The 57,671-nt window shown below is 51.1% G+C and carries 41 protein-coding genes and 1 pseudogene (2 of these 42 running past the window's edge); 15 read left to right on the top strand and 27 right to left on the bottom strand.

All coding sequences use genetic code 11. The features are described from left to right. The 3 genes in view from napA to napF are tightly spaced (each overlapping or abutting the next) and all read right to left on the bottom strand, a layout consistent with a single transcriptional unit that may run on beyond the window. On the bottom strand, positions 1-1,697 hold the 5' portion of the coding sequence (gene napA, locus ACJHW7_RS05770) for a periplasmic nitrate reductase subunit alpha (protein WP_000778067.1). It extends 790 nt beyond the left edge of the window; only the first 1,697 of its 2,487 coding nucleotides appear in the window; it begins with the start codon at positions 1,695-1,697; the stop codon falls past the left edge of the window. Further along, positions 1,694-1,957, bottom strand: coding sequence for a chaperone NapD (gene napD / locus ACJHW7_RS05765; protein ID WP_000557378.1), 264 nt, complete (start codon positions 1,955-1,957; stop codon positions 1,694-1,696). The genes napA and napD overlap by 4 nt, the downstream gene beginning before the upstream one ends. Then, on the bottom strand, positions 1,947-2,441 hold the full coding sequence (napF, locus tag ACJHW7_RS05760; protein ID WP_000686723.1) for a ferredoxin-type protein NapF: 495 nt from the start codon (positions 2,439-2,441) through the stop codon (positions 1,947-1,949). Before napF ends, napD begins: the two co-directional genes overlap by 11 nt. A 108-nt stretch (positions 2,442-2,549) precedes the next feature. Here napF and ACJHW7_RS05755 point away from each other — a divergent pair, with 108 nt between their 5' ends. Together ACJHW7_RS05755 and eco are read left to right on the top strand one after the other, a co-directional pair. Continuing rightward, complete coding sequence (locus ACJHW7_RS05755; RefSeq protein ID WP_021556991.1) at positions 2,550-2,714, top strand: hypothetical protein; 165 nt, start codon at positions 2,550-2,552, stop codon at positions 2,712-2,714. Between the two features lie 133 nt (positions 2,715-2,847). After that, complete coding sequence (gene eco / locus ACJHW7_RS05750) at positions 2,848-3,336, top strand: serine protease inhibitor ecotin (protein ID WP_000849214.1); 489 nt, start codon at positions 2,848-2,850, stop codon at positions 3,334-3,336. Between the two features lie 375 nt (positions 3,337-3,711). On the opposite strand, the gene mqo is transcribed toward eco, so the two are convergent. The 6 genes from mqo to ompC form a co-directional block, all read right to left on the bottom strand. Then, positions 3,712-5,358: a malate dehydrogenase (quinone) gene (gene mqo, locus ACJHW7_RS05745; protein WP_021556992.1), complete on the bottom strand. Its 1,647-nt coding sequence runs from the start codon at positions 5,356-5,358 to the stop codon at positions 3,712-3,714. 217 nt (positions 5,359-5,575) lie between these two features. Further along, the gene (gene yojI / locus ACJHW7_RS05740) at positions 5,576-7,219 is read right to left on the bottom strand and encodes a microcin J25 efflux ABC transporter YojI (protein WP_000422175.1); all 1,644 of its coding nucleotides are present in this window, start codon (positions 7,217-7,219) and stop codon (positions 5,576-5,578) included. A 75-nt stretch (positions 7,220-7,294) separates the two neighbouring features. Further along, positions 7,295-7,945: a DNA oxidative demethylase AlkB gene (alkB, locus tag ACJHW7_RS05735; RefSeq protein ID WP_000884972.1), complete on the bottom strand. Its 651-nt coding sequence runs from the start codon at positions 7,943-7,945 to the stop codon at positions 7,295-7,297. Then, positions 7,945-9,009, bottom strand: a complete 1,065-nt coding sequence (gene ada, locus ACJHW7_RS05730) for a bifunctional DNA-binding transcriptional regulator/O6-methylguanine-DNA methyltransferase Ada (protein WP_001613474.1) — start codon at positions 9,007-9,009, stop codon at positions 7,945-7,947. The genes alkB and ada overlap by 1 nt, the downstream gene beginning before the upstream one ends. Before the next feature lie 73 nt (positions 9,010-9,082). After that, on the bottom strand, positions 9,083-10,138 hold the full coding sequence (gene apbE / locus ACJHW7_RS05725) for an FAD:protein FMN transferase ApbE (RefSeq protein WP_021556993.1): 1,056 nt from the start codon (positions 10,136-10,138) through the stop codon (positions 9,083-9,085). 111 nt (positions 10,139-10,249) lie between these two features. Further along, positions 10,250-11,377, bottom strand: coding sequence for a porin OmpC (gene ompC / locus ACJHW7_RS05720; RefSeq protein WP_000865544.1), 1,128 nt, complete (start codon positions 11,375-11,377; stop codon positions 10,250-10,252). 739 nt (positions 11,378-12,116) lie between these two features. On the opposite strand from ompC, the gene rcsD reads away from it, so the two are divergent. Then, positions 12,117-14,789, top strand: a complete 2,673-nt coding sequence (gene rcsD / locus ACJHW7_RS05715) for a phosphotransferase RcsD (protein WP_001249109.1) — start codon at positions 12,117-12,119, stop codon at positions 14,787-14,789. A 16-nt stretch (positions 14,790-14,805) separates the two neighbouring features. Then, positions 14,806-15,456, top strand: a complete 651-nt coding sequence (gene rcsB / locus ACJHW7_RS05710) for a response regulator transcription factor RcsB (protein WP_001061917.1) — start codon at positions 14,806-14,808, stop codon at positions 15,454-15,456. An 85-nt stretch (positions 15,457-15,541) separates the two neighbouring features. Here rcsB and rcsC read toward each other — a convergent pair whose 3' ends face one another. From rcsC to gyrA, 7 genes are all read right to left on the bottom strand, one after another. After that, positions 15,542-18,391: a two-component system sensor histidine kinase RcsC gene (rcsC, locus tag ACJHW7_RS05705; protein WP_000876014.1), complete on the bottom strand. Its 2,850-nt coding sequence runs from the start codon at positions 18,389-18,391 to the stop codon at positions 15,542-15,544. Between the two features lie 274 nt (positions 18,392-18,665). Next, positions 18,666-19,442, bottom strand: a complete 777-nt coding sequence (locus tag ACJHW7_RS05700; protein ID WP_001225836.1) for a YfaP family protein — start codon at positions 19,440-19,442, stop codon at positions 18,666-18,668. Positions 19,443-19,446: 4 nt separating this feature from the next. Next, entirely contained in the window at positions 19,447-21,096 is a 1,650-nt protein-coding gene (locus tag ACJHW7_RS05695) for a YfaQ family protein (RefSeq protein WP_001104493.1), read from the bottom strand. Continuing rightward, positions 21,097-25,611, bottom strand: coding sequence for an alpha-2-macroglobulin family protein (locus ACJHW7_RS05690; RefSeq protein WP_201290433.1), 4,515 nt, complete (start codon positions 25,609-25,611; stop codon positions 21,097-21,099). It lies immediately after the preceding gene. 23 nt (positions 25,612-25,634) lie between these two features. Further along, complete coding sequence (locus ACJHW7_RS05685) at positions 25,635-26,258, bottom strand: DUF1175 domain-containing protein (RefSeq protein ID WP_021556995.1); 624 nt, start codon at positions 26,256-26,258, stop codon at positions 25,635-25,637. Then, positions 26,255-27,943 carry a DUF2138 domain-containing protein gene (locus ACJHW7_RS05680; RefSeq protein ID WP_021556996.1) on the bottom strand — a complete coding sequence of 563 codons (1,689 nt, stop codon included), beginning with the start codon at positions 27,941-27,943 and terminating at the stop codon, positions 26,255-26,257. The genes ACJHW7_RS05685 and ACJHW7_RS05680 overlap by 4 nt, the downstream gene beginning before the upstream one ends. A gap of 148 nt (positions 27,944-28,091) precedes the next feature. Then, on the bottom strand, positions 28,092-30,719 hold the full coding sequence (gene gyrA, locus ACJHW7_RS05675; RefSeq protein WP_001281225.1) for a DNA topoisomerase (ATP-hydrolyzing) subunit A: 2,628 nt from the start codon (positions 30,717-30,719) through the stop codon (positions 28,092-28,094). Between the two features lie 146 nt (positions 30,720-30,865). On the opposite strand from gyrA, the gene ubiG reads away from it, so the two are divergent. After that, entirely contained in the window at positions 30,866-31,588 is a 723-nt protein-coding gene (gene ubiG / locus ACJHW7_RS05670; protein ID WP_000990765.1) for a bifunctional 2-polyprenyl-6-hydroxyphenol methylase/3-demethylubiquinol 3-O-methyltransferase UbiG, read from the top strand. A 140-nt stretch (positions 31,589-31,728) separates the two neighbouring features. Here the strand turns inward: ubiG and yfaL are convergent, their stop codons facing one another. Beyond that, positions 31,729-35,463, bottom strand: a complete 3,735-nt coding sequence (yfaL, locus tag ACJHW7_RS05665; protein ID WP_021556997.1) for an AIDA-I family autotransporter adhesin YfaL/EhaC — start codon at positions 35,461-35,463, stop codon at positions 31,729-31,731. 424 nt (positions 35,464-35,887) lie between these two features. Then, positions 35,888-36,031: a protein YpaB gene (ypaB, locus tag ACJHW7_RS05660; protein ID WP_001300064.1), complete on the bottom strand. Its 144-nt coding sequence runs from the start codon at positions 36,029-36,031 to the stop codon at positions 35,888-35,890. A gap of 127 nt (positions 36,032-36,158) precedes the next feature. Here ypaB and nrdA point away from each other — a divergent pair, with 127 nt between their 5' ends. The 3 genes from nrdA (at position 36,159) to yfaE (ending at position 40,061) form a co-directional block, all read left to right on the top strand. Continuing rightward, entirely contained in the window at positions 36,159-38,444 is a 2,286-nt protein-coding gene (gene nrdA, locus ACJHW7_RS05655; RefSeq protein WP_001075172.1) for a class 1a ribonucleoside-diphosphate reductase subunit alpha, read from the top strand. A gap of 232 nt (positions 38,445-38,676) precedes the next feature. Next, positions 38,677-39,807 (top strand): class Ia ribonucleoside-diphosphate reductase subunit beta, encoded by a 1,131-nt coding sequence (nrdB, locus tag ACJHW7_RS05650; RefSeq protein WP_000332036.1) that lies wholly within the window; start codon positions 38,677-38,679, stop codon positions 39,805-39,807. Beyond that, positions 39,807-40,061 carry a ferredoxin-like diferric-tyrosyl radical cofactor maintenance protein YfaE gene (yfaE, locus tag ACJHW7_RS05645; RefSeq protein ID WP_000135039.1) on the top strand — a complete coding sequence of 85 codons (255 nt, stop codon included), beginning with the start codon at positions 39,807-39,809 and terminating at the stop codon, positions 40,059-40,061. The genes nrdB and yfaE overlap by 1 nt, the downstream gene beginning before the upstream one ends. 53 nt (positions 40,062-40,114) lie before the next feature. On the opposite strand, the gene inaA is transcribed toward yfaE, so the two are convergent. Together inaA and ACJHW7_RS05635 are read right to left on the bottom strand one after the other, a co-directional pair. Beyond that, on the bottom strand, positions 40,115-40,765 hold the full coding sequence (gene inaA / locus ACJHW7_RS05640) for a lipopolysaccharide kinase InaA (protein ID WP_000301028.1): 651 nt from the start codon (positions 40,763-40,765) through the stop codon (positions 40,115-40,117). A gap of 80 nt (positions 40,766-40,845) precedes the next feature. Next, entirely contained in the window at positions 40,846-42,036 is a 1,191-nt protein-coding gene (locus ACJHW7_RS05635; protein WP_000660231.1) for an MFS transporter, read from the bottom strand. A gap of 151 nt (positions 42,037-42,187) precedes the next feature. Between ACJHW7_RS05635 and ACJHW7_RS05630 the strand changes: the two genes are divergently transcribed. After that, a complete protein-coding gene (locus ACJHW7_RS05630) occupies positions 42,188-43,066 on the top strand; it encodes a LysR family transcriptional regulator (RefSeq protein WP_000176738.1) in 879 nt (292 codons plus the stop codon). Positions 43,067-43,529: 463 nt separating this feature from the next. After that, the gene (locus ACJHW7_RS05625; RefSeq protein WP_021556999.1) at positions 43,530-44,600 is read left to right on the top strand and encodes a hypothetical protein; all 1,071 of its coding nucleotides are present in this window, start codon (positions 43,530-43,532) and stop codon (positions 44,598-44,600) included. 223 nt (positions 44,601-44,823) lie between these two features. On the opposite strand, the gene glpQ is transcribed toward ACJHW7_RS05625, so the two are convergent. Continuing rightward, complete coding sequence (gene glpQ / locus ACJHW7_RS05620; protein ID WP_021557000.1) at positions 44,824-45,900, bottom strand: glycerophosphodiester phosphodiesterase; 1,077 nt, start codon at positions 45,898-45,900, stop codon at positions 44,824-44,826. 4 nt (positions 45,901-45,904) lie between these two features. After that, positions 45,905-47,263, bottom strand: coding sequence for a glycerol-3-phosphate transporter (gene glpT, locus ACJHW7_RS05615; RefSeq protein ID WP_000948724.1), 1,359 nt, complete (start codon positions 47,261-47,263; stop codon positions 45,905-45,907). 272 nt (positions 47,264-47,535) lie between these two features. Here glpT and glpA point away from each other — a divergent pair, with 272 nt between their 5' ends. From glpA to ACJHW7_RS05590, 5 genes and pseudogenes are all read left to right on the top strand, one after another. Continuing rightward, positions 47,536-49,164, top strand: coding sequence for an anaerobic glycerol-3-phosphate dehydrogenase subunit A (gene glpA, locus ACJHW7_RS05610; RefSeq protein WP_337450318.1), 1,629 nt, complete (start codon positions 47,536-47,538; stop codon positions 49,162-49,164). Next, on the top strand, positions 49,154-50,413 hold the full coding sequence (gene glpB / locus ACJHW7_RS05605) for a glycerol-3-phosphate dehydrogenase subunit GlpB (RefSeq protein WP_001209931.1): 1,260 nt from the start codon (positions 49,154-49,156) through the stop codon (positions 50,411-50,413). Before glpA ends, glpB begins: the two co-directional genes overlap by 11 nt. Continuing rightward, positions 50,410-51,600, top strand: a complete 1,191-nt coding sequence (gene glpC, locus ACJHW7_RS05600) for an anaerobic glycerol-3-phosphate dehydrogenase subunit GlpC (protein ID WP_001000379.1) — start codon at positions 50,410-50,412, stop codon at positions 51,598-51,600. Before glpB ends, glpC begins: the two co-directional genes overlap by 4 nt. Before the next feature lie 192 nt (positions 51,601-51,792). Next, complete coding sequence (locus tag ACJHW7_RS05595; protein WP_021557002.1) at positions 51,793-52,764, top strand: ISNCY family transposase; 972 nt, start codon at positions 51,793-51,795, stop codon at positions 52,762-52,764. Further along, positions 52,765-52,998: pseudogene (locus ACJHW7_RS05590) on the top strand (hypothetical protein); the annotation flags it as partial. A 40-nt stretch (positions 52,999-53,038) separates the two neighbouring features. On the opposite strand, the gene yfaU reads toward ACJHW7_RS05590, so the two are convergent. The 5 genes from yfaU to ACJHW7_RS05565 all read right to left on the bottom strand — a co-directional run. Continuing rightward, positions 53,039-53,842: a 2-keto-3-deoxy-L-rhamnonate aldolase gene (yfaU, locus tag ACJHW7_RS05585; RefSeq protein WP_000992980.1), complete on the bottom strand. Its 804-nt coding sequence runs from the start codon at positions 53,840-53,842 to the stop codon at positions 53,039-53,041. A gap of 17 nt (positions 53,843-53,859) precedes the next feature. After that, entirely contained in the window at positions 53,860-55,149 is a 1,290-nt protein-coding gene (locus ACJHW7_RS05580) for an MFS transporter (protein ID WP_021557003.1), read from the bottom strand. Positions 55,150-55,205: 56 nt separating this feature from the next. Then, positions 55,206-56,411, bottom strand: a complete 1,206-nt coding sequence (rhmD, locus tag ACJHW7_RS05575) for an L-rhamnonate dehydratase (RefSeq protein ID WP_021557004.1) — start codon at positions 56,409-56,411, stop codon at positions 55,206-55,208. 14 nt (positions 56,412-56,425) lie between these two features. Beyond that, the gene (locus ACJHW7_RS05570; protein ID WP_000894164.1) at positions 56,426-57,208 is read right to left on the bottom strand and encodes an IclR family transcriptional regulator; all 783 of its coding nucleotides are present in this window, start codon (positions 57,206-57,208) and stop codon (positions 56,426-56,428) included. A 219-nt stretch (positions 57,209-57,427) separates the two neighbouring features. Beyond that, positions 57,428-57,671 carry the final stretch of a nicotinamide mononucleotide deamidase-related protein YfaY gene (locus tag ACJHW7_RS05565; protein ID WP_021557005.1) on the bottom strand. Its footprint extends 959 nt past the window's final position, so the window shows 244 of its 1,203 coding nt (coding positions 960-1,203); its start codon lies off the right edge, out of view; its stop codon occupies positions 57,428-57,430.

Below are 57,671 nucleotides of genomic sequence, written 5' to 3'. Positions count from 1 at the left end.
GAGAACTGAACTAACTGCCAGAGATCCGATTTCGCTTCACCAGGTGCCTGTACTTGCTGACGCCAGAACTGAGTACGGCGTTCGGCGTTACCGTAAGCGCCCTCTTTTTCTACCCACATTGCGGTCGGCAGGATCAAGTCGGCGGCCAGCGCACTGACTGTCGGATACGGATCGGAGACGATGATGAAGTTGCGCGGATCGCGCCAGCCCGGCATACGCTCTTCATTGATGTTCGGCCCGGCCTGCATGTTGTTGGTACACATGGTCCAGTAAACATTCAGCTTGCCGTCTTTCAGCGCACGGTCTTGTGCCACCGCGTGCAGACCGATTTTTGCCGGAATGGTGCCACTCGGGATATTCCACTTCTTCTCGCAGATATCACGATGTTTCTCGTTAGTCACCACCATGTCCGCAGGCAGACGGTGAGCAAAGGTGCCCACTTCACGCGCAGTACCACACGCAGAAGGCTGCCCGGTCAGGGAGAACGGACCGCAACCCGGCTGGGAAATTTTGCCGGTCAGCAGGTGCAGGTTGTAGACCAGGTTGTTGGCCCATACACCACGGGTATGCTGGTTGAAGCCCATCGTCCAGTAGGAGATGACTTTCTTGTTCGGATCGGCATACAGCTGCGCCAGTTGTTCTAACTGGTCTTTCGGCACGCCGGTCATTTCAGCGGTTTTTTCCAGCGTATACTCAGCAACGAAGGCTTTGTAATCTTCAAAGCTCATCGGTTCGGAAGCATCAGAACCCGGATTCTTCGCTGCTTTTTCCAGCGGATGGGTCGGACGTAAACCGTAGCCGATGTCCGTCGCACCTTTGCGCAGGTTAACGTGTTTGCTAAAGAAGTCCTGATTTATCGCATTGTTTTGAATGATATAGTTGGCGATGTAGTTCAGGATCACCAGGTCAGATTGCGGCGTAAAGATGATGCCGTTATCCGCCAGCTCGAAGCTACGATGCTGGTAGGTAGAAAGCACCGCCACGGTGACGTTCTGGTTAGAGAGACGACGGTTAGTGATGCGCGACCAGAGGATCGGGTGCATTTCCGCCATGTTTGCGCCCCACAGCACAAACGCGTCAGCCTGCTCGATGTCGTCATAGCAGCCCATCGGCTCATCCATACCAAAGGTACGCATAAAGCCAACTACTGCCGACGCCATACAGTGACGCGCGTTCGGGTCGATGTTGTTCGAACGGAAGCCCGCTTTAAACAGTTTGGACGCGGCATAACCTTCCCAGATAGTCCACTGACCAGAACCGAACATACCGATCGATTCCGGCCCTTTTTCTTTCAGGGCGGTTTTGAATTTCTCTTCCATCACATCGAAGGCCTGATCCCAGGTGATTGGGGTAAATTCGCCTTCTTTGTCATATTTACCGTTTTTCATACGCAGCAGCGGCTGCGTCAAACGGTCTTTACCGTACATGATCTTGGGCAGGAAATAGCCCTTAATGCAGTTCAGGCCACGGTTAACCGGTGCGTCCGGGTCGCCCTGACAGGCCACCACACGCCCCTGCTGCGTTCCGACCAGAACGCCGCAACCAGTACCGCAGAAACGGCACGGCGCTTTATCCCATTTAATGGCTTCCTGCTGACCAACAACGGCGCGGGCAACGCCCGGCACGCTGAGACCGGCAGCCGCCGCAGCGGCCGCAACGGCGTTAGCTTTCATAAAGCTACGACGACTGAGTTTCATGGTGTTTCCTCACCTTGCTCTTCCTGCTGGTGATAAACCAGCGACACCGCCAGCACGCCCTCTACGTTGCGTACTGACTCAATGGTTTGGATCAGCGTTTCGCTGTCTTCTGCTTCCACCACCACAATCAACTGACCGCTCGGCGCGTCGCTGACAGCAACTTCACAGCCGGGAAAGGCGTTCAGTTGGGTGCTGATGTCTGAAATTCGTTCGCTTTTGGCCTGCACGACCAGGCTGCAAACTTGCCAGTTAGTGTGCATGGAGATACTCCGCAGTTATGGCTGATACCGGACAGCTGGCTGCACATGCTCCACATCCGTTGCAAAGTTGGCTATTAAGTTGCGGCTGGTAGATCCCGGAGAGCGTCGGGCGAAAGATAATTGCCATTGGCTCACAGCTATCCTGACAGCGGCGGCATTCAACTGACTGATACGCCAGGCACGCGTCCCCAATGGTGAACTGCAAATCCCAGGCCCTGGTGTGGCGCGGAGAAAATAGCGATTCGGGGCAAGCCTGCGCGCAGGCGTAACAGAAGCTGCACTCGTTGTTTTTGAAATTAACGCTCGGATAGCCGCCCGCGCCGCGTTGCAGAATGTTGTTTTCACAAGCATTAATACAGGCATCGCAGCGGGTGCAATGGGTCAGAAAATGAGATTCATCACCGGACCAGGGCGGACGGATACCGTTACTGGCTTTGCGCCAGCGACCAGTGAGTATGCCCCGACGGGATGCATCAATCTTCACATTGACCTTCCATCATTAACGCGCTCTGAAAATTGAGAGCGACCAAATAAACCGCATAATTAATAAGCCATTTTTATAGCCGCTAAGATATTAAAGGATGTGTCAAAGATGCATACCCCGATCGGGGTAAAACCTGTAGCAGGATCAAAAGAGTGGCGGGAAGCGTGGCAAAAACGGGCTTTCGCTCACATTTCAAATGGTTATAAACATATTTATATAGCGATTAATTCACCAGAGATATTTCTGCTGGCTTGTTCTCTCGCCAGAATTTAACACTAAAAGAGCAGGTAAAATTGTCTGAATGTTCTTTAAGTTATTCATAAAGCAAATTAATAAATCTGATGAATATGTTAACCTTCAGCGACATCATCGGTGCAAACCTATAAATGAAGAAGGAAAGCAAAAAATGAAGACCATTCTACCTGCAGTATTGTTTGCCGCTTTCGCCACCACTTCCGCCTGGGCGGCAGAGAGCGTCCAGCCACTGGAAAAAATCGCGCCTTATCCACAAGCTGAAAAAGGCATGAAGCGTCAGGTGATTCAGTTAACCCCGCAAGAAGATGAATCTACCCTGAAAGTAGAACTGTTAATCGGTCAGACGCTGGAAGTCGATTGCAATTTGCATCGTCTCGGCGGGAAGCTGGAAAGCAAAACGCTGGAAGGCTGGGGCTATGATTATTATGTCTTTGATAAAGTTAGCTCGCCGGTTTCCACGATGATGGCCTGCCCGGATGGCAAGAAAGAGAAGAAATTTGTCACCGCGTATCTGGGCGATGCTGGAATGCTGCGTTACAACAGCAAGCTGCCGATCGTGGTGTATACGCCAGACAATGTAGATGTGAAGTACCGCGTCTGGAAGGCGGAAGAGAAAATTGACAACGCGGTAGTTCGCTAAACTGCCGTGAAGTGCGGCACCCCATAGGTTGGATAAGGCGGTTACACCGCATCCGACATCTAACGCCCGAGCCGGTTGCCTGATGCGACGCTGGCGCGTCTTATCAGGCCTACACCGCTGTGAAGTGCTCCACCCCATAGGTCGGATAAGGCGGTTACGCCGCATCCGACATCCAACGTCCGAGCCGGTTGCCTGATGCGACGCTGACGCGTCTTATCAGGCCTACACCGCTGTGAAGTGCTCCACTCCGTAGGTCGAATAAGTCGGTTACGCCGCATCCGACATCTAACACCCAAGCCGGTTGCCTGATGCGACGCTGGCGCGTCTTATCAGCATACGCCACATCCGGCATACCATGCCGGATGTGGCACATCATTACAACGCAATATCCGCCACTTCTTTTTGAACGGGTTGCGATTTCAGCTGCGGTTTCGGCGTACTATCTGCTGCTTGCGGCTTGTCGTATTTCAGGCCCAGCACTTCGCTGGTGTACTGCAACTCGCGTTCTGTTGCCGCTACATCACCATTCAGCTTGCGTCCATAAGATGGAACGATCGCTTTCAACGTAGCCTGCCATTGCGGGCTGGAAACGCGATCGCCAAATACTTTTTCCAGCAGATTCAACATAATCGGCGCGGCGGTTGACGCCCCTGGCGATGCCCCCAGGAGCGCGGCAATGGTTCCTTGCTGGTCACTGACCACTTCAGTACCCAGACGCAGTACACCACCTTTATCGGCATCACGCTTGATAATCTGCACACGCTGCCCCGCTTGCCACAAACGCCAGTCCTCTTTTTTCGCTTGCGGATAGTACTCTTTCAACGCTTCAAAACGATCCTCTTCACTCAACATCACCTGACTCACCAGATATTTCACCAGATCGAAATTATCCAGCCCGACGTGCATCATCGGCATCACGTTAGAGGTGGTGGTGGAACTCATCAGATCCCACAATGAACCGTTTTTGAGGAATTTGGTTGAGAAGGTGGCAAATGGCCCAAACAGCACTACGCGTTTACCGTCCAGAACGCGGGTATCGATATGCGGAACCGACATCGGTGGTGCGCCAACGGATGCTTTACCGTAAACCTTCGCCAGATGGTGATTAACCACGTCCGGGTTTTCCGAAACAAGGAACTGACCGCCCACCGGGAAACCGGCGTAGTCTTTCGCTTCCGGAATCCCCGATTCCTGTAACAGCTTCAGTGCCGCACCGCCCGCGCCGATAAAGACAAATTTGGCACGAATGTTCTGTGCAGTGCCATTTTTTAGATCGGCAACGGTAACGCTCCAGGTGTTATCGTCATTACGCTTTAGGGCGCGGACTTCGCTGCTGAGTTGCAGCGAGAAGTTAGATTTCTTCTGCAAAGAAGCAATTAACTGGCGGGTGATCTCGCCATAGTTCACATCAGTGCCAATTTCTGTGCGTGTTGCCGCTACTTTCTGTTGCGGATCGCGCCCTTCCATCACTAACGGTGCCCACTCTTTGATCTGCGCGTGATCTTCAGAGTAACGCATACCGCGAAACAGCGAGCTTTGTTGCAACGCGGCGTAACGGGCGCGCAGGAAATTGACGTTATCCTCGCCCCAGACAAAGCTCATATGCGGAACGGTATTGATAAATGAACGCGGAGTACGCAGCACGCCGCGCTCGACCTGGTGCGCCCAGAACTGGCGGGAAATCTGAAATGCTTCGTTAATGGCGACTGCTTTTTCAATACTGATGCTGCCATCGGCGTTTTGCGGGGTGTAGTTCAGTTCCATCAGTGCAGAATGCCCGGTTCCGGCGTTATTCCAGCCGTTCGAACTCTCCTGCGCGACCCCCTCCAGGCGCTCCACCATGGTCATCGACCATTCAGGCTCCAGCTCGCGTAAATAGGTCCCCAACGTGGCGCTCATAATGCCGCCGCCAATCAACAGTACATCAGTTTCCTGCTCCTCGGACGCTTTCGCTTTTGCCGCCATCGAAACGGCATTAAGCCCCACGGCCATCGAGAAGAGCATGGCAGTCACTTTTTTCATCTTGTTAATGCCTTACTTTTAGTCGCTTTATTGCAGGTGAGATTTGCGCGGCATCAACGGTAACACTTAAGTAACAACATTTAAATAATGTTTATAAATTATATTCTAATTTTAGAAACATTATAATTTCGTTGATTAATTATAGGGTTATTAGAAATGAAGGGATTTTTAGCATATTGACCTGGCGGCAGCAGTCCGCCAGGTCAGCGTCGTAATATTATGCCGTCCGGGCAACGGCATCACGCGAAGCGGCATCGCGCTCTTCGCCCGTCAGCTCGCTAAGTTGCCCGTTGCGCATTTCCAGCAGGCGGTCGGCGTGGATAAAGTAATGATCATCATGACTGATAGCGAAAATAGTTTTACCCATCTCCTGCATCAGCGGCAGCAACACCTGATAAAACTCACGACGGAAGTGTGGATCCTGATCCGCCGCCCATTCATCCAGCAGGATAATATCGCGTTCTTCTGCCAGCGCCAGCAACAGCGCCACGCGTTTTTTCTGCCCTTTTGATAACTTCAGGTTAACAATACGCCCGTTGCTTAACTCAAGCTTATGAGCCATTTTCAGCTGCGCCAGCCACTTCTCAACCAGTTGCGGGTTAGCGGGTTTACCCTCCGGCCCCAGCAGTTGATCAAACAGCCAGACATCGGTAAACACTGCCGAAAACAGTTTGCGATAATCTTCCGGTTGTTCGCCGCTGACAGGTTTGCCATCCAGCAAGATTTCGCCGCTTTGTGGCTGATACAAGCCCGTCAACAACATCGCCAGCGTCGATTTTCCGCTACCGTTGCCGCCAATCAGAAACAGCAGCTCGCCACGTTTGATGGTGAGATTAATCGGACCAACGGAAAACGCGTTATCCTGATAAGCAAACGTCACGTTACGCAGCTCCAGCGTTTGCCAGTTGGGAAACGCCTGCGGGCGCGGAAACTCTGCTTTGAAAGGCGCGAGCGCGAATTTGTTCAGCTTGTTAAACGCCACCTGCGCCGTCAGCAGCGTCGGCAATGCGCCAACCGCCGAAAGCAGCGGCGTACGCAGGAATAAAAGCGTCAACGAATAGGTCGCAGCAACGTTGGTATCAGCCCAACCGAGACTGTTCGCCATCCAGAACACCAGGCCGATAGCGCCCAGCATCATGATGTTTGACCAGTTCACGGCACTAAGATGGAAGGTGTCTGCGCGGATAATATGATGGCGATACTCTTGCGCATCAGGAATGTAGAGGTTGTTAAACACATACTCGGCGCGTTCCCGGTTCAGAGTCAGCTCTTTGCGCCCTTCAAGTACAGTTTGAAAATCCGTGTACAGCTTGTCTTCGGTTTCACGCAGGGTCGCCATATGTTTGTACACCCGCGCCACCAGCAAAAAACCGCCCCAGATGGTGATCGCCATCCAGATAGCCGTTACCAGCAACATTTTGCCCGACAGCATCCACAGATACGCCGCGGAACCGATAGTGAGAATGATCCCCTGCACAAGTTCCGGCAGACGCACAAAAGCAATGGTGATATTGCGCACATCGCTGGTTAATCCCGCCAGCAACGAGGCGCTACCGAGTTGTTCAATGCGCTCGACGTGGGTATCCAGAATCCGCTTGATAAATTCACTACGCAGTCGGTAAACGAAGTGATGCCCCAAAGTGGTGAGCGCCAGTTGCGATCCGAGAGTGACTGCCATCAACAGCAGCAATAATCCCAGAAACTCCGGCAACACCAGCAGACTGGTATCCGCCGTTTCGATAAGGCGCTGATTGATAAAAGCAATTAAGCCAATGCCTAAAGCCGCACTGGCGAGGCTTAGCGCCATCACACTGATAAATGGCCAGCGATACTGCCGCCAGACAAGTACAAGAAGTTCCATGCAGAAAACCCGGACAATGAATTACAGCCCGCAGTTTAAACATCTTCGCGCGCACAGCAATAATAATTCTTATTTTTATTCTTTTTTACCTGCCTGACGGAATGTCAGGTTGTAGCGGCAGTCGGTGGTGAGTGGATGAAACCCCGCTTTCAACGGTTGAATACCGTGATAAAACAGCCGCGATTCACCGCCCCATACCACCACATCGCCATGTTCCAACAACAAACGTTTGAGCGGATCATTACGTTTCAGGCCACCAAATTGAAAAATCGCGGGTAAGCCCAGAGAAACAGAAACAATTGGCGCGCGCAGATCCGGTTCGTCTTTATCCTGATGCAGCGACAGTTTCGCGCCAGGAGCGTAGCGGTTAATAAGACAAGCATCTGGCTGGAAATCTGGATAGCCCGCCGCCGTAGCCGCACGTTGACATAAATTATGAAAACTCTGCGGCATGGCGGGCCACGGTTTATTTGTTTGCGGATCAATGGGCGAATAGAGATAACCTTGCCGATGAGTCGTCCAGCCCAGATGCCCACAGTTGGTCATCGCCACCGACATGGTATATCCCCCGGGGGTGACCATCTGGCGAAACGGCGACTGGCTGGCAACGTCATTAATATCGCGGATCAGTTGCTCCGCAGCATTAAAAGCAAAACGCCGTAAAATTACCGCACCAGCCGCCAGTGGCTCTTGCCACGGTTCAGCATCGGCAAACAGATCCAACATTACCTCTCCTCATTCTCAGCTTCGCGGCGCAGCAGTTGCGCTTTGCGCGACGCGCCCCAGCGGTAACCTGAAAGCGATCCATCATCGCGTACTACCCGATGACAGGGTATAACGATAGCCAGCTTGTTGGCGGCACAGGCACTTGCAACGGCCCGTACCGCTTTCGGTTTGCCGATGGCGTTAGCCAGTTGCTGATAACTGACGGTTTCACCGCAAGGTATCGTGCGCAGTGCCTGCCAGACTTGTTGCTGAAAAGCAGTGCCGCGAATATCCAGCGGTAACGTCAGCGGCGTATCGCGTTGATTGAGGCTGGCGATCACTTCACGCACATGTTGCTGAAACGTCAGATCGGCAGGCGCGTTGTCGGCAGCGGGAAACATCTGCTGCAACTCGCTGATTAGTGTCGCGTCATCATCGCCCAGCAATATCGCGCAAATCCCCCGCTCGCTTTCTGCCACCAGGCAACGCCCCAGCGCACAATCAGCCAGCGCGTAACGCACCGCCAGATTTTCGCCACCGTGACGGAATTGTTTAGCCGTCATGCCCAGCGTTTCATCGGCTTTGCGGTAGTAACTGCTGCTGTCGGGGAATCCGGCGTTAAGAATAGACGTCGTCACGCTCTCCCCTTTCGCCAGCGATTCGCGCAAACGGCGAGCGCGCCAGGCCTGTTGCCAGGCTTTAGGCGTCATTCCGGTAGTCGCTTTAAACAACCGATGTAGATAAAATGGACTCATCGCCACCTGGTCGGCTAAGGCTTCCAACGTTACAGGCGTTTCCTGTTCCAGCAGTCGACACGCGTGGGTGATTTTATCCAACCGATGTTGCTGGGCATTGGCTTTGTCTGGCTGACAACGTTTGCAGGGGCGAAATCCGGCGGCGAGTGCCTCGCTGGCATTTGCGTAGAAGGAGACATTTTCCCGCAAGGCATGTCTGGCGCGGCAAGACGGACGGCAAAAGATGCCTGTGGTGCGCACGGCGAAAACGAATTCGCCGTCGGCATTCGGGTCGCGGGCTAAGACAGATTGCCAGCGTTGATCGTCAGTTAAGCATGTGGCGTTTTTCATAATCAGCTCCCTGGTTAAGGATAGCCTTTAGTCTGCCCGGTCACCATCACGCAAAAACCAACAATCTTGCGCTTTAATTTTTTTCGCTGACAAGGAAGCTTTTAAACTGTGGTGACATCCAGGTTTTAAAGCTATCGCCTTCTTTGGTGATCATATAAACCGCCAGCCCTTCCCGGCGAACAACCTCTTTGGCTTTCTCCGGCCCGAGTACCATCAAGCCAGTATCCCAGGCATCGGCTTCCAGCGCCGTCGGAGCAATCACCGTCACGGATACCAGATTGTGTTCGATGGGACGCCCGGTTTGCGGATCGATAACATGGGAAAGGCGTTTGCCGTCCAGTTCGTAATAGTTACGGTAGCTGCCAGAGGTGCTAATGCCATGACCGTTGATATCCACCACGGCCTGAACCGCATTTTCTTTATCGGTTGGTTTTTGAATCGCTACCCGCCACGGCTGGCCTTCACCGTTCATACCACGGCTGTTCAGCGCGCCGCCCACCGACACCAGATAGCGGGAAATCCCTTCCTGCTCCATCAAGCGTGCCAGGTGATCCGCCGCATAACCTTCACCGACGGTGGAGAGATCGACATATAAATCCGGCAGGTCTTTTTGCAGATATTGCTGATGCGACTGATTAATGACCGTCAGGTGCAGTAAGCCGGTTTTGGCTTTCATCGCATCGATCTGTTCCTGGCTCGGAATTTGAACCGGCTGTTGTTCCGGGCCAAAGCCCCACAGATTCACCAGCGGCCCGACGGTTATATCCATCGCACCATCGGTCCTTGCGCCAATGCGCAGCGAGGTGGTGACGATATCGGCCATCGCTTCACTTACCGGCCACGGCGACAAACTTTGCGAGTCGTTAAAGCGCATCAGCGCAGAATCTTTTTTATAGGTCGAAAGCAGCTGATCGTCGGCGTCCAGCTGGGTCTGAATCTTTTCTTTAAGTTCGGCGCTGCGTTTGGCGTCAATGCCCGGGATGCTGGCACGCCAGAAGGTACCCATGGTTTTGCCTTCAAGAACGGTAACTTCAGTAGCGTGGGTTTTGGCGGGTTGTGGTTTTTGATCGCAACCAACAAAGAAGAGCGCGGCAGCCAGCAGTGCCACGCGGGTAAAGCTTATTTCCATACGTGATTATCCTCATGCGAACGGTCGCAAGAGTACACCAAAAAACTGAGTTTGTACGCTGAAAACAATGAAAAAAGGGCCCGCAGGCCCTTTGTTCGATATCCATCGAGATTAGAACTGGTAAACCAGACCCAGAGCTACGATGTTATCAGTGTTGATGCCAGCGTCACGAGTGAACTGGTTGTCGTCCAGCAGGTTGATTTTGTAGTCAACATAGGTGGACATGTTTTTGTTGAAGTAGTAGGTCGCGCCAACATCAACATATTTCAGGATATCTTCGTCGTCGTAGTTACGACCATTGATGACACCCAGGTTTTTACCTTTAGACTGCAGGTAAGCCAGGGACGGACGCAGACCGAAGTCGAACTGGTACTGAGCAACAGCTTCGAAGTTCTGTGCTTTGTTCGCCCAACCCAGGGAACCTACGCGAGTTGCGTTGTAGGTCTGGGTGTACTGAGCAGCCAGATAGATGTTGTTAGCGTCGTATTTCAGACCACCAGTGTAGGTTTCAGCACGGTCGCCAGTACCGATCAGACCAGTGTTGTTCTGATCCCAAGTACGTTTGGAGCTGGAGATCGCACCACCGATACCAAAGCCTTCGTAATCATAAGTGATAGATCCGCCAACGCCATCGCCGTTCTGACGCAGAGCTTTACGACCATTGTTGGTGATGCCATGACCAGTGAAATCCGGATCATTTTCACCGCTTACGCTGCCATTCTGGCCCTGGTACTGAACAGCAAAGTTCAGGCCATCAACCAGACCGAAGAAGTCAGTGTTACGGTAGGTCGCGAAGCCGTTACCACGCTGCTGCATGAAGTTGTCAGAACCGTAAGTGTCGCCACCGAATTCTGGCAGTACGTCGGTCCAGGAAGTTACGTCGTAAACTACGCCGTAGTTACGACCATAGTCGATAGAACCGATGTCCTGGAATTTCAGACCAGCAAATGCCACACGGGTCCAGGAGTTGTTTTCGCTTTCCGGAGCGTTGCCCTGGATCTGATATTCCCACTGGCCGTAACCAGTCAGCTGGTCAGTAACCTGAGTTTCACCTTTGAAGCCAAGACGCATGTAGGTCTGGTCGCCATCTACAGACTTGTCGTCAGAGAAATAGTGCAGGCCGTCTACTTTACCGTACAGATCTAATTTGTTGCCGTCTTTGTTGTAAACTTCAGCAGCGTTTGCTGCGCCTGCTACCAGCAGAGCTGGGACCAGGAGGGACAGTACTTTAACTTTCATGTTATTAACCCTCTGTTATATGCCTTTATTTGCTTTTTTATGCCACTGCATACTGATTAACCCTCATTAATCAGTCGGCAAGTCCATTCTCCCCAAAAATGCAGAATAATCCAACACGAATATGATACTAAAACTTTTAAGATGTTTCATTTGTCGCTATAGATGTTTCAAAATGTAAATGCAAGGGAACTTTTTAAGATTATTGCGGAATGGCGAAATAAGCACCTAACATCAAGCAATGATAATTCAAGGTTAAAATCAATAACTTATTCTTAAGTATTTGACAGCACTGAATGTCAAAACAAAACCTTCACTCGCAACTAGAATAACTCCCGCTATCATCATTAACTTTATTTATTACCGTCATTCATTTCTGAATGTCTGTTTACCCCTATTTCAACCGGATGCCTCGCATCCGGTTTTTTTTTACCCTTCTTTACACACTTTTCATTATTCTGTGCTACCACAGAAAAACTATAACCCTTGCTAACTATTTCACAAATAATTAACATCAGCATAATTTCCAGCAATCTTCGTTTATTTGCAATTAATTTCGTTGGGCTTTTCGTAGGTTATTTGTACAGTAAAATGGCGCTTGTACATCTATTTCCCCCAATGCAGGATGATAAATATCACGGGAGAATAGAGAATCATCAATCAGGTAAGAGTCTGGAATTTCACACTGTACCCTTTATACTGCCCTATCACTTCGCGAAGTTTTAACAGGTCATAAACACGAATGCGTCAGAAAGAGACAACGGCCACGACCCGCTTTTCACTCCTACCGGGGAGCATTACCCGCTTCTTTTTACTGTTGATCATTGTGTTACTGGTGACGATGGGTGTAATGGTACAAAGCGCCGTTAACGCCTGGCTGAAAGATAAAAGTTACCAGATTGTCGACATTACCCACGCTATCCAAAAGCGCGTCGATACCTGGCGTTACGTGACCTGGCAGATCTACGACAACATTGCCGCGACGACCTCCCCCTCCTCCGGCGAAGGTTTACAAGAGACGCGCCTGAAACAGGATGTCTACTATCTGGAAAAACCGCGTCGCAAAACGGAAGCGTTAATCTTTGGCTCTCACGACAACTCAACGCTTGAGATGACTCAGCGGATGTCCACTTATCTGGATACATTGTGGGGCGCAGAAAATGTACCGTGGTCGATGTATTACCTGAATGGTCAGGATAACAGTCTGGTGCTGATCTCAACCCTACCCCTTAAAGATCTCACCTCCGGATTTAAAGAATCGACCGTCAGCGACATTGTTGATTCACGTCGTGCAGAGATGTTGCAACAGGCCAACGCCCTCGATGAACGCGAAAGTTTTTCTAACATGCGCCGCCTGGCCTGGCAGAACGGTCATTACTTTACCTTGCGTACCACGTTCAACCAGCCGGGACATCTGGCAACGGTCGTGGCTTTTGATCTGCCGATTAATGATTTGATCCCACCGGGTATGCCGCTGGACAGTTTCCGCCTTGAGCCAGACGCGACGGCAACGGGAGACAATGATAATGAGAAAGAAGGGACGGATAGCGTCAGTATCCACTTTAACAGTACGAAGATTGAAATCTCCTCGGCACTCAACTCTACCGATATGCGCCTGGTCTGGCAGGTTCCTTATGGCACCTTATTGCTGGATACGTTGCAAAACATTCTGCTGCCACTGCTGCTGAACATCGGTTTGCTGGCGCTGGCGTTATTTGGCTATACCACATTTCGCCATTTCTCCAGTCGCAGTACAGAAAGTCTACCCAACACGGCGGTCAATAACGAATTGCGCATTTTACGGGCAATCAATGAAGAGATAGTCTCACTGCTGCCGCTCGGCCTGCTGGTTCACGATCAGGAATCGAACCGCACTGTCATAAGTAACAAAATTGCCGATCATTTGCTGCCGCATTTGAATCTGCAAAACATCACCACCATGGCGGAACAGCATCAGGGGATTATTCAGGCGACGATCAATAACGAGCTGTATGAGATCCGCATGTTCCGCAGCCAGGTCGCGCCGCGCACACAAATTTTCATTATTCGCGATCAGGATCGGGAAGTGCTGGTAAACAAGAAACTCAAGCAGGCGCAGCGTCTGTATGAGAAAAACCAGCAGGGGCGGATGACCTTTATGAAAAACATTGGCGATGCGCTGAAAGAACCCGCACAGTCCCTGGCGGAGAGCGCGGCTAAACTCAATGCCCCGGAAAGCAAACAACTGGCGAATCAGGCAGATGTGCTGGTGCGGCTGGTCGATGAAATACAGTTAGCGAACATGCTTGCGGACGATAGCTGGAAAAGTGAGACGGTGCTGTTCTCCGTGCAGGATTTAATAGATGAAGTTGTGCCTTCAGTGTTGCCTGCCATCAAGCGTAAAGGTCTGCAACTGCTGATTAACAATCATCTGAAAGCACACGATATGCGCCGCGGCGATCGCGATGCCTTACGACGTATTTTGCTGCTACTGATGCAATATGCCGTGACCTCAACGCAATTGGGAAAAATCACCCTTGAGGTTGATCAGGATGAGTCCTCCGAAGACCGCCTGACGTTCCGCATTCTGGACACCGGAGAAGGCGTAAGCATTCATGAAATGGATAATTTGCACTTCCCGTTTATCAACCAGACCCAAAACGATCGCTATGGCAAGGCGGACCCGCTGGCATTCTGGCTGAGCGATCAACTGGCACGTAAACTGGGCGGTCATTTAAACATCAAAACGCGGGATGGGCTTGGTACACGCTACTCTGTGCATATCAAAATGCTCGCAGCTGACCCGGAAGTTGAAGAGGAAGAAGAGCGTTTACTGGATGATGTCTGCGTAATGGTGGATGTTACTTCGGCAGAAATTCGGAATATTGTCACTCGCCAGTTAGAAAATTGGGGTGCAACCTGTATCACACCCGATGAAAGATTAATTAGTCAAGATTATGATATCTTTTTAACGGATAATCCGTCTAATCTTACTGCCTCTGGCTTGCTTTTAAGCGATGATGAGTCTGGCGTACGGGAAATTGGGCCTGGTCAATTGTGCGTCAACTTCAATATGAGCAACGCTATGCAGGAAGCGGTCTTACAATTAATTGAAGTGCAACTGGCGCAGGAAGAGGTGACAGAATCGCCTCTGGGCGGAGATGAAAATGCGCAACTCCATGCCAGCGGCTATTATGCGCTCTTTGTAGACACAGTACCGGATGATGTTAAGAGGCTGTATACTGAAGCAGCAACCAGTGACTTTGCTGCGTTAGCCCAAACGGCTCATCGTCTTAAAGGCGTATTTGCCATGCTAAATCTGGTACCCGGCAAGCAGTTATGTGAAACGCTGGAACATCTGATTCGTGAGAAGGATGTTCCAGGAATAGAAAAATACATCAGCGACATTGACAGTTATGTCAAGAGCTTGCTGTAGCAAGGTAGCCTATTACATGAACAATATGAACGTAATTATTGCCGATGACCATCCGATAGTCTTGTTCGGTATTCGCAAATCACTTGAGCAAATTGAGTGGGTGAATGTTGTCGGCGAATTTGAAGACTCTACAGCACTGATCAACAACCTGCCGAAACTGGATGCGCATGTGTTGATTACCGATCTCTCCATGCCTGGCGATAAGTACGGCGATGGCATTACCTTAATTAAGTACATCAAGCGCCATTTCCCAAGCCTGTCGATCATTGTTCTGACTATGAACAACAACCCGGCGATTCTTAGTGCGGTATTGGATCTGGATATCGAAGGGATCGTGCTGAAACAAGGTGCACCGACCGATCTGCCGAAAGCTCTCGCCGCGCTGCAGAAAGGGAAGAAATTTACCCCGGAAAGCGTTTCTCGCCTGTTGGAAAAAATCAGTGCTGGTGGTTACGGTGACAAACGTCTCTCGCCAAAAGAGAGTGAAGTTCTGCGCCTGTTTGCGGAAGGCTTCCTGGTGACCGAGATCGCTAAAAAGCTAAACCGCAGTATTAAAACCATCAGTAGCCAGAAGAAATCTGCGATGATGAAGCTGGGTGTCGAGAACGATATCGCCCTGCTGAATTATCTCTCTTCAGTGACGTTAAGTCCGGCAGATAAAGACTAATCACCTGTAGGCCAGATAAGACGCGTTAGTGTCTTATCTGGCATTTGCACTGAATGCCGGATGCGGCGTAAACGCCTTATCCGGCCTACGATTCCCGCGATTTCCTGACCCTCTCGGCATATACCGTCAGCGTCTGTTTTATCACATCCAGCGTTACTGGCTTCGACAGACAGCTGTCCATACCGGACTCCAGACACCGCTGCTTCTCTTCAGCCAACGCATTAGCTGTTACTCCGATTACCGGCAACGTCAGTCCCAACTGACGAATGCGTTGCGTCAAGCGGTAACCATCCATATTGGGCATGTTGACGTCGCTAAGCACGATATCAATATGATTCTTGCTAAGTACATTAAGCGCATCGACGCCATCATTCGCGGTTTTACATTGATAGCCCAACGATCCCAACTGATCTGCCAGCAAACGCCGGTTAATCGGATGATCATCCACGACCAGAATCATCATATCGTCATTATCGCTGACCGCTTTGTCCGTCGACGGCAGAGCGTTAGCAGGATCATCGCTCTCCATCTCGATCAAATAAATACGCGCCAACAATGCCGGTAGCTCATGCGGTGCAGCCACACTGTGTACCCACTCCCCTGGCGCTTTCTCCAGCGGAATACCAATATGGCGACGACAGAAGGTCACTACCGCTCTGCCCTGCCATTTTTTACTCACTACCTCGTCAGTGATTAACACATCTTCGGGAGTCGGTTCCTGCCCTTCGTATGTTGTTACGACGATGCCGCTGCGCTGCAAACTGGTTTCCAGGAACTGACAGAGCGACGCATTGCGGACCGCCAGCCAGCAGCGTTTACCACTCAACCCTTCCACGCCTTTTTTCTGCGGGTACTGAGCGCCGTACAACGGAATACGCACGGTAAACTGGCTGCCCATTCCCGGTTCTGAATCTACCGAGATATCGCCGTCCATCATGCTGATCAGTTTTTCACAAATCGCCAGACCCAGACCGGTCCCCTGGAAGTTTCGCTGTACGCCCGTTCCGACCTGGAAGAAGGGATCAAACAAGCGCACCACTTCTTTCGCCGGAATCCCCACGCCGGTATCGCGAACACGGATAGAGAGATAATCGCCATCAGCGCGGACATGCAAAACTATACAGCCGGTATCGGTGAATTTTATGGCGTTACTCAACAGGTTGGAGATGACCTGCTGTAAACGCATCGGGTCGCCATTTAAGGCCACTGGCACATCCGGTTCAATAAAGCAGTACAAGCCTAACTGCTTGCGTACCACCAGCGGTAAATAGTTGGCGGTGATGTGGTTCATCACTTCACGCGGTGAAAACTCACGCGGTTCGATCTTCAACTGTTCCGATTCAATCTTCGAGAAATCGAGAATATCGCTGATAATTTTCAACAACAGGCTGGAAGAGTTGTTCATTGCCGTCACCAGACGATCGACGCCTTTCGGTAACTCTTTGGTTTGCAACAGATCCAGGTTACCGATAATGCCATACAGCGGCGTTCGCAGCTCATGACTGACGGTGGCAAGGAACATCGATTTTGACTGGCTCGCCTGTTCCGCTGCTTGTGCCATCTCCTGCAACGACTCTTCCATCTTCACGCGCGAAGAAACATCCACCAGCACACAAATGGCCACGTTTTCATTACGATAGCGCGAATGGACGAAGCTGATTTGCAGATTGGTATTGTTGCTGGTCAGGACATCAACAAAATTGACCTGCTGCCCACAGATAATTTGTGTCAGCCGTTGGCGGTCCTCATGCGTAAGCATATTGAGATAGGTATGCGCCAGTTCGTTACTTAAAATATTGACGCCATCTGCGGTACGCAAAATACAGATACCCACTGGCGCGGAGGCGACAATCTTGCGGTTAAACTGCTCATGTTCTTCCAGTCTCAGGGCGTCGCTTTCCGCCGGAATGAAAATACGCCGCTCGTACATCCGCGCGAGAGTAAACAATGCAGCTCCAGCAAGCACATTCAGCAAAATTGCGTTAAGGATCAACATGCGAATGCGTTCCAGCACCTTATCAACCGGCACCGAATAAACGATGCTTAGCGATGAGGGAGGCAGATTTTTCTTCAGCACCAGCTCCCGGAAACCTTCCGTATAGCCAAACCAGGAGCGTTCCTGCATCCAGCGAGGATCGCCCTTAATTTTGCTTTCTGGTCCGGTAAGCGAAATCAGGGTATGACCATTTTCATCAAGAATGGTAACCCCCATCGGCAACGTACCCGGTAAGAAAAAGTTCTCCATCCGGATGGTCTGCTCGACACCCAAAAGCGCCTGCAACCGGTTCGCCAGATAAACTGGCGTCAACGCGTAAAAATACCCGACGCCAGGGCGCGGACCTTCGCTGATCCAGTAGAGGTTACTGCCGCTATCATCTTGTGGTGCATTTCGATATTTATTGATGCGTTCATGCAACGCTTTCAACGCGGTATCGCGTTCCACTGGCATATCACGCAGACCGAAATTGGCCATGCAGAGGTTATCGCTGCCGATTAAAAATACCCGGTTGAGATCGTAAGCCGCAGAAAAATTATCGCGCCAGTAGCGCATAAACCACGCCAATGACTCCAGAGAACCTCGCCAGGTGTTACTCATTGCTGAACAATCGGAGTCGGCAAACAGCGGTTCAAACGCAGGCACATCCGCCTGCGTTTCTCGTCCACGCGGGGAAAGCACACCGTTTTCTGCCGATAAGCGATTTTCAGCGATGTACTTCAGCTCTTTCATCACATCAGAGGTGCGTTGAATAAAGCGCTGAGCCTGATCGGAACTCAGATTAAATTCCTGACGAATTTCCGATTCTCGCTGATGTAACGCATTAACGATGTAAAAAACGGATGAAAAAGCAATCAACAGCCAGAGCACTAACGCCAATGCTCTGAACATGTAGCGCGAGGCTTTCAGGGTTGTACGAAAAGAAGCAAGGTATTTCAAAGGGGCGAAGCTCCGCCTCAGGTGACCGATGGAGTGTGGTTAAGGTAGCGGTAAAAGCGTGTTACCGCAATGTTCTGTCACCATTGCAATAATGCGTATCGCTTAGAAACCATTGCCTTAACCAGGAAAGCCGGAGTAAATGGACAGTTCTCAGTACGAAAAATAAGAAATGACCAATCTGCCGACGATTGTTAATGGTTATATCCTGGCGTCGGCAAATCGCCCAGCAGTCTTATCTGAAAAAAGAAAGAGCCAGGTTGTGTGAAGGGATGGATCACCAGTCAAAACTTTTCACCAGCGTCAGCTCGCCAGCATTACGCATCGGTACAATAAATGTTTCCTGTTTCTCATTGACCGATCCTTCATCGGTGATCAGCGTCAGTTGGGCGGTGGTTAATTCCGTTTCGCTGCGCCCACCATAGTAGTTGATATACACCTGATAGCGTCCGTGAACTGGCGCTGGCATGGCGAAAATCTCGGGTCCGTACCCCGTCGTGACATCCATATCCAGTGCACCACTGTTTTTCAGCACCGTGTTACCGTACCAGGCGTGTTCGCCATCGGGCGTGACAACATGGAGATCGAGATCGGTATTGTCCGTATCCCACGAGAGAACCAGCCGTAAACGTGCACGAATCGTTCCTGTACCCGGCGTTGAGTAAAACTGCATTTTTTGTCGGCTTTGCCCATCCGGGCTGATGACCTGCACGCTGTTGCTGCCTTCAGTGAAAATATAAGGGCGTGCAAATGAACCATCGGATTCAATTCTCTGCGGCATACTGGCACCGTTGACCACCAGCCGGCCCTGCTGAACTTTACCCGCCGCAGCATAATTCTTTATTTTGCCGTGGATCTGCGCTGAGATATTTTGATCATCTGCCATGTTGACGGACGACGCCGGGTAATTGATCGATTGTGAAAAACTGGCATCTTCGCCCTCTGCCGGATGCCAGCCTGAGAGCGGTGCGTCAATCTCGACTTCCTGCACACCTTCACTGTGAGCGACAGGCGAAAGCGCCACCAGTAACAACGGAAGAAAAATCTTTCGCATAGCATTAGTCCATTAATAATTGTCGGGTCAGCGTTTCGATATAGTTCTCATCAAGCCCGGTGGGATAACCATCAAAGGCCAGGTGCAGATACTCATGGGTTAAATCCAGCCGATCCTGAAGCGTAAAGAAGTTACGAATAAACAGCCGTTTCTGCTGCCGATCGGTATAGGGGAAACCTGAGACTAAACGACAGACCGCAAACACGTCTGGTTCGTTGTACCCCGTCTCGCCTTGTAATATACGCCGCCACTGCGGCATTTTTTTCGCCAGCCAGGCTTTCGCTTTGGGTAATAACTGACAGGTTGAGCGTGGCGCTCCCCAGCGGCTAAGGCTGTTGTCGGGATAAGCAAACGCGAGTATCTGGTCGTAACGATCTCCCTGCCCCGCCTGGGCCATGGCTTGCCGCCAGGAAAGCGTCCCTTCGGTAGCGCGACTGCCGTGATAATGAACCGGATCGCCCGCATAGATGAGATCCTGCGTCCAGGCGGTCATCGTTCGCGCCCCCGTGGTAGCTGGCGAAGCAGAAACACGCTGCGTGGCGCTGCTGTCGGGGATGGTCAGGCAATCGCCTTCCCGATTGGCGTTTTGCTGTAAAAAAGTGCGTATCGCCACGGTCATGGCTTTCGCTGCCTCAGGTGGCGTACTTTTCGCCTCGCGATCCAGAACTCTGGCAACGTACTCTTCACGATCGAGATGCGACTGCAATTTCAGTTTGCCCTTTTCGTTCAGTAAAGTCGTCTCACCGTGGCTGACAAACGTAATGTGGTTACCATTGGTAAAGGTCACACGATAGCGCCCATTAAGTACGCCGGGTTTTACTGCCGTCGTACTCTTTTCCGCTGTGATTTTCTTCAGCGGATAGCGCGCAAATAGCTCCACCTCTACACATTGCCCACTGGCAACTTGTGTCGGCACTGGCAAAACCCGATTAAGCACCGTCGCATAACGGGTCAGTACCGTTTTGCTGGTGCCACTGCCAGTAACCCACAGCGGTGTACCATCGGTTAACCAGCCAGCAAAACCACCCTGACGGATTTCCTGTTTATCATCGGCAAACCAGCTCCAGGTTTTCACCCGTACCCGACTACCGAGCATGGATGCGACACCGATTTTCGCCTCGTCCAGCACCACATCCAGTAAGACTTCCTGAGCTTTGTTTTGCGCAGGTAACGTCGCTAATGAATCAAGCAGCGATTTAACCGTTACCGAGGTTTCTGGCTTCAGCGTAGTAAGAGACGCTAACCACGCAGGTGCCTGACGCTGTTGCCAGTATTGCCCCCACACATCTGCGCCAATATGCAACCGCTGCGGCGCAAAATAGAGCCCACAGGAACGTACCAGCGCGGTATCGCGCGTTATGCTCTCCCCAGCCTGACAACAATAAACCTCTTCCGGGGAGTTTCCGCGACACTGGTAGGGCTGCTCCGGTTGATGGGTATCCTCCAGCCAGGCGTAAACATACAGTTTCCACAAACTCCCTAACGGCGTGGTGAGCGAGTCAGGTAATGTCGAGGCTTTGGTCACGCCTGATGACGACAGCTGATACAGTTGATCGTGCTGCGCACCGCGCAGTGCCAGTTGTAACGGCGTCTCCTCCGCAAGCGTTGGCAGAGTAACCAACGCCAATAGCCAGACGATTCTGCGCCAGTTCACTTATTTCACCTGCATCCCGGGCCATTCGCTCCCTGCCGCAACACTTTGCTGCGCAGGTGCATAGGAACGCACATAACGAGCAGGAGGCAGAACGAATTGCCCTTTTTGCGAGAAGCGCAGCAAATGGCGGAAAGTGACCGTTCCCGTCAGTTCTTTCACCGGCACCATATAGGCCAGTTCGCCCATTTCATTACGCGCTTTTTCCAGCAATTGCCCCTGCTGTTTCGCGGCGTTGGGTTTATTGACTGAAATGCCCCATGTTGTGCGCTCAACGTCGGCTCCCGGCGGGAGCGGTACTTCCACCTGACCATAGCGCAGAACTGCATCCTGCTCGCTGGTAAGCGTAATTTCATCGAGATACAGCGCATCGCTGTCAATCTCATTGCTGGTCACCGGCTGCAGAGTAAAGCTCATCTCTTCTTCACCGGGGATAAGCCGATACAACTGGCGTTCAACGGTCACCGGAATGTTACTTTGTTGAGCCGTTTTTGCCGCTTCACGCCAGCGGACCTGCACATTTTGCGGCGATAATTCGTCACCAAAAGAGAGAATGTCCGGCACGCCCTGACCAACCCAACGCCAGTATTCGCCCCCTCCAGTTAACTTATGTTTGGCCCATGCGCCCGCAGGCGCAGGCAACACAACCGAAGGTATTGTCGCCATATATTTCGCCAGCCAGTTCATGGCCAGCGCGCGCTCAATAGTGGATTGCTCAGCGGTCAAACCACTTAAAATAGCAGCCTCCTGGGTAGCGTCGCCCCCGCTATTGAGCAGCACAACCGTGTGTGCCAGCGGCTGATTGCTGTTTGCCGCTTTATCCCACGCATATTGCTGAACCTGTGGCATCACCGTGGACTTCAACTGCGCTTTTTTCAGCAACGTCATGGTTAAGACGTTTGCCACCGCATCTGCCAGTGGAGATTCCGGTGTATCGAGGATCAGGCTGTCATTGATATCGCGGGGGTCTTCCTCCGAGAAATCTTCAGTTTTAGTTCCGCGCCGGGCGATAGCTTCATCCAACCCTTTCAACAACGTTTTGCACGGCAGATTCATCTCCTGTGCCCACGCCAGCACCAGCGCCCGATGCAATAACGGCATGTTATCTGCCTGCTCGGCATAACTGTCGAGCATATGCTGCCAGTATTCCGGTTGTTGCGTTACGCCGAGCGCCTGGCTGGCCTGCCAGTCGGCGTACCATGCCCATGCCGTAAGGAAGGCGTCACCATTGCCATCTTCACCCCACCAGGTAAAGCGCGCTCCGGGCCCCGCCAGTTGCATCAGCCGCAGACGGTTATCCTGAATCATCTGACGAATGTCGTTAGCGGCGGCACTTTGATGATCGGCAAGCGAACGCCAGGCGAGACTGAGCGGGATCAGACGGCTACCGGTGTTGATCACCCCACCCCACGGTTCATCGACTAACGCATCAAGATTGTTGCGGAAAATCTCCTGCGGCGTTTCACTACTTTGTAGCCGGATATTGCTCGCCTGCTCGGGCAACATCAGCGCGTTATCGCCACCACCGAGCATGACATTTTTCTGCTGTTCAACGGGCCAGCTGTTATCCACAAAAGACAGTTTTGTGCTAATGCTGTCCTGCACTTGCCCATTTTGTTGCAGTTCTGCACTTAACAAGCCAGATTGCTGAATATTCTGCGTCAGCGAAATATAATTCGCCCCTTTGTGCAGCGTCAGCGTCTGGCGCATCTCAGCGCCTGCAAATTTAGTCACCAGCGCCACCGGTTCGTTATCCTGCTGACTGAAGATAAACAGTCCTGCCGCCGGTTTGTCGCCCACGCGATACACCGTTGGCATACTCCACTTCATGTAGAGATTTTTTTCCGAACGCAGATAAGCACGCCCCTGCCCGACCAGCCCGTCGCCGTTCATCCCACGCGCGGTGATACGCCAGCGGGTTAACGAATCAGGCATCAGGAACGTGAAATACGCTTTGCCTTGTTTATCGGTTGTGAGTGACGGCATCCATGCCGCGGTATCCACCTCTTCACGCCGTGGACGTTCAAGCATTTTTACTCGCCGCTCGCTGCGGTTAGTCGCGCCAGGCGCAACCGGCTCGCTGGAGAGCGCCTGGTCGTAGCTGATAAACGACAGACTGGAGCTGGTGCGTACATTGTTACGCCCCAGCGGATAGAAAAATTTGCCGATATTCGGTGCGATTTCTGGTTGCAGCGCGTAGATCATTTCATCGACCACGCCTACCGTTAGCTGCGCAGAAACAGGTTTACCTTTCAGCGACGAGGTTAATTCGACATTGACCAGTTCACCAGGCTGGTAATGGGTTTTGTCCGTTTTCACCCGGATATCCAGCTGGGGAACGGCAACTTTGATCCCGGCGTTCTGAAAACTGTACTGACCGTTACGGGTATACAGCACCGAAAAAGTGATGTTAGGCGCAAAGGAATTGCTCACTGAAACACGGGCTTCATACTGAGTATCGTTTAAACGTTGTAACGTCAGCCAGTTTGCCGGATGCGATAGCAGCGACTGCTGTTCAACGCGATCGCGTTCCAGCGTCAATAATGCTTCATCAATTGGCTCCGGGAAAGTAATCAGCATCTTCGCGGTTTCGCCAGGCTGGTACAGCGTTTTATCTGCCACGATATCTACCGTACCAGTATGCGACATGCTGCCCTTACCGCTGACTGCATGGCTTAACCCGGCGAGAATTAAGCCGTCTTTATCGCGTAACGTCAGATTGTAGTTGCCAGGTTTAGCGAAATTGACGGTAAAGGATTTGCCGCCAGACGGTAGCTCTCCGCTATGGCTCGTGCGGTCTTCGAGACGCAACCATTCATACGTAACAGGAACCTGTTTTGAAGATTCCAGCGCGGCATAACGGAACACAACCGACTCGCCGCTATTACTGTATTGTGCGGCGGTACTTAAAGAGTAATGCGCCAGGCCGCGTTCAATGAGGATCTCTTTGGTGGTGGTGACGCGATACGCCGCGCCGTCACTGGCGGAGACGGTTAACAAATAACGGCTCGGTTTATCGGCGGCGGGGAGATTTAACGCCACATGACCGCTATCGTCGGACACCGTTTCACTGCCTTCCAGCGACACGGGAAAACGTCCGGCATAACGCAAATCGTTACCAACCATTGATAATTGCTGAGCGCGCAAACTTAACTGCACGCGGGCATCTTTTACCGGCTCACCATCCGGGTAGAGAAGTTGCAGTTTGCCGCTGACCGCTTCGCCAGTTTTGAACTCTTTTTTGTCGAGAGCTAAACCAATCTCGAAATGTGGCTTGATATAGTTGGCTACGCGAAAACTGCTGCTATAGACCTGATTGCGGTAAGCAAGACGTAACTCATAACCTCCGGCAACGGCATTTTCTGGCAGGCGGAAACTTCCCTGCCCGCCATTGCGCGCATCCAGCGTGACATCGACGGTTTGCAACAGACTGCCGTTAGCGTCCAGCACCGAAAGCTTCGCCGGGGCGCTGACGATGGGGGATGAATGCAACGGATCGTGGAACTCGCGGCCCATCACTTTAACATCGACACGATCGCCTGCGCGATATAGCGGGCGATCGGTAAAAATATACAAGCGGGTGTTGTAGATTTCGCTTTCGTAGAAGAAGTTCTCGGAGACAAAAACGCCGCCTTCAGCATCTTTACCCAGAATGTATGAACGTTCTGGCGATATATGTTGTAACTGCAAGGTACCGCTGTCATCGGTCACACCGCGGGTCATCACGCCAAGACCGTCAGTCCACAAGATCTCTGAGCCGGGCTTCGCTTCACCTTGTTTTTTACCCGCGGTCCACACCAGAAGCTCTTTGCCTGACACTTTGCTAAGCGCCACGGTATCGGAAACAAACACCACTGTCGTCGCCCGATACCCACCAACCATCGCCTCGACGAGGTACAGTCCCGGCTCTTGTTGGCCGAGAGGAATATAAATGTTACCCGGCTGCGGCGAGATGAAATTGCTGGATGCGCCTTCCAGTTTTACCCCTTGCTGCGGCTCGACCGGTTTAGCCTGCCATAATGGGTAACGGAACTGTTCCACCAGGGGATATTTTTTCAGCGGGGAAAACTGGTTGTTCTGTACATAACGGGAAGGTTTAATAATGGCATTGCCGAGCTGTAATTCGGGTAACGCCTGAGTCACATTCTGCCTTGACTGAGAAGAGAAAGTACGCTGCATCACGCGGCGAGATTTGCCGTACCAGTTATCCCACAGCCAGGTTAGCGTATTGTTCAGCCCGTCGCCCAAATATTGCGGTTGCACCACAATGCGATGCAGGTTTTTCTGCTGGCGCAAAAATGCCATCGGGTCAGGAATACGATACAGGCGAACGTCCACGCCGCCGTACTCTTCCATCTGATAGCGCCGATAATCACGCCCCGGCGCTTCCAGTCGCACTTTCGCCTCTTCACTGCTGCTAAAACTGCTGTCAGCAAGCAAAAAGAATGTTCCCCCTGCGGGCGGCGCATAGTTACTGGAAGGAAGCGAATCATCAGCATTGGCAAGCCCTGTTCCCACAAGAGACAGGGACAAGCACGCTGCTATCGCGCCAGAAAATTTAAACGATAAATGCCAATGAAATTGGGATTGGAATCGTTGGGTATCCATCGGGTGTCCTTCCATGTCATAAGTTGTTGCAGACTGACTGCGCGCATTCCGTTGTCAGTTTTCGTGGCGCTTCCGGTGTGGTAGATGACGTAACGCCCCATCCAGACCATTAAGTGCTGGGCATCGCCCTGATCGAAAAAAATCATATCGCCAGGCAGCGCCTGGTTTATGTCCTGGCCAATAAACTGGCTGTTGTACTGAATCAAATTAATCGCGGTCACGTAGGGGCCGGTTTTCCCGTTCCCCTGATTCCAGTTTTGCGCCAGTTGACGCTGTTCAGGTGTTAGCGTCATCTCTGGCGGCAAATACTGGCTAGATAAACCGTTACTTTTTAGCCATTTACTGTCGTGAACTTTCAGCGTCTCGTTCGCCGCAAATCGCACCAGGCCCGCACAATCCTGCTGATACCAGCGTGGACTTGGCCCCTGGCGGAGCTGTTCTTGTGCAATGCGTACAAACCAGGCGCGAAACTGCCCGGATTGTTCGACATTCAGCATTTCGCTATGGGCAACAACACAACACAGCCAGCAAATCAGCGCCAGCAGCCCGTGCCTCATAGCGGCTGCCAGGTTATGGTTAGCCACTGCCAGGCGGCACCGGGTTCCATCTGGGCCAGCTTCATGACATAACGCGGTTGTTGAGATAAAGCGTCCAGCTTCGGCATTAATAAAGTTTGTGCGGCGTTATAAAAAACCGGTTCGAGATTCTTCGGCAGACTGGTCAACGTTTCGTTACGCAGCAGTTTCGCCACGCCTTGTGGATTGATATAGAGCGGAACGATGCCATCAGTGGGTATTACATCCACCATTGCCGGGCGGGTTTTATTCAGTGTTTGCAGGGCGTTATTAACCAGCGTGTCATCGAGGGAGAAAAGCAGCGTTTTGTTTTGCATCGCCAGCGACACGCGGAAAAAATAATCCGACATTAATTGATCTGGTTGCGCCGCCTGCGCTTTCGGATACTGGCCGTATCGGGAACTCACTTCGCGACGCCAGATTTGCGCTTCGCCCTGCTGAGTCTGGCTTACCGGCAAAACACCTTCTGGCGCTTTGCTTTCGTGCGCACCAATATTTTGCGTAAACAGTTTCCCTGGCAATTGCGCCTGTTCGGCAGTGCCATCAAACTGACCGACAAACAGCGGGGTTTGCAATTTTGAGTCTTCATACCAGCACAGCCCCGCGGCACCGTCTAACGCCCCATTCAGCTTGTCGTTTTCCTGGCTGATGTGCGAAAGCATCTCTTCGGCAATACCGTGTGAATACGGCACCGCCACACAGAAGGTGGCCCCGGCAGGCATACTGTTCCAGACTGGCGTAAAATCGAAACTGGCATCTACGCTGGCGGATTCATCATTTAACGCCAGAAAGCTATGCCAGCCGTCGTTACCCATTTCGAAGCGTACGCCAGCAAAAGAAGGCATTAATCGCTGGTAGCCAAAACCCAGCAAATTTGCACTGACCACGATGCGCTGGCGTACTGGTGTTTTTCCGGTAGTACGCTCTTCAAGGCCAAAACTGGTTTCCCAGCGTTTCTTACCACTTAACAAATCACTTGCGATTGCCGTGGCTTCGGTATCCTGCTGGTCATCTTTAAACAGCATATCCGTACTGGAAAAAACCACCATCTTGTCCTGATAAGTCGCGAACATCAGGGCGTTATTGCCGTTATAGCGCAACTGATAAACAGGAATGGTTTCATTATTTAGCTTGATGCTACTGATTTCCGTTTTGCTTAACTGGCTGTCGCTGGTAGCGGCAAACAACAATGGCTCCAGCAGTTTGCTTAAACCACTGCGCTGGATCAGCACCATGTAATGTGAAAGATGGCCTTGTTTATCGTGCCACAGCGCCGCCTGCGCGGGCTGATCTAAGAGTGACGAAAAGAGCTTATCTTTCAGCGTGAGATCGTGTTCATAGACAATGCGGCGAATGCTGCCTTCAATGCCCAGACGATCGACATGATTCTGATAATAGAAAACGAAATCTTCGCTCAGAACATCGTGGAGAAACGGAATGGTGAGGAGATCTTTGGGAAGCTGGCTCAGAGAGTCGCTGTCGAGAAAGAGGTCCGGCTCATTGAGATCGATTTGCAGATTGTTGTGCACCACCAGCGGCGACAACGTTTTTTCTGGCCCACTGCCAGCATATTGCAACGCCCAGACGCCAGCGGAAAGCAGTGCTATTGCGCCAAAACCTACAAGACCATAGAACCGCCAGCCTTTCGCCTTTTTTTCACCACTCATTGCCACATTCCTTGTGTATAGCCAGCCATTTTTTACGGGCACAGCCAAACTTTACCGCGCCCTAATACGACAAAAGCCCAGACTTTGCAGCCTGGACTTTTCAATTCAAACAAGGGAGATAGCTCCCTTTTGGCATGAAGAAGTAAAATTATTCTTCTTCTGGCTCGTCGTCAACGTCCACTTCCGGAGCGATTTCATCGTCCCCTTCCGCGGCACTGCCGTCGATGGTATCCAGATCTTCCTCGTCAACCGGTTCAGCAACACGTTGCAGACCCACTACGTTTTCATCTTCCGCAGTACGGATGAGGATCACGCCCTGGGTGTTACGGCCCACGATGCTGATTTCCGAAACGCGAGTACGTACCAGCGTACCGGCATCGGTGATCATCATGATCTGGTCGCAGTCATCTACCTGCACCGCGCCAACCACTAAACCGTTACGTTCGGTAACCTTGATGGAGATAACCCCTTTCGTCGCACGCGACTTGGTTGGGTATTCCGCCACTGCGGTACGTTTACCATAACCGTTCTGCGTTGCGGTGAGGATTGCGCCATCGCCACGAGGCACGATCAGAGAGACCACTTTATCGCCTTCGCCTAAACGGATACCGCGCACACCGGTGGTGTTGCAGCCCATCGCACGGACGGAAGACTCTTTAAAGCGCACCACTTTACCTTCGGCGGAGAACAGCATTACTTCATCTTCGCCACTGGTCAGATCAACGCCGATCAGCTCATCGCCGTCAACCAGTTTGATCGCCACTTTACCGGCGGTACGCAGACGGTTGAATTCGGTGAGGACGGTTTTCTTCACAGTACCGTTAGCGGTCGCCATGAAGACTTTCACTCCTTCTTCAAACTCGGTCACCGGCAGGATCGCGGTGATACGTTCGTCCTGCTCCAGCGGCAGCAGGTTGACGATCGGACGACCGCGCGCGCCACGAGTGGCCTCCGGCAACTGGTAAACTTTCATCGAATAGACGCGACCACGGCTGGAGAAGCACAGAATATGGTCGTGCGTGTTCGCCACCAGCAGTCGGTCGATAAAGTCTTCTTCTTTAATACGTGCGGCAGATTTACCTTTCCCGCCACGACGCTGCGCTTCGTATTCAGAAAGCGGCTGATATTTAACGTAGCCCTGGTGAGAGAGCGTCACGACCACATCTTCCTGGGTGATCAGATCTTCCAGGTTGATGTCTGCGCTGTTGGCGGTGATTTCAGTACGACGTTTGTCACCGAACTGTTCACGAACTAGCTCCAGCTCTTCACGGATCACTTCCATCAGACGATCGGCGCTACCAAGAATACGCAACAGTTCCGCGATCTGATCCAGCAGCTCTTTGTATTCGTCGAGCAGTTTTTCGTGCTCAAGGCCGGTCAGTTTCTGCAAACGCAGATCCAGAATCGCCTGAGCTTGCTGTTCGGTCAGGTAGTACAGACCATCACGCACGCCGAACTCTGGCTCCAGCCATTCCGGACGCGCAGCATCGTCGCCAGCACGTTCCAGCATCGCGGCAACGTTGCCCAGCTGCCACGGATTAGCAACCAGCGCGGTTTTCGCTTCTGCAGGCGTAGGCGCATGACGGATCAGTTCGATGATCGGGTCGATGTTCGCCAGCGCCACGGCTAATGCTTCAAGGATATGCGCACGGTCGCGAGCTTTACGCAGTTCGAAAATAGTACGACGGGTCACTACTTCGCGGCGGTGACGAACAAACGCAGCGATGATGTCTTTCAGGTTCATGATCTTCGGCTGACCATGGTGCAATGCCACCATGTTGATACCGAAGGAAACCTGCAACTGGGTCTGGGAGTAGAGGTTGTTGAGTACCACTTCACCGACCGCATCGCGTTTCACTTCAATCACGATGCGCATACCGTCTTTGTCAGACTCGTCACGCAGCGCGCTGATGCCTTCCACGCGTTTTTCTTTTACCAGTTCCGCAATCTTCTCGATCAGGCGCGCTTTGTTCACCTGATACGGAATTTCGTGGACGATAATGGTTTCACGTCCGGTTTTGGCGTCAACTTCCACTTCAGCACGGGCGCGGATATATACCTTGCCGCGACCGGTACGGTAAGCTTCTTCGATACCGCGACGACCGTTGATGATTGCCGCCGTCGGGAAATCTGGCCCCGGAATGTGTTCCATCAGCCCTTCAATGCTGATGTCCTCATCATCGATATACGCCAGACAACCATTGATGACTTCCGTCAGGTTGTGCGGCGGGATGTTGGTTGCCATACCTACGGCGATACCGGAAGAACCGTTCACCAGCAGGTTAGGAATTTTGGTTGGCATGACGTCGGGAATTTTTTCCGTGCCGTCATAGTTATCAACGAAATCGACCGTCTCTTTTTCGAGATCGGCCATCAGTTCATGGGCAATTTTCGCCAGACGGATTTCCGTATAACGCATTGCCGCCGCAGAGTCGCCGTCGATGGAACCGAAGTTACCCTGACCGTCTACCAGCATGTAACGCAGCGAGAATGGCTGCGCCATACGGACGATCGTGTTATAAACCGCCAAGTCACCATGGGGATGGTATTTACCGATTACGTCACCAACGACACGGGCAGATTTTTTATAGGCTTTGTTCCAGTCATTGCCTAGTACGTTCATGGCGTAAAGTACGCGACGGTGTACCGGCTTCAGGCCATCTCGGACATCTGGCAGCGCACGGCCAACAATGACCGACATCGCATAATCCAGATAGGAGCTCTTCAGCTCTTCCTCAATGTTGACCGGTGTAATTTCTCTCGCAAGGTCGCTCATCTAACCGCTATCCCTCTACTGTATCCCGGATTCAAAGGTCGCAAATTATAACACAGCCGCGCAGATTGAGGTAAACCTATACGCTTTATTCACATCCAATGCCTGATATACTCGTTTGTCTTGCCAATTACGGAGTAGAAGTGCCAATGAATGCCGAAAAATCGCCGGTAAACCATAACGTAGACCACGAAGAGATCGCTAAATTTGAAGCCGTCGCCTCCCGCTGGTGGGATCTGGAAGGTGAGTTCAAACCGCTGCACCGCATTAACCCGCTGCGTCTGGGCTATATTGCCGAGCGTGCTGGCGGTTTATTTGGCAAAAAGGTGCTCGATGTCGGTTGTGGCGGCGGCATTCTGGCCGAGAGTATGGCGCGCGAAGGCGCGACGGTGACCGGTCTGGATATGGGCTTTGAGCCATTGCAGGTGGCAAAGCTGCACGCGCTGGAAAGCGGCATTCAGGTGGATTACGTGCAGGAAACCGTGGAAGAGCACGCGGCAAAACATGCCGGGCAGTATGATGTGGTGACCTGCATGGAGATGCTGGAGCACGTCCCTGATCCGCAGTCAGTGGTCAGAGCCTGTGCGCAACTGGTGAAACCGGGCGGCGATGTCTTTTTCTCGACGCTTAACCGCAACGGCAAGTCATGGCTGATGGCGGTGGTTGGCGCGGAATATATTTTGCGCATGGTGCCCAAAGGCACGCATGATGTGAAGAAGTTTATTAAACCGGCAGAGCTGCTTGGCTGGGTAGATCAGACAAGCCTTAAAGAGCGACATATAACCGGGCTACATTACAACCCGATCACTAATACTTTTAAACTCGGCCCCGGCGTGGATGTGAACTATATGCTGCACACGCAGAATAAGTGAGGTTGTTGTTTGGATTCATCCGGCAACCGCGCCAATGCCTGATGCGACGCTTGCCGCGTCTTATCAGGCCTACAAATGCTCTCCGTAGGCCAGATAAGGCGTTTACGCCGCATCCGGCAATAGTGATGGTCAGACAGCGATTACCATTTCACCGTCATCGACAAAAACCCTGCCGTCTGGGCAAAATCATCACTCCCTTTCTGCCACGCCACGCTGCCGCGCAGGGACACTCGCTGACTGATATTGCCCGTGACTCCCACTTTTATTTCACCCCGTTGCTTCACCGCATCGTCACTGATAGTGCTGCCATCCTCTTCAATTTCCGTCGAATGGGGATCGTGATAATAATTCAGATCTAATGTTGGTATGACATGAACAGCGGTACGCCATTCGCTGTGTAAACCCAGCCGCGTCTGAATATCATCACCCTGCGATTGTGACACGCGCGCACGGTTAGCGGCGGTAAAATCATCCTGCTGCACGCCCTGATAAATCACCTGCGCCTGCGGTTCAATCACCACACCACGCCCCGGTAACCACTGATACCCCGCTTCCAGCGAGGCGATAATCCCCGACGAATGGTAATGATCCACGCCATCTTCATGTTCAGAAACATCATTGCTAAACCACGCGTACTGCAACCAGTTATCCAGCCAGGCCCCCTGCTTCTGATTACCGTGCTGAAACCAGCTTGAGGTTAGCCCAACGGCATAACCGTGGTTCTGGTTATCGGCGCGAGTTCCGGTCATACTCGAGCGGCTGTCGCCCTGGTTATCGCTGTAGCCACCAACAATCCCAAGCATCCACTCGCCATCCGTGCCCCAGCGCCCCCTAAACAGGTCACCGCTAAGCTGCACCGTAGAAGTGTCTTCATGCTGAGCCAGTTGCCCTGCCGCTGTGTAATGATAATCTCCGCCGATAACACGTAAATTCAGCGTCTGACCATCGCCACCAGCGTGATCGCGTCGCTCCATCATAAACGCCTGATTTGCCGCCCGCAGGTTATTGAGATAACCGCCAACTTTGGCATTCAACACCGGCTGGTAAGCGGGGATTGGATCGGGTGTTGGGTCAGGATCGGGGGTTGGGTCCGGGTCTGGATCAGGTGGCGATGGCGGCGTTACTTCTTGCGATCGCAGATACCAGTCGTTGTTATCTTCCACCAGCGTGTAGTCATACGCTCCCATGTTGACGTAGCCGCTGCCTGCCAGACTGAACTGCGCATTGTTTTGAAACTGCGTGGGATCAGCTGCGAAATCAACCACTTTAATGCCTGTCGATGTCGGCTCACCAATCCCTGTAATGGAGTTAACCACCACAGTTGTGTTGCCAGCAGTATTACCGTTCAACACCAACTGGTCGCTTGCTGAGTCATCGCCGTTTAATTCGCTGTCGAACAGTAACGTACCGCCGCCGGTGTAATCACCGTTTACCGTCAGCGTATCGCCAGCGACGCCATTTTGCAGGCTGACCGCACCGGTCGTATTGGTCAGATTGCCATTAACTGTTACGTCGGAAAGATAAGTCAGGCTGTCAGTTTCAAGGTTGGTATTAAGCTCACCTGTCAATGTCACGCCATCGGTGGCATTCACCAGCGTACCATCGCCGTTAAACAGTGAGGCATCAAGGTCGACGGAAGTATCCTGCCCGGTCAGGCGCAAAACCGTACCATTGCTGATGTCGATAGTGCCGCTGGAAGTAGCATCAATTGACTGAATATCCTGATCCGCGCCAGTAACGAACGTTGCCCCGTCACCGACCCATAGCGACGAAGCATAAGGGAAGATATCCGCAACATCACCTTGCAGCGTGCCCTCTTCTACTCTCACCGCTGACTGCGTTGTACCGCTGGCGGTCAGCTCCAGTGTACCCGCCCCCGTTTTCGTCAATGTGCTACCCTCATCCTGATGTTGCCCGCTGCTGTCAGCCATCAGTGCGCCCCACTGCGTGTCTACCCCCGCATCAACTGCCACTTCACCGTCGGCGCGCATTTCAATATCACGCCCATGCTCAGTCGTTGTAGAGCGAGTATCGACATTGGCAGTAATCTCCATCACGCTTTCTTGTTGATTATCGGTAAAGATAACCTGGCGGTTGTAATGGGTATCTCCAAGCTGCGAGTTGTCGCTCACCATCAGCGTACCGGAGGCGATTTGCGTTGTGCCGAGGTATTGATTGTCATTTGCCAGGCGGACCTGCCCGTCACCCGCATCGATCACCACGTAGACGCCATCTTTCCCGTCACCGCCGATATGCATATCGTTTCCGCCTGCAAGATCTACCACATCCTGACTGCCGATAACCGTTCCGCTGCTGCCGCTGACTTCAAGGCCATCTTTGTATGATGTACCGCTCTGCCAGGTGGAGAAATCAGAGAGATCGAGCACACCGCCGTTTAAAACGATCGACTGCGGATCGTCCTGGAGAGCGGCAAGATCTGCCGCGTCGCCTTCCAGCGAAAGCACCGCACCAGCATCCACCACTATATCGCCGGTTAGCGCCATCGACGACGCTCCCGCCAGCACATAGCTGCCGTTTTGCGCAATGGTGAGCTGACCAGCACCTTCGATGGTGCCAGCAAAACTGCCTTCATTAACAGTAACATTGCCACCAGCATCGATATTTAAAGTACCATTCTGAAAGCCCGTCAATGAGTGCACAAAAGTTTGTTGGGTGGAGCCAACATTTAGCTCTGCCTGATTCTGGTACTTATCAATACTCCCTATCGTCAGACCGTAGCAGTCTTGCGGATCGTCCTGGCAATGAGTATCGCCGACATTCATCAGGGAGTTGCTGCGGCCCAGGATAACTTCACCGTTTTCAATCTGCATCTCACCAGTAAAGTCATTGTTATCTGCATTAAGTACCAGATCGCCGGAACCTGTTTTGGTGATTAACCCGGTACCAGCAATAGAGTCAACAGCTCCGTCATTCTCTGTATTGCCAATAACCAGCGTTTTTCCGTCGGCAATATCAAAGGTAACTTCACTTAAGCCGAGATACATAAAGCCACCCGCCGCAGAGGAAGGACCATCTCCATAGCCTGCTGCGCTATTGTTCTCATCGACTAACACGCCTCCGTTCTGGCTGTAGCTGTCATCAACAGAAATATCAATAAGATAGGGAGCCGTCGCGCTATTGGTATATATCGCCCCGCCATAACCTTCGGCAGTGTTATTTGTAAAGGCAGTGTTATTTATTATCGTATAACCTGAAGGATGCTTGCTGTCGCTATTATTATCTGTGACATCGATTGCGCCGCCATCGCCATCACTGTAACTTGTTGATGTATATGCCTGGTTATTGTTAAAAACATCATCACTTAAATAGATATCATTATTGATGGTATAAATTGCACCACCTTTGCCGTCATTAGCGATGTTATTGCGAAACACGGCGTTAGTGACACGTAAATCGATGGCACCGGTATCGTTAGTACCAGAAGAATAGATTGCGCCACCATAGCCGCCTGCGACGTTACCAGAAAAAATAACATCAGTAAGATTCAGCGTTGAGTTTTCTTTAGCAAATATTGCCCCGCCGTTATTATATTCTCCTGAAACGGTGTTATTGGCAAACAGAGTCATTCCAGTTTCATTTTCTGGTGATAATGTAAATTCCGCTCCTTGTTGCAAAAATACGGCCCCACCGCTGGCATTATTGGTCATATCCGAAAAAACCAGCCATTGCCCATCGGCGATACTCCAGACCTGCGTAATGCCTGAAAGGCTTTGCCTGCTGGCGTGACAACTCGCTTTGATATCATATCCCTGGCATAAATCAATGGCCGCCGCGACACCGTTAGCAGAGAAAAGAGATGCAATCATTGACGGGAGTAGAGATAAATACTCCTTGCGTAGAAAGATAATCCGCATATTAATCTGACCATCATTTTATATAAGACGGCATATTTAAACGCATTATACAATATGGGTTATCTTTCTTTTGTAAATTGTCCAACCCGATGCAATAGCTATTTTGTTATTATTTGATGAATAGTATCAGTGCGTCATCATTCAAGTTAATAACCTTAAGGGATACCAGTTATATTTAAACTAAATTAAAGTAATGAATAATTTTCTTATAATATAAGGTAAATTAACAAAATGGCTTCGCATTTAACAATAACCGAATAGAAAACAACCATTTCGACATCAACAATCGCTTACATTCGCTTATATATTGACCACAACTGATACATCAGATTATGTGATGACTCGTGCTTAGATCAATTTTTGCAATCATTAGCAAAAAGATTAATAAACCATCTATATCAATTTATCCAACCTATTCTGCCGTTCAAGAAATCGCCGAACAGTTATTTTTAACAAATTTTTCTCTTCCCATTGACTTTCCCGGACACCTTGTCTGACCTAAGGTGCGCGAAAGCCACTTTTTCCTTCCTGAGTTATCCACAAAGTTATGCACTTGCAAGAGGGCCATTTTCACACTATCTTGCAGTGAATCCCAAACATACCCCCTATATATAGTGTTCTAAGCAGCTTCCCGTACTACAGGTAGTCTGCACGAAACTATTGCGGAAAGAATTCCAAAAACAGGTACGACATACATGAATCAGAATCTGCTGGTGACAAAGCGCGACGGTAGCACAGAGCGCATCAATCTCGACAAAATCCATCGCGTTCTGGATTGGGCGGCAGAAGGACTGCATAACGTTTCGATTTCCCAGGTCGAGCTGCGCTCCCACATTCAGTTTTATGACGGTATCAAGACCTCTGACATCCACGAAACTATTATCAAGGCTGCCGCAGACCTGATCTCCCGTGATGCGCCGGATTATCAGTATCTCGCCGCGCGCCTGGCGATCTTCCACCTGCGTAAAAAAGCCTACGGCCAGTTTGAGCCGCCTGCGCTGTACGACCACGTGGTGAAAATGGTCGAGATGGGCAAATACGATAATCATCTGCTGGAAGACTACACGGAAGAAGAGTTCAAGCAGATGGACACGTTTATCGATCACGACCGTGATATGACCTTCTCTTATGCTGCCGTTAAGCAACTGGAAGGCAAATATCTGGTACAGAACCGCGTGACCGGCGAAATCTACGAAAGCGCCCAGTTCCTTTATATTCTGGTTGCCGCGTGCCTGTTCTCGAACTACCCGCGTGAAACGCGCCTGCAATATGTGAAGCGTTTTTACGACGCGGTTTCCACATTTAAAATTTCGCTGCCGACGCCAATCATGTCCGGCGTGCGTACCCCGACTCGTCAGTTCAGCTCCTGCGTACTGATCGAGTGCGGCGACAGCCTGGATTCCATCAACGCCACCTCCAGCGCGATTGTGAAATATGTTTCCCAGCGTGCCGGGATCGGCATCAACGCCGGGCGTATTCGTGCGCTGGGTAGCCCGATTCGCGGTGGCGAAGCGTTCCATACCGGCTGCATTCCGTTCTACAAACATTTCCAGACTGCGGTGAAATCCTGCTCCCAGGGCGGCGTGCGCGGCGGTGCGGCAACGCTGTTCTACCCGATGTGGCATCTGGAAGTGGAAAGCCTACTGGTGTTGAAAAACAACCGTGGTGTGGAAGGCAACCGCGTGCGCCATATGGACTACGGGGTACAGATCAACAAACTGATGTATACCCGCCTGCTGAAAGGTGAAGATATCACCCTGTTCAGCCCGTCCGACGTACCGGGGCTGTACGACGCATTCTTCGCCGATCAGGAAGAGTTTGAACGCCTGTATACCAAATATGAGAAAGACGACAGCATCCGCAAGCAGCGTGTGAAAGCCGTTGAGCTGTTCTCGCTGATGATGCAGGAACGTGCGTCTACCGGTCGTATCTATATTCAGAACGTTGACCACTGCAATACCCATAGCCCGTTTGATCCGGCCATCGCGCCAGTGCGTCAGTCTAACCTGTGCCTGGAGATAGCCCTGCCGACCAAACCGCTGAACGACGTCAACGACGAGAACGGTGAAATCGCGCTGTGTACGCTGTCTGCTTTCAACCTGGGCGCAATTAATAGCCTGGATGAACTGGAAGAGCTGGCAATTCTGGCGGTTCGTGCACTTGACGCGCTGCTGGATTATCAGGATTACCCGATCCCGGCCGCCAAACGTGGAGCGATGGGTCGTCGTACGCTGGGTATTGGTGTGATCAACTTCGCTTACTACCTGGCGAAGCATGGTAAACGCTACTCCGACGGCAGCGCCAACAACCTGACGCATAAAACCTTCGAAGCGATTCAGTATTACCTGCTGAAAGCGTCTAATGAGCTGGCGAAAGAGCAAGGCGCGTGCCCGTGGTTTAACGAAACCACTTACGCGAAAGGGATCCTGCCGATCGATACCTATAAGAAAGATCTGGATACCATCGCTAATGAGCCGCTGCATTACGACTGGGAAGCTCTGCGTGAGTCAATCAAAACGCACGGCCTGCGTAACTCCACGCTTTCTGCTCTGATGCCGTCCGAGACTTCTTCGCAGATCTCTAACGCCACTAACGGTATTGAACCGCCGCGCGGTTACGTCAGCATCAAAGCGTCGAAAGACGGTATTCTGCGCCAGGTGGTGCCGGACTACGAGCATCTGCACGACGCCTATGAGCTGCTGTGGGAAATGCCGGGTAACGATGGCTACCTGCAACTGGTAGGTATCATGCAGAAATTTATCGATCAGTCGATCTCTGCTAACACCAACTACGATCCGTCACGTTTCCCGTCAGGAAAAGTGCCGATGCAGCAGTTGCTGAAAGACCTGCTCACCGCCTACAAATTCGGGGTCAAAACGCTGTATTATCAGAACACCCGTGACGGCGCTGAAGACGCGCAGGACGATCTGGTGCCGTCAATCCAGGACGATGGCTGCGAAAGCGGCGCATGTAAGATCTGATATTGAGATGCCGGATGCGGCGTAAACGCCTCATCCGGCCTACGGCTCGGTTTGTAGGCCTGATAAGACGCGCCAGCGTCGCATCAGGCTCCGGGTGCCGGATGCAGCGTGAACGCCTTATCCGGCCTACGGCTCGAATTTGTAGGCCTGATAAGACGCGCCAGCGTCGCATCAGGCACAGGATGCGGCGTAAAATGCCTTATCCGGCATTAACTCCCAACAGGACACACTCATGGCATATACCACCTTTTCACAGACGAAAAATGATCAGCTCAAAGAACCGATGTTCTTTGGTCAGCCGGTCAACGTGGCTCGCTACGATCAGCAAAAATATGACATCTTCGAAAAGCTGATCGAAAAGCAGCTCTCTTTCTTCTGGCGTCCGGAAGAAGTTGACGTTTCTCGTGACCGTATCGATTACCAGGCGCTGCCTGAACACGAAAAACACATCTTTATCAGCAACCTGAAATATCAGACGCTGCTGGACTCCATTCAGGGTCGTAGCCCGAACGTGGCACTGCTGCCGCTGATCTCGATCCCGGAACTGGAAACCTGGGTAGAAACCTGGGCGTTCTCAGAAACGATTCATTCCCGTTCCTATACTCATATCATTCGTAATATCGTTAACGATCCGTCTGTTGTGTTTGACGATATCGTCACCAACGAGCAGATCCAGAAACGTGCGGAAGGGATCTCCAGCTACTACGATGAGCTGATCGAAATGACCAGCTACTGGCACCTGCTGGGCGAAGGCACCCACACTGTTAACGGTAAAACCGTGACCGTTAGCCTGCGCGAGCTGAAGAAAAAACTGTATCTCTGCCTGATGAGCGTTAACGCGCTGGAAGCGATCCGCTTCTACGTCAGCTTTGCTTGTTCCTTTGCCTTTGCAGAACGCGAACTGATGGAAGGCAACGCCAAAATTATTCGCCTGATTGCCCGCGACGAAGCCCTGCACCTGACCGGTACTCAGCATATGCTGAATCTGCTGCGCAGCGGCGCGGACGATCCTGAGATGGCGGAAATTGCCGAAGAGTGTAAGCAGGAATGCTATGACCTGTTTGTTCAGGCGGCACAACAGGAGAAAGACTGGGCGGATTATCTGTTCCGTGACGGTTCGATGATTGGTCTGAATAAAGACATTCTCTGCCAGTACGTTGAATACATCACCAATATCCGTATGCAGGCGGTTGGTTTGGATCTGCCGTTCCAGACGCGCTCCAACCCGATCCCGTGGATCAACACCTGGCTGGTGTCTGATAACGTGCAGGTTGCTCCGCAGGAAGTGGAAGTCAGTTCTTATCTGGTCGGGCAGATTGACGCGGAAGTGGACACCGACGATTTGAGTAACTTCCAGCTCTGATGGCCCGCGTTACCCTGCGCATTACTGGCACACAACTGCTGTGCCAGGATGAACACCCTTCCCTTCTGGCGGCGCTGGAATCCCACAATGTGGCGGTTGAGTACCAGTGCCGCGAAGGTTACTGCGGCTCCTGTCGCACCCGACTGGTCGCAGGCCAGGTGGACTGGATTGCCGAACCGTTAGCTTTTATTCAGCCGGGGGAAATTTTGCCCTGTTGTTGCCGGGCAAAAGGCGATATTGAAATCGAGTTGTGATCGGGTACTAGCGCCAGATACGACGCTTACGCGTATTATCTGGCCTACAACGATTACATGGCGTAGTAATACGCTTTTACCTGCTCCCAGTCCGCTTTGGGGATCGGCTCCAGATATTTTTCCAGCTGGCGGAAGTCATGATTAATCGCTTTATCGCGACGCAAGCGGCGACGACTTTTCTCCAGATCAAGAAAACCAGCTTCTGCCTTACCTTCTGTTTTCACATAGATATGGCGAACATAACAACAGCCATGCTGACGATTAACGCTATGCATTTTCTTAAACGCCAGCGCCACTGCTTTCAACATGGCTTGCCGTACTTCGTCAGAATAGGGCGTTACTGCATGCTGGGCATACCAGTCAGCAATGCTGATGAACCCCGCCATATCTTCAGTCACCAGCAACGCGCGCCATTCCCCCTCAATTTTCACCGCTTCACCAAAAACGATCTTCGGCACGATGACACCGGCCCGTTCCAGTTCTTTAATTACCGCAACCTCACGGACAATCGTTGGTCGGCCGAAAGGATAACGTACGGAATGAAACAGATGATGCGTCATGCGCTTTACATATAGCTTTTTGCCGTTGCGCTCGACGCATTGCACCCCGCTCATACCATTACGGCGATAGTTAGGCTCTTCAACCCAGTCGCCCTCTGTTGCCCACCAGTGATTAAATTCGTCGTGCTTTGCTGAAACTGCCATACCCTATCGCCTGTCATTTTTTATTAACGACAATGACTATAGGTGGTTACCTGCGAAAAATCTTAATGAAACGTGTCGTATTAATGAATTTCTTTTGCCACTACTAGCGCGACACCGCTTTTACCCTTCATTTGCAGCGCATAGACTCCACCAGCCACTACCACTAATAGTGCGCCCAGCAGATAAATCATTCGGTAGCCAGTATGTGCAACCATCATCCCCATCACACAGGCTCCCAGCGCCAGGCCTGCATCCATCGCATTGAAGAAGAGGGAGTTTGCGACACCGATTTTATGCGGTTCCACTGAACTGATAATCTGCGTCTGAAAAACTGGCGTCACGGAACCATACCCGATACCAATCAACGCGCCAGAAACGACCATCATTACGCTGCCCTGGGTGTAGCCGAGAACCACCAGCCCAACCGTAAAGAACAGCAGGCAGGGGTAAACCACATATTTCGGGCCTTTTTTGTCGCAAACATTGCCGGTGAAGGTACGGCAGATCATCAGGAAGATGGCGTAGCAGAGCAGGAAATTACTGGCCGCCGACATCAGATTAAGTTCGCGGGCGTAAAGCGCCAGAAAGGCAGAAACCCCGGCATACGAAAAGGTCATAAAGAATGTAACCATGGCAAACGGCAATGCCGCGCGATCGAACATTGCGGCGAAGCCCATCTTTGGCTTTGAACCGTCGGCATGGCTGATAACCGGCGGCACGGTCATAATCAGCGACAGGATAATCCCCACCGCCGCAACGCCAGTACATAACCAGAAAGCCATATTAAAGGCCTCCCAGCGCGCCATATTCAGGCCAATCCACGGCCCGACCACCATTGCCAGCCCCATTGCCAGAGAGAAAAAACTGATGCCCTCCCCACGTCGGGAGGCCGGGATCAGCCGCGCGGAAATCGTTCCCTTTACCGTTGTGATAACCCCGAAGGTAATACCATGAAGCACCCTAATAAAAAGCAGTGATTCTATTGAGTGGCAAAAAGGATACAGCGCAGTGACCACCAAAAAGGCCAGAGAAGAGAGCACCAGAATAGTTTTATTCGAATATTTACCCACCCATTGCCCGGCAAAGGGTCGAATAACAATCGCCGCAATTAAAAATAAAGTCACCAACAAACCTGCTTTATCAGGAGAGGCATGCAAGCGGTCAGAGATATAAATTGGCAACAATGTTAGTAAAACATAAAAGACGAAGAAAATAATAAAGCTGATGATGGTTATTGCCCAAAAATCCTTCGTCCATAACTTCTCTTTCATACCCTACCGCCTGTCAGGATGACGCACGCAGACAACACTCCCGTTACTGCGGTTGCGTCAAATTGTGATGTACTTTGCAGAACAGAAGTATAAATGGCGGCATGCTATTAGAGAAATTAATCGTTTTAATATTATTGATTAGCAAACTCTAATGACTCTTACCCAAATAAATTCTTTACTCGCCGTGCTGGATTACGGTGGCTTTACTGAAGCCAGCAAGCGATTGTTCATGACGCAGTCGGCGGTAAGTCAGGCAATTGCTGCCCTCGAACAAGAACTTGGTGTGAATATACTGTTACGCGATCGCCGTAAAGCTATACAACTGACCACAGCAGGTCACCGCATTGTGCAACATCTGCGCGCCATTAATCGGGAAGTTAACGCAGTAAAAGAGATAGCCGAGCAGGAAAAGCAGAACCCTCAAAGAACGCTGAGACTTGGTTGTTTCCCCAGCGTCTGCGCCTGTATCTTACCGGTTGTGATTCGCTACTTTGAAATTCATCATCCGAATATAAAAATTATTCCTTTTGAGGAAAATAGCACAGCGATTATTGATTCGCTTCAGAATGAATCCATTGATGCCGGTTTTGTTCATTTTCCGGTGAGCGGAATGTACTCCGTGCCCATTTATCAGGATAAATTCACCGTAGTGTTACCGCCCAACCATGCTCTGGCAAAAAACAGCACTATTACAGTGGAAGAATTAATGGGTGAACCATTAATCATTAGTAAAGGACGCTATGAATTAAGCATTATGGCACTATTTAAAGAAAAGAATATTACCCCACAGATAAAATATGAATTTAATCACCCGGATACAGCGATCAGTTTTATTCGACAGGGATTAGGCATCGCCTTATTACCAGAGTTAACGCTGAAAACCATTGCAGATGAATTGTGTTCCGTTCCTCTCGAACCAACCTTCTATCGACAGATTTCGTTGCTGGCTAAAGAAAAGCCGGTAGAAGGCAGTCCACTGTTTTTACTACAAATGTGTACGGAACAACTAGTGGTGAGTGGAAAAATTTGATGTAAGACATGAGATTGATGACAAATGCAAGACTGCCTGATTCGCCACACTTAGTTGTACTATAGCCTTTACCAGGCGTAATAATTCGTTTTCACCTGATTTTGGCCCACTTTGTGAATTGGCGATATATTTATCCAGTTGGGAGAAGTGACAATGACTCCAGGTAGAAACCGGTATGAAGCGCCCGACTCACCGTCAAATCCGATTGTTGAGAGTAATGACACTCCGGCGAACAGTACACAGTTTACTCTGGAGCCATTCTCAATCTTCAAGTGGGATACCTAATAACTTGTCAGGGAAGTTATCAATATCTGTTTGTTACTTATTACCGTATTTATTAACAATAATGATACTTTCTAACATGCGTAAAGGTCTTCGTAATAAAATGAGCTAAATTTGATAGTGAATATATTCTGCAAAGATTAAATTGTATCTTGTTAACTCACAATACAAGGAATCATTTATGCCAAATACATCTATTCACTTATCTCGCTGTAATATTTTACAAAATAATAAATTGCAACCAGCAGAAATTTACAAAGAATCACAACAAACCGCCAAACTTGAGTTTTTTTGCGATGAGTTTCTAAAAATATCTCAAAGTAGATACGGGTTATCAACCTCAACAGACAGCATAGCTAATTTATTGGCTTTTTTCACGAAAGCCTCAGATGCAATTGATAGTATCAAGACCCAAAAAATTGACGTTCACAGTTATGGTTTCGTACCAATAAGACATTTTGTCGAACATGTCATAACGTATAAAAATGAATTTGCAGCGGATTATGAACCCTATACCCTTACCTTTACCCGAGGTGAAAACAACGAAGGTATTTTGAGTGTCGAAAGCAAAGAAGGGTTTATTTCACAAAGAACAATAAACTTAAATGAATATGAAACTGCAATTAACATCATCAATGAACATGTTATAAAAGAAAATATCCACAACACGGTCCAGTCACCGACAGAAAAAGACATTTCAAAAATAAACAGCTCTGATAAACCTTATAAAACCAGCAGTAAGGAAAGTATTAAAAGTCAACTTTACAGCGATCAAAAAAATATACAGACCTGCTACTACATTCTGAGAAAAAATACAGAATGGTACAAATACGCATCCTCCGAGGAACGCTATGATAAATTCAAGAATTCTTCTAAGGAAATTAAAAATACCTACAAGCAAATTGTACAAGCGCAGAAAAAATTGAACCAAATGAAATACATCAATAAATTAAGTGGTGAGCTTATCGATATCACCGACAAAAAGTTAGCACCATTAATAAATGATAGTTTCAGCTATACACGAGATTTCTTTGCTTACTCAAAACAGGAAAAAAATATCTTCACATTTGATAATTCTAAGTTTGTAGATCCAAAGGAAAAAGAAGGTTTAATGGTACAACACAGCAATGGGAAACTGGTTATTACTGGTAAATATTGCCCTGAAGGTGTGCAAACAGCATTCACCCAAGAACAATATGATAAATTAATAAGATACATTAATATTTTCTTTACCTTTCCGAAATTAGAATAATACTTTACAGTATAAACTGCATTACAATTTATTATTGAGACCTATTCATACTGTTTAAAGAATAACAATGCCCAGTGTTAGCTTTTTTAACGAATGAGTTTTACGAAAATTATGTTGGCATCTTTTTTACAGGATGCACCGGTTAATGAAAAGAATAACCGGTAGTAGCATTATTTCGCTTTAGCAGAGGATGGCGCATGAACGCCATCCTGCAGTAGCAGCATTACTCTTTATTAAGGAATTTAACCGCTTTATCAGGGAAATCAGTAAACAACCCATTTACACCCGCTTTGTTATACAGAACGTCATATAACTGATTCACATCAGTAGTGTATTCAGGCAGTTTATCTGACCGCACGGTATAAGGATGCACTACCAGCTTGTTCTGCTGAGCATCTTGCACCATGCCAGTGAGTTTGATATTACCCGGCTGCGATGTCTCCTCAATCAACATATGGTAATCCGGACCAATACCATCTGCATATTCCGCCACCTGTTTCATGGCACCCGGCTTAAACATCCAGTCGTAGTTGTAATTAACCCAGCTTCCGTCCGGCTGTTTCTGCTGCGTTTCATTCCAGTCGGTATAGGCAATCAGCTGTACCAAATTGAGATCCATGCCCATTTTAGGTTCCAGCTCATTCTTAATACGCTTCAGCTCATCAGCATCAAAACATTGCAAATAAACTTTGTCGTCCTTACCGGTGTAACCATATTTCTTCAGCACTTCCAGCGTTTTTGCCGCAATATCCTTCTCTTCCTGATGATGGAACCACGGCGCTTTGATTTCTGGATAGATACCGATATTTTTCCCGGTAGAGTGATTTAACCCCTGAACAAATTCAATCTCTTCTTCAAAGGTGTGCACCCGGAAGTCGGACTTACCCATTGGGAAACGCCCCGGATAAGTCTGCACTTTTTTACCGTTTTCAATATCGAAACCTTCGGTAAATTTCAACGACTTAATTTCATCCAGCGTGAAATCTATCGCGTAGTAACGACCGTCTTTGCGCGCCCGATCCGGGAAACGATCGGCAACATCAGTAACACGATCGAGGTAATGGTCATGCAGAACAACCAGATGGTCGTCTTTGGTCATCACCAAATCCTGTTCCAGATAATCCGCTCCCTGCGCATACGCCATCGCTTTTGCTGGCAGCGTATGCTCCGGCAAATATCCACTGGCACCGCGATGGGCGATGACTATTTTTTCGTTGCTGTCCGCCGCCATTGCACTGCTTCCCATGACTATAGTGCTCATCATGATCGCCATGCTAAGGTTTTTCAGCGTCAATTTCATGCCATTAGCCTCCGTTGCGTTTTTGCAGTAATTCCTGATGGCGACGTTTTTCGCCAATCATCACAACAATCAACAAGATAACCGCCAGAATGCTGCCGCCAATCATTACCATAAAGCCGCCATCCCAGCCGAAGAAGTCCACGGTGTAGCCAACAATCGCGCTCGCCGCCACCGAACCGCCCAGGTAACCAAACAGACCGGTAAAGCCCGCTGCCGTTCCTGCCGCTTTTTTCGGTGCCAGTTCCAGCGCATGCAGACCGATCAGCATCACAGGGCCGTAGATCAGGAAGCCGATAACAATCATACAAATCATATCGACGGTTGGGTTACCTGCCGGGTTCATCCAGTAAACGATAGTCGCGATGGTCACCAGTGTCATAAAGAAGACGCCGGTTGCCCCACGGTTACCACGGAAGACTTTGTCCGACATCCAGCCGCACAGCAGGGTGCCCGGAATACCCGCATACTCATAGAAGAAGTAGGCCCAGGAGGATTTATCCAGCGCGAAATGCTTAACCTCTTTCAGATAAGTCGGTGACCAGTCGAGGATGCCGTAACGCAGCAGATAAACGAACACGTTGGCGATGGCGATGTACCACAGCAGTTTGTTCGGCAGCACGTACTGCATGAAGATTTGCTTCGCGGTCAGCTCCTGTTCCGCTTTTTCGTTATAGTCGTCCGGATAATCATTTTTGTACTCTTCGATCGGCGGCAAGCCACAGGATTGCGGGGTATCGCGCATCATCGCAAAGGCGAATAATGCCACCAGAATGGCGCAAAAAGCGGGCATATAGAGCGCCGCGTGCCAGTCATTGAACCAGGCCATCCCCAGCAGGAACAGCAGCGGCGGAATACCACCACCGACGTTGTGCGCACAGTTCCACACTGACACAATGCCGCCACGTTCTTTCTGCGACCACCAGTGCACCATAGTACGACCACACGGCGGCCACCCCATCCCCTGGAACCAACCGCAGAGGAACAACAGTACAAACATTACCGCAATGCTCGACGTCGCCCATGGCACAAAGCCCATAAACAACATCACTGCCGCCGCCAGAATCAAACCTGCGGGCAGGAAAACGCGCGGATTCGAGCGATCCGATACCGAACCCATGATGAATTTCGAAAATCCATAAGCAATCGAGATCCCCGAAAGGGCAAAACCTAAATCACCGCGTGAGAATCCCTGCTCAACCAGATAAGGCATAGCGAGCGCAAAGTTCTTACGAACCAAATAGTAAGCAGCATAACCAAAGAATATCCCCAGGAAAATTTGCCAGCGCAATCGACGATAAGTCGGATCGATCTCCGCGGCAGGTAAGCGCGCTTTGTGTGGCGCTGGTTTAAAAATACTCAACATTGATAGCCTCCGTGGCCCGTGATCTTATTTATGATTAACAGCCTGATTCAGTGGGAGAACCTGCCGTTTCTTGAGTTGCCGCGATGTTAAGAAAACATTCATAAATTAAATGTGAATTACCGCACACATTATTAAATACGATGGTGAAAATGTTCAGAATGACGCATGAAATCACGTTTCACTTTCGAATTATGAGCGAATATGCGCGAAATCAAACAATTCATGTTTTTACTATGGCTAAATGGTAAAAAACGAACTTCAGAGGGATAACAATGAAAACTCGCGACTCGCAATCAAGTGACGTGATTATCATTGGTGGCGGCGCAACGGGAGCCGGGATTGCCCGCGACTGTGCCCTGCGCGGGCTGCGCGTGATTTTGGTTGAGCGCCACGACATCGCAACCGGTGCCACCGGGCGTAACCACGGCCTGCTGCACAGCGGTGCGCGCTATGCGGTAACCGATGCGGAATCGGCCCGCGAATGCATTAGTGAAAACCAGATCCTGAAACGCATTGCACGTCACTGCGTAGAACCAACTAACGGCCTGTTTATCACCCTGCCGGAAGATGACATCTCCTTCCAGGCCACTTTTATTCGCGCCTGCGAAGAAGCAGGGATCAGCGCAGAAGCTATAGACCCGCAGCAAGCGCGCATTATCGAACCTGCCGTTAACCCGGCACTGATTGGCGCAGTGAAAGTTCCGGATGGCACCGTTGATCCATTTCGTCTGACCGCAGCAAACATGCTGGATGCCAAAGAACACGGTGCCGTTATCCTTATCGCTCATGAAGTCACGGGACTGATTCGTGAAGGCGCAACGGTGTGCGGCGTTCATGTACGCAACCACCTCACCGGCGAAACCCAGTCGCTACATGCGCCTGTCGTGGTTAACGCTGCCGGGATCTGGGGGCAACACATTGCCGAATATGCCGATCTGCGCATTCGCATGTTCCCGGCGAAAGGATCGCTGCTGATCATGGATCACCGCATTAACCAGCATGTGATCAACCGCTGCCGTAAACCTTCCGACGCCGATATTCTGGTGCCTGGCGATACCATTTCGCTGATTGGCACCACCTCTTTACGTATTGATTACAACGAGATTGACGATAATCGGGTGACGGCAGAAGAAGTGGATATCCTGCTGCGTGAAGGGGAAAAACTGGCCCCCGTGATGGCGCAAACGCGCATTTTGCGGGCCTACTCTGGCGTGCGTCCACTGGTCGCCAGCGATGATGATCCGAGCGGGCGTAACGTCAGCCGCGGCATCGTGCTGCTCGATCATGCTGAACGCGATGGTCTGGACGGATTTATCACCATTACCGGTGGCAAACTGATGACCTATCGGCTGATGGCGGAATGGGCTACCGACGCCGTATGCCGCAAACTGGGCAACACGCGCCCCTGTACGACCGCCGATCTGGCACTTCCGGGTTCACAGGAACCCGCTGAAGTTACCTTGCGTAAAGTCATCTCCCTGCCTGCCCCGCTGCGCGGTTCTGCGGTTTATCGTCATGGCGATCGTACGCCTGCCTGGCTGAGCGAAGGCCGTCTGCACCGTAGCCTGGTATGTGAGTGCGAAGCGGTAACTGCGGGTGAAGTGCAGTACGCGGTAGAAAATTTAAACGTTAATAGCCTGCTGGATTTACGCCGTCGTACCCGTGTGGGGATGGGTACCTGCCAGGGCGAACTCTGCGCCTGCCGCGCTGCCGGACTGCTGCAACGTTTTAACGTCACGACGTCCGCGCAATCTATCGAGCAACTTTCCACCTTCCTTAACGAACGCTGGAAAGGCGTGCAACCCATCGCCTGGGGAGATGCACTGCGCGAAAGCGAATTTACCCGCTGGGTTTATCAGGGATTGTGTGGTCTGGAGAAGGAGCAGAAAGATGCGCTTTGATACTGTCATTATGGGCGGCGGCCTCGCCGGATTACTCTGTGGCCTGCAACTGCAAAAACACGGCCTGCGCTGTGCCATTGTCACGCGTGGTCAAAGCGCGCTGCATTTCTCATCCGGTTCGCTGGATTTGCTGAGCCATCTGCCAGATGGTCAACCGGTGACAGACATTCACAGTGGACTGGAATCTTTGCGTCAGCAGGCACCTGCACATCCTTACTCTCTTCTCGGGCCACAACGCGTGCTCGATCTCGCTTGCCAGGCGCAGGCATTAATCGCTGAAAGCGGTGCGCAATTGCAGGGCAGCGTAGAACTGGCTCACCAGCGGATTACGCCGCTCGGCACTCTGCGCTCTACCTGGCTAAGTTCGCCAGAAGTCCCCGTCTGGCCGCTGCCCGCGAAGAAAATATGTGTAGTGGGAATTAGTGGACTGATGGATTTTCAGGCGCACCTTGCGGCAGCTTCGTTGCGTGAACTCGGCCTTGCCGTTGAAACCGCAGAAATAGAGCTGCCGGAACTGGATGTCCTGCGCAATAACGCCACCGAGTTCCGCGCGGTGAATATCGCCCGTTTCCTTGATAATGAAGAAAACTGGCCGCTGTTACTTGATGCGCTTATTCCTGTCGCCAATACCTGCGAAATGATCCTGATGCCCGCCTGCTTCGGCCTGGCTGATGACAAACTGTGGCGTTGGTTGAATGAAAAACTACCTTGTTCACTGATGCTTTTGCCAACGCTGCCGCCTTCCGTGCTGGGCATTCGTCTGCAAAACCAGTTACAGCGCCAGTTTGTGCGTCAGGGTGGCGTGTGGATGCCGGGCGATGAAGTGAAAAAAGTGACCTGTAAAAATGGCGTAGTGAATGAAATCTGGACCCGCAATCACGCCGATATCCCGCTGCGTCCACGTTTCGCGGTTCTCGCCAGCGGCAGTTTCTTTAGTGGCGGACTGGTAGCGGAACGTAACGGCATTCGAGAGCCGATTCTCGGCCTTGATGTGCTACAAACCGCCACGCGGGGTGAATGGTATAAGGGAGATTTTTTTGCGCCGCAACCGTGGCAGCAGTTCGGTGTAACCACTGATCAGACGCTACGCCCGTCGCAGGCAGGGCAAACCATCGAAAACCTGTTTGCCATCGGTTCGGTGCTGGGCGGATTTGATCCCATCGCCCAGGGATGCGGCGGCGGTGTTTGTGCCGTCAGTGCTTTACATGCCGCTCAACAGATTGCCCAACGCGCAGGAGGCCAACAATGAATGACACCAGCTTCGAAAACTGCATTAAGTGCACCGTCTGCACCACCGCCTGCCCAGTGAGCCGGGTGAATCCCGGTTATCCAGGGCCAAAACAAGCCGGGCCGGATGGCGAGCGTCTGCGTTTAAAAGATGGCGCACTGTATGACGAGGCACTGAAATATTGCATCAACTGCAAACGTTGCGAAGTCGCCTGCCCGTCCGATGTGAAGATTGGCGATATCATCCAGCGCGCACGGGCGAAATATGACACCACGCGCCCGTCGCTGCGCAATTTTGTTTTAAGCCATACCGACCTGATGGGTAGCGTTTCCACGCCGTTCGCACCAATCGTCAACACCGCTACCTCGCTGAAACCGGTGCGGCAGTTGCTTGATGCGGCGTTAAAAATCGATCATCGCCGCACGCTACCGAAATACTCCTTCGGCACGTTTCGTCGCTGGTATCGCAGCGTGGCGGCCCAGCAGGCGCAGTATAAAGACCAGGTCGCCTTTTTCCACGGCTGCTTCGTTAACTACAACCATCCGCAGTTAGGTAAAGATTTAATTAAAGTGCTCAACGCGATGGGTACTGGCGTGCAACTGCTCAGCAAAGAAAAATGCTGCGGTGTGCCGCTAATCGCCAACGGCTTTACCGATAAAGCACGCAAACAGGCAATTACGAATGTAGAGTCGATCCGCGAAGCCGTGGGAGTAAAAGGCATTCCGGTGATTGCCACCTCCTCCACCTGTACTTTCGCCCTGCGCGACGAGTACCCGGAAGTGCTGAATGTCGACAACAAAGGCTTGCGCGATCATATCGAACTGGCGACCCGCTGGCTGTGGCGCAAGCTGGACGAAGGCAAAACGTTACCGCTGAAACCGCTGCCGCTGAAAGTGGTTTATCACACTCCGTGCCATATGGAAAAAATGGGCTGGACGCTCTACACCCTGGAGCTGTTGCGTAACATCCCGGGGCTTGAGTTAACGGTGCTGGATTCCCAGTGCTGCGGTATTGCGGGTACTTACGGTTTCAAAAAAGAGAACTACCCCACCTCACAAGCCATCGGCGCACCACTGTTCCGCCAGATAGAAGAAAGCGGCGCAGATCTGGTGGTCACCGACTGCGAAACCTGTAAATGGCAGATTGAGATGTCCACAAGTCTTCGCTGCGAACATCCGATTACGCTACTGGCCCAGGCGCTGGCTTAAACTCCTTTCTGATGCCCGGTAAGCATGTGGTTACCGGGCATTTTTGCGTACACGATTCCGTGCCCAATGTATGCGTTGCAACGCAGTGAAAATTCCTCTGAAAACGTCTCGCAAAGGCTGAAACTGGCAGATGTCAAAGGCCTGGGATAACCGTAATGTCGCGTCATCATAAATATCAGGTGACGGACAACCATGACCGAATCAACAACCTCCTCCCCGCATGATGCAGTATTTAAAACCTTTATGTTCACACCCGAAACCGCACGGGATTTTCTCGAAATACATCTACCAGAGCCGCTGCGCAAGCTTTGCAACCTGCAAACCTTACGCCTGGAACCCACCAGTTTTATTGAAAAAAGTTTACGCGCTTACTACTCGGATGTTTTGTGGTCCGTGGAAACCAGCGACGGTGACGGCTATATCTACTGCGTGATTGAACATCAAAGCTCTGCAGAAAAGAATATGGCTTTTCGGCTAATGCGCTATGCCACTGCCGCCATGCAGCGTCACCTGGACAAAGGCTATGACAGAGTCCCGCTGGTGGTGCCGTTGCTGTTTTATCATGGCGAAACCTCGCCCTACCCGTACTCACTCAACTGGCTGGATGAGTTTGACGATCCGCAACTTGCCCGGCAGTTGTACACCGAAGCTTTTCCGTTGGTGGATATTACCATCGTACCTGACGATGAGATCATGCAACATCGGCGTATAGCTCTGCTTGAACTGATTCAAAAGCATATTCGCGACCGCGATTTAATCGGTATGGTCGACAGGATCACCACGCTTTTGGTTAGAGGCTTCACTAATGACAGCCAGCTACAAACACTGTTTAATTATCTGCTGCAATGCGGCGATACCTCCCGTTTCACCCGTTTTATTCAGGAGATTGCCGAACGTTCACTACTACAAAAGGAGAGATTAATGACTATTGCTGAACGGCTACGGCAGGAAGGACATCAAATTGGTTGGCAGGAAGGTAAATTAGAAGGTTTGCAGCAAGGTAAATTGGAGGGTCTGCAGAAAGGTAAATTAGAAGGTTTGCAGGAAGGCATGCATGAGCAAGCCATTAAAATTGCCTTGCGCATGCTGGAGCAGGGCTTTGAACGTGAGATTGTGCTGGCGGCAACCCAACTCACTGATGCTGATATTCCGAACTGTCATTAAAAGGAGAGATTGATGACTATTGCTGAACGGCTACGGCAGGAAGGACATCAAATTGGCTGGCAAGAAGGTAAATTAGTAGGTTTGCAGCAAGGTAAATTAGAAGGTTTGCAGGAAGGCATGCATGAACAAGCTATTAAAATTGCCTTGCGCATGCTGGAACAGGGCATTGATCGTGACCAGGTGCTCGCGGCCACCCAGCTAAGCGAAGCCGATCTGGCAGCGAATAACCACTAATTAACACAGGCCCACAGCCGATCCCCATGGGCCTTTGATATCAATAACTACCTTTTATGCGTGGCCCATTTTTGCCTGATTTAAACATCGCCAGTCGTTGATCCAGGGCATCGCTGTAGAGCATCGTGTCAACGCCAACAGCGACAAAGTTCGCTCCCCACGCCAGGCATTGCTGCGCCATATCAGGAGCCACAGCCAGAAAACCAGCCGCTTTACCCGCAGCACGGATCCGCCGAATGCTGGTTTCAATAATTCGCTGCACTTCCGGGTGCCCGGCGTTATCCGGGTAGCCCAACGACGCAGAAAGATCCGCAGGTCCAATAAACACGCCATCAATCCCTTCGACGTCGAGGATCTCGTCCAGGTTATCCAGTGCCGTTTTACTTTCCACCTGCACTAACAGACAAAGCGAATCGTTGACTTGCGCCATGTAATTCTCAATGCGTCCCCAGCGCGCAGCCCGTGCCACACTGGCCCCAACACCACGTTCACCGTAGGGAGGATAGCGCGTGGCAGACACCACCTGACGTGCCTGATCGGCAGTATCGACCATCGGGATCAGTAGAGTTTGCGCGCCAATATCCAGGACTTGTTTAATCAGCGACTTACTGCCATCCACCGGACGGATCACGGGTTGGCTGGCATAGGGCGCTACCGCCTGTAGCTGGTGATAAAGATCCTGAATGGTGTTTGGCGCGTGCTCCCCATCAATCAGCAACCAGTCATAACCGGAAGTGGCGGCAATTTCTGCCATATAGGCAGTTGTTGAGCTTAACCACAGACCAATTTGCACTTCGCCCTTGCGTAAACGTTCTTTAAAGGGATTGGTTAATAATGCGTTCATCGTGTTCCTTAACCTATTTAATGATGTGCCACGTCGGTCTGCGCAACAGTACGATTTACACGCAGAGTGAAAATAATCAGCGAACCGATGACCGCCACCGCTGCCAGCGTCAGTAATCCCGCCGCATCGCTGGAAAATAACGTTTCTGCTTTCACGCGCAGGATCGGGGCAATAAACCCGCCCACTGCACCAAACAGGTTTACAAAACCAATCCCCGCAGCCAGCGCCGTACCGGAAAGCAGTTGTGTCGGCATCGTCCAGAACACCGGCTGCACGGCAATAAACCCGATGGCTGCAACACACAGCGCTACGATCGCCAGTACTGGAGAAAGCAGCCCGGACAGACCAATACCAATGCCCGCCGCCAGTAATGTCAGCGCTGCGACATTACGCCGTTCGCCGGTTTTATCGGAATAGCGCGGAATAAGCCAGGTCCCAAACAAGGCCGCAACCCACGGAATGGCGGTGACCACCGACGCTGTAAAGCCCACTTTTGTTCCCAGCAATGCCGCAACCTGGGTCGGCAGGAAGAAAATTAATCCGTAAACCGCCACCTGAATGGTCAGGTAGATAATCGCCAGTTGCCAGACTCGCCCATTACGCAGCGCATCGCTCAGCCGAGAAGTCACTTTCTGTTGTTCTTCACTTGCCAGTTGATTGATAAGCAACGTTTTTTCTTGTTTACTCAGAAAACGTGCCTGCTCCGGTGTGTCATCAAGCCAAAAGAATGTGAATACCCCAGCGCCGACTGCCAACAATCCTTCAATCACAAACATCCAGAACCAGCCGGGATGCCCCATAAATCCATGCATCTCCAGCAGCGCGCCGGAAAGCGGTGATCCCAGTGTTAACGCCAGCGGTGCGCCCATATAGAACAGCCCCATAATGCTGGCGCGATTACGCTGCGGAAACCATTGCGAGGTGAGATAAATCATACCAGGGAAAAATCCGGCCTCCGCAGCACCAAGCAGAGTGCGAACTATCAGAAATTTCGCTTCAGTATCGGCCCATGCCATGGCTGCCGAAAGAAATCCCCACAGCAGTGTTGTCGTACCAATCCAGGTTCTGGCCCCCAGTTTGCGCATCAAAAGATTCGCCGGAACACCCAGAAACGCATATACCACAAAGAAAATGCCTGCTCCCAGCGCATAAGCTTCATTACTCAACCCGGTATCAATCTGGTAGGTCTGTTTGGCAAAACCGATATTCGAACGGTCGAGAAACGCCAGCACATACAGCGCCAACATAAACGGAATTAAACGCACACGGTTTTTCTTCACCACGGCGTCAAGCAAAGCGGTGCTCATAAAAAGCTCCTTAGAATATGTGGGCGTTACCGTTGTCACAGCAACGCCCGGAGTGATTAGTGGCTGTAGGGGCGTTTCAAATTGCAGTCACGATTGAGTTCGACGCCAAAACCGGGTTTATCAAGCACTGATTTATGAATACGACCATTCACCGGAACCGGCTCATTGAGCAGAATCGGGTCAAACTGCGGACGCATCGTTGAACAATCCGGACTGGTCATCAGGAATTCGCTGAATGGCGTATTAGTGAAGGTGATCACCGCATGGTGGGAGTAAACAGACGAACCGTGCGGCACCACCAGTTGCCCCCTGGATTTGGCGATTGCGGCAATTTCCACCAGCGTGGTTAAGCCACCGCACCAGCCAACATCCGGCTGCATAATGTCGATACCGGTTTCTGAAAGCGTACAAAAAGATTGCAGTGTGCCGTGGTGCTCACCGCTGGTGACCATCATTCCGACTGGCGCGTTGCGTTTCAGTTCGCGATAACCTTCATACTGCTGTGGCGGCAGGCACTCTTCGATCCATTTCAGGTTATAGGGCGCGCAAGCGTGGGCCAGTTTGGTGGCATAGTTCACGTCCTGACTCATCCAGCAGTCGAGCATTAACCAGAAATCCTCACCGCATTTTTCACGCATATCCGCGACCATAGCGGCATCTTTGCGGATCCCCGCATCGCCATCATGTGGCCCCCAGTGCGTCGGCATTTTGCCACCGATAAAGCCCATCTCTTTTGCCAGATCCGGACGCGCACCTGTGGCGTAGAACTGAATCTCATCACGAACAGCGCCGCCTAAAAGTTTATAAACCGGAAGCCCGACCACTTTGCCGAACAGATCCCACAGAGCCAGATCGACACAGGAAATCGTGTTCATCACCAGGCCACCAGAGCCGGAGTAATACAGGGTGGCATTGAGCATTTGATCATGGATCAGTTTGATATCACTGACACATTTACCCTCAATGAAACGGTTAAGGTGTTTTTCGACGATAAAACAGCCCATTTCACCGGCTGTCGAAACGGCGAATCCGGTCTGGCCGTTTTCTGCTTCGATTTCAACAATCAACGTGCCAAGAACGTTAATGCCAAATGACTGGCGTGACTGCTCATAATCGCGGTATTTACTCATCGGGGTGGCAATATGATCGTCTATCCAGTGATTCGCCCCCTGGTCGTGATAATCACCGCCGCCAGCGCCTTTTTCTGCTGTCGCACCGCCAGTAAACCAGGCGCGAACCTGTTTAATTTTTGGTAGGGTCATGATGTTCTCCATTGTTATGAGGCTTGTAAGTCAAAGGGACTTTTCCATCCCAACAGACGTGAAATATCCCTGGCGCAGGCAATGGCCTTGCCCGCCAGATAATCACGGTATTCTTCATTGATTTGTAAGCGGGTACCGACCACCGAGATCGCAGCGGTAAGCTCGTTATTGGCGTTAAACACCGGCGCAGCGACACAACGGACATCGGCGTAATCTTCGCCGTTGTCATAGCTCCAGCCCTGACGGCGAATACGCGCCAGTTCTTCGTGAAGTTGCTGTGGATGAGTAATCGTTGTGGGTGTCGCCTGCTCCCAGACCAGCCCTTCGATAATACTTTGCTGTACAGTTGCAGGTTGCCAGGCAAGCAGGCATTTACCTATTCCGGAGCGATAAAGCGAAAGGCTTTTTCCTTCATGTGAACGCACGCTGATAGTGGCTGATGACTCCACTTTCAAAATGTAATAAGCGCTGCCGTTATCAATAATCCCCAGGTGACATAACAGCCCGGTGGTATCCATCAGTTGCGTCAAACGCGGTCGAGCCAGTTCCCGGAGATCCATCTTGCTTAACGCATGACCGGAAAGCTCCACCAGCTTGGTCCACAAACAAAATTTTTCCTGGTGATCAAGGCTAAGAAAACGCTGACGCCTGAGTTCATTAAGCAGCAAATAGGCCGTGCTTTTAGGGATCCCCAATGTGTCAATGATCGTCGCAGCATTACAGGGGCCAATGCGGGCAATCAAATTGAGAATATCAATAGCCCGTGTCAGGGCGGGAACTTTGCTTGATTCCAACATACTGGACTCCAGTCTTAGATACTGGAATCAGTCTCGTTGCTCAGGGGGAGTAAAATTGTGAAGCGCATCAAATCCCGCTCCTCGTCCAACGGACTGGAGAAATTACGCACAAATTTGTGAATCAGCGCACGGATTTTTTCTTATTGAGTACAACAGGTTGGACAAATTTTGCCGGAGGGGGAATGTGCCGGTGCAGTAAACCGGCACAGAGTGGCGGAATCAGACGGATAAGGTCATGGACTCAACAACCTCAATCCAGCCATGCTCACTGGCAATGTCCTGGCCGTTTAACCAACGGCGCAGCATATTCAGTGCCATCATTGCGCACACTTCCTGACGGATAGCCAGGCTGTAGCGTATAGTGCTGAAACGCACACGCAGAGCGAAAGTGCCATCTGGCGTGGCTAGCGCAAAGTTGAGATGCTCGTTCTCGAAACCCGAAACAGCCAGTGCCAGCCCGGCA

It is taken from the genome of Escherichia sp. WS1152, from assembly GCF_046487665.1.
Classification (GTDB): Bacteria; Pseudomonadota; Gammaproteobacteria; order Enterobacterales; family Enterobacteriaceae; genus Escherichia; species Escherichia coli.
Note: the sequence above shows the minus strand (reverse complement) of the source record. Positions and strands in the feature narration are given on the sequence as shown.

Coding starts and splice junctions, on each gene's coding strand:
- napD (WP_000557378.1), bottom strand. CDS start 1,957: ATGCACACTAACTGGCAAGTTTGCAGCCTGGTCGTGCAGGCCAAAAGC.
- ACJHW7_RS05755 (WP_021556991.1), top strand. CDS start 2,550: ATGCATACCCCGATCGGGGTAAAACCTGTAGCAGGATCAAAAGAGTGG.
- eco (WP_000849214.1), top strand. CDS start 2,848: ATGAAGACCATTCTACCTGCAGTATTGTTTGCCGCTTTCGCCACCACT.
- mqo (WP_021556992.1), bottom strand. CDS start 5,358: ATGAAAAAAGTGACTGCCATGCTCTTCTCGATGGCCGTGGGGCTTAAT.
- yojI (WP_000422175.1), bottom strand. CDS start 7,219: ATGGAACTTCTTGTACTTGTCTGGCGGCAGTATCGCTGGCCATTTATC.
- alkB (WP_000884972.1), bottom strand. CDS start 7,945: ATGTTGGATCTGTTTGCCGATGCTGAACCGTGGCAAGAGCCACTGGCG.
- ada (WP_001613474.1), bottom strand. CDS start 9,009: ATGAAAAACGCCACATGCTTAACTGACGATCAACGCTGGCAATCTGTC.
- apbE (WP_021556993.1), bottom strand. CDS start 10,138: ATGGAAATAAGCTTTACCCGCGTGGCACTGCTGGCTGCCGCGCTCTTC.
- ompC (WP_000865544.1), bottom strand. CDS start 11,377: ATGAAAGTTAAAGTACTGTCCCTCCTGGTCCCAGCTCTGCTGGTAGCA.
- rcsD (WP_001249109.1), top strand. CDS start 12,117: ATGCGTCAGAAAGAGACAACGGCCACGACCCGCTTTTCACTCCTACCG.
- rcsB (WP_001061917.1), top strand. CDS start 14,806: ATGAACAATATGAACGTAATTATTGCCGATGACCATCCGATAGTCTTG.
- ACJHW7_RS05700 (WP_001225836.1), bottom strand. CDS start 19,442: ATGCGAAAGATTTTTCTTCCGTTGTTACTGGTGGCGCTTTCGCCTGTC.
- ACJHW7_RS05685 (WP_021556995.1), bottom strand. CDS start 26,258: ATGAGGCACGGGCTGCTGGCGCTGATTTGCTGGCTGTGTTGTGTTGTT.
- ACJHW7_RS05680 (WP_021556996.1), bottom strand. CDS start 27,943: ATGAGTGGTGAAAAAAAGGCGAAAGGCTGGCGGTTCTATGGTCTTGTA.
- gyrA (WP_001281225.1), bottom strand. CDS start 30,719: ATGAGCGACCTTGCGAGAGAAATTACACCGGTCAACATTGAGGAAGAG.
- ubiG (WP_000990765.1), top strand. CDS start 30,866: ATGAATGCCGAAAAATCGCCGGTAAACCATAACGTAGACCACGAAGAG.
- yfaL (WP_021556997.1), bottom strand. CDS start 35,463: ATGCGGATTATCTTTCTACGCAAGGAGTATTTATCTCTACTCCCGTCA.
- ypaB (WP_001300064.1), bottom strand. CDS start 36,031: ATGGCCCTCTTGCAAGTGCATAACTTTGTGGATAACTCAGGAAGGAAA.
- nrdA (WP_001075172.1), top strand. CDS start 36,159: ATGAATCAGAATCTGCTGGTGACAAAGCGCGACGGTAGCACAGAGCGC.
- nrdB (WP_000332036.1), top strand. CDS start 38,677: ATGGCATATACCACCTTTTCACAGACGAAAAATGATCAGCTCAAAGAA.
- yfaE (WP_000135039.1), top strand. CDS start 39,807: ATGGCCCGCGTTACCCTGCGCATTACTGGCACACAACTGCTGTGCCAG.
- inaA (WP_000301028.1), bottom strand. CDS start 40,765: ATGGCAGTTTCAGCAAAGCACGACGAATTTAATCACTGGTGGGCAACA.
- ACJHW7_RS05635 (WP_000660231.1), bottom strand. CDS start 42,036: ATGAAAGAGAAGTTATGGACGAAGGATTTTTGGGCAATAACCATCATC.
- ACJHW7_RS05630 (WP_000176738.1), top strand. CDS start 42,188: ATGACTCTTACCCAAATAAATTCTTTACTCGCCGTGCTGGATTACGGT.
- ACJHW7_RS05625 (WP_021556999.1), top strand. CDS start 43,530: ATGCCAAATACATCTATTCACTTATCTCGCTGTAATATTTTACAAAAT.
- glpQ (WP_021557000.1), bottom strand. CDS start 45,900: ATGAAATTGACGCTGAAAAACCTTAGCATGGCGATCATGATGAGCACT.
- glpT (WP_000948724.1), bottom strand. CDS start 47,263: ATGTTGAGTATTTTTAAACCAGCGCCACACAAAGCGCGCTTACCTGCC.
- glpA (WP_337450318.1), top strand. CDS start 47,536: ATGAAAACTCGCGACTCGCAATCAAGTGACGTGATTATCATTGGTGGC.
- glpB (WP_001209931.1), top strand. CDS start 49,154: ATGCGCTTTGATACTGTCATTATGGGCGGCGGCCTCGCCGGATTACTC.
- glpC (WP_001000379.1), top strand. CDS start 50,410: ATGAATGACACCAGCTTCGAAAACTGCATTAAGTGCACCGTCTGCACC.
- ACJHW7_RS05595 (WP_021557002.1), top strand. CDS start 51,793: ATGACCGAATCAACAACCTCCTCCCCGCATGATGCAGTATTTAAAACC.
- yfaU (WP_000992980.1), bottom strand. CDS start 53,842: ATGAACGCATTATTAACCAATCCCTTTAAAGAACGTTTACGCAAGGGC.
- ACJHW7_RS05580 (WP_021557003.1), bottom strand. CDS start 55,149: ATGAGCACCGCTTTGCTTGACGCCGTGGTGAAGAAAAACCGTGTGCGT.
- rhmD (WP_021557004.1), bottom strand. CDS start 56,411: ATGACCCTACCAAAAATTAAACAGGTTCGCGCCTGGTTTACTGGCGGT.
- ACJHW7_RS05570 (WP_000894164.1), bottom strand. CDS start 57,208: ATGTTGGAATCAAGCAAAGTTCCCGCCCTGACACGGGCTATTGATATT.